This is a genomic window from Ruminiclostridium papyrosolvens DSM 2782, assembly GCF_029318685.1.
In the GTDB taxonomy this organism is placed as follows: Bacteria; Bacillota; Clostridia; order Acetivibrionales; family DSM-1351; genus Ruminiclostridium; species Ruminiclostridium papyrosolvens.
Window position 1 is genome coordinate 1 of record NZ_CP119677.1, and the last position, 57,671, is coordinate 57,671.

The following is a 57,671-nucleotide window of genomic DNA, read 5'->3' on the forward strand; positions in this document are numbered from 1 at the left end:
ATGAACGTGCAACTTAATGAAATATGGAACCGTACATTGGAATTACTAAAAGGCGAAATGACTGAAATAAGTTTTAATACCTGGATTTTAACAATAGAACCAATATCTATTGATTCTAATACAGTTACTTTAGGTGTACCTGCTGATTTTAACAAAGGTATTCTTGAATCAAGATATTCATATCTAATAAAAAATGCATTTAGGCAAATAAGTCATAGAGAATATAATATTTATTTTGCTATACCTTCACAAGGTCCTATAAAACCCGCAATTCAGGAATATAATGAAGACTCAAATATGTCTTTTCTAAATCCAAAATATACATTTGATACATTTGTAATCGGAAACGGAAACAGATTTGCCCATGCAGCATCGTTAGCCGTAGCGGAAGCACCTGCAAAAGCATATAACCCTCTTTTTCTATATGGAGGAGTTGGTCTGGGAAAAACACATTTAATGCACGCAATAGGCCATTTTGTTTTAGGTCAAAATCCTGCACTTAAAGTTTTATATGTTTCATCAGAGAAATTTACAAATGAACTTATAAATGCAATAAGAGATGATAAAAATGAAGAATTCAGATATAAGTACCGAAATATAGATGTTTTGCTTATTGATGATATTCAGTTTATAGGGGGAAAGGAAAGAACAGAAGAAGAATTTTTCCACACCTTTAATGCTCTTTATGAAGCCAATAAGCAAATAATCATTTCCAGCGATAGGCCGCCAAAGGAAATTCCTACTCTCGAAGACAGGCTCAGGTCCAGATTTGAGTGGGGGTTAATAGCTGATATTGCTCCGCCTGATTTAGAAACCAGAATCGCTATACTCAGAAAAAAAGCCCAACTTGAAAATTTGGATGTACCTGATGATGTTATGGTTTTCATTGCGGATAAGGTAGGTTCCAATATACGTGAACTTGAAGGTGCTTTAAATAGAGTTATAGCATATTCAACTTTAACCGAGAATATCATGAATGTTGATATGGCGGTAGAAGCTCTTAAAGATATGCTGAACAACAGTAAAGCAGTTATTATTAATTCTAAAACAATACAAGAAGCGGTATCCAGATACTTTCACCTAAAAACGGATGAACTTAAATCAAAAAAGAGATCCAGGGACGTTTCTTTTCCTCGTCAAATTGCAATGCACCTCTGTCGTGAAATGACAGATATGTCTCTACCCAAAATTGGAGATGAATTTGGTGGCCGTGATCATACAACTGTTATACACGCATGTGAAAAGATTAATCACGATCTTGAAAATAGTGCGGAACTAAGAAGAACAGTAGAGGATATAAAGAAAAATATAACTGGGGGTTAAATCTAGAATTTGATGAAAGTTATACACAGTTTATGTTGATTTGGTGATCAAAGTCTGTGTATAACTTAGGGTTTTGGATAAACTTAATGTTCTGTTGAAAAAAAGTCTCGATTGGTCAACATTTTATTAACACCGACCAGAGGTTGGTATAACTAAATCAGACAAGTTATACACAGATTTAACACCCCCTACTACTATTATTACTATTTTTATATTTTAATTATATTTAAAAAAACGGAGGCACCTAAATGAAAGTTATATGCTCTAAAGAAAATTTACTTAACGGGATTAATATAGTTCAAAAGGCAGTATCAACCAAAACCACTTTACCGATACTCGAAGGAATTTTACTAAACGCTGAGGATAAGTTTAAGTTAACAGGTAATGATTTGGAAATAGGTATTGAATGCTATGTAGAAGCTGACATAAGAAGTACCGGTTCCATTGTTATAAATTCTAAAATATTTGGGGATATTGTAAGAAGATTACCTGATGCAGAGGTTCTTATTGAAGTTACAGTAAATAATCTGGTAGTTGTTGAATGTGAAAATTCACATTTTGAGATAAAAGGAATAAATCCATCTGGTTATCCTTCACTTCCTGTTGTTGATAAAGAGAATGTTCTAACATTGACACAAGGTGATTTAAAAGATATGATCAGACAAACCGTGTTCGCAGTGGGTTCTGATGAAAACAGGCCAGTTTTGACTGGATCTCTGATTGAAGTTAAGGATAAGGAATTGGTTATTGTATCAATAGACGGATTCAGACTGGCTTTGAGAAGAAAAATTTTAGAAAATGATATTAATGATTTTAGTGTTATTATACCGGGAAAAACTTTAAATGAAATTTCTAAAATCCTTCAGGCAACTGATGATGAAGTTTCTGTGTACAGTTCAAATAATCAGGTAGTATTTGATGCTAAGTCATGGAGAATTGTATCCAGGCTCATCGAGGGTAAATTTTTGAATTACAATAGCTTGCTTAATAAAGATTTTGAAACAAAAGTTGTTATTAATATAAAAGAATTTCAGTCAAGTTTAGAAAGAGCTTCACTTATTTCTATGAATGACAAAAATAGCCCTGTAAAGCTTTTTATAGGCAATGATAAAATTGTAATTACATCAAATGCGGATCTTGGAAATGTCCGTGAAGAGGTTAAAGCCGAGATAGAGGGTAATTCTCTGGAAATAGGATATAATCCTGCCTTTTTAATTGATGCACTAAAGGCTATTGACGAAGATAGGGCTTCTGTGTATTTTATTACTACAAATGCACCATGTACTTTAAGACCGCTTATTGAAAGTAACAATGATTTTGCATATCTGATACAAGCTGTTAGAATTTAATTATACGAAGAAATTTTTGGAGGCTTTATGGAAGACGTAGGAATTAATACTGAGTATATTAAACTTGATCAATTTTTAAAATGGGTTGGAGCTTGCGATAACGGAGCTATGGCTAAGGGCTTTATAATCGACGGCTTTGTTAAAGTTAACGGTAATGTTGAATTGCAACGTGGAAAAAAGCTCAGAAATGGTGATATTGTAGAATTCGATCAAAAACAATACAAAATAATTCAAAATAGCTAAATGAGGTAGTGCATTGATTGTCAAAAGCTTGGTTTTAAAGAATTATAGAAACCATACAAATACTAGACTTGTATTTTCTGATCGTTTTAATATTATTTATGGTGATAATGGCCAAGGGAAAACAAATATTCTTGAAGCCATTTATTTATGTGCTTCCGGTCGTTCACACAGAACTGCGAAGGATTCTGAATTAATTAAATTCGGTTGTGATAGTTTTAGTATTAATGCCAATGTTTTTAATATCGGAAGTTTAGAAAAAGACATTGAAATTAAATATTATGAAAACCAAAAAAAACAAATTAAAATAAATGAAATTCCAATTAAGAAAATTGGTGCACTTATGGGAAATCTTTATGCTGTATTGTTTTCACCGGAAGATTTATTTATAGTAAAACAGGGACCCACTGAAAGAAGAAGGTTTGTTGATATAACACTAAGTCAAATAAGACCTTCCTATTTTTATAATTTGCAACAGCTTACAAAGATTCTAAAACAAAGAAATACACTTCTAAAGAATATCAACAGTAATCCCAAATTGATGGATACTGTTGATATCTGGAATATCAGGCTTGCTGAGGTTGCTGCGTCAATTATTACTGCAAGAAGGACTTTTTCAAAAATGCTTTCGAATTTGGCAGAAAGTCAACATAATTTTCTTACTGAAAAAAGTGAAAAAATTTCATTTGATTATAAGTGCAGTTTTCAGATTACTGAAGATGATGATAAAAACAAAATTCAGAATCTATACATAAAAAGCCTGGAGAAGACTCTTTCCAGAGATATAATACTTGGTTATACTACTATGGGACCCCATAGAGATGATTATGATATTATGGTTAATGGGAAAAGTCTTAAATTATTTGGCTCCCAGGGACAGCAAAGATCAGCAGTTTTGTCGCTAAAAATTGCCGAGATTGAATTGATTAAGAGAGAAACAGAACAGTATCCGGTATTACTTTTGGATGATGTTATGTCTGAACTTGATAACAATAGGCAAAAATATCTTATGGAAAGCATTAAAGAAGTTCAAACTTTTGTAACATGCACAAGTACAGAGCATTTTGAAAATTTATTATCCGGCGAAAGCAATTTTTTTAAAATTGTCGGCGGAAATATTCAGTGTAGTTTATAAACGATAATTTGCAATAAATAAGTTAATATTGTAAAATTGGGTTTAGAGATTTATGGAGGATTTAAAGTATGTTTTTGCATATAGGCGGAGATGTTGTTATTCCTATAAAAAATGTGATAGCTATTATGGATATAGATACGACTACAATTTCTAAAGATACGAGAGAATTTCTTAAAGTTGCAGAAGAAGAAGGTTTTGTAATAAGTATATCGGAGGACTTACCAAAATCTTTTATTATTACTGAGACTGATAAAAAAAGTAAGATATATTTATCTCCGATATCATCAGTAACATTGCAAAAAAGATCAAAATATATAACTGAAATATCAAATATTTAATTGATTGTTGAAAGGAAGTATACAAGATACTATGAATGATTTTAACAATACTTCATCTTACGATGAGAGCCAGATTCAGGTGTTGGAAGGCTTAGAGGCTGTTCGTAAGAGACCAGGAATGTATATAGGAAGTACTTCTAGCAGAGGGTTGCATCATTTAGTTTATGAAATAGTTGCAAATAGTGTTGATGAAGCACTTGCCGGAAGATGTGATACAATTCAGGTAATTGTTCACAAGGATAATTCTATTACCGTAACTGACAATGGAAGTGGTATTCCTGTTGGTATCCATCCAAAAATGGGGATTCCAACCCTTGAAGTAGTACATACAATACTTCATGCCGGAGGAAAGTTCGGAAGTGGTGCATATAGTGTTTCAGGCGGACTTCATGGTGTTGGAGCCTCTGTTGTTAATGCATTGTCCGAAAGTATGGAGGTTGAAGTAAAAAGGGAAGGGCATATTTACAGACAGAAATATTCCCGAGGGAAACCAATTACTTCTGTTGAAATAATTGGGGAAACTGAAGATAGTGGAACAATTACTACATTTAAGCCGGACCCTGATATTTTTGAAGATATTGTTTTTGATTTTGATGTTATGATAACCAGATATAGAGAAATGGCGTTTTTAAATAGAGGCATCAAGATACAACTGATTGATCAGCGTCCAGATGAAATAATTGAAAAAAATCTTCATTACGAAGGTGGAATTATATCTTTTGTTGAGTATCTTAATAAAACAAAAGAACCTTTGCATGATAAAGTTATTTATTTTGAAGGAATCAGAGATGCAAATATTGTTGAAGTTGCAATGCAGTATAACGACAATTACAACGAAACAGTATTCAGTTATGCTAATAATATTGCAACTACGGAAGGCGGAACACATTTAACTGGTTTTAGAAGTGCTATTACTAAGGTTTTGAATGATTATGCCAGAAAATTCAATATTATAAGAGAAAACGATAAAAATTTGTCGGGAGAAGATGTAAGAGAAGGTCTTACAGCAGTAATAAGTGTAAAACTACCTGAGCCACAGTTTGAAGGACAGACCAAAACTAAGCTTGGTAACAGTGAAATACGAACCTTAGTTGAAAACGTTGTAAGTGATAAATTAAACATATTTTTAGAAGAAAATCCTGCAATTGCAAAAATAATTCTTGATAAAAGCCTTACTGCAGCAAGAGCAAGAGATGCAGCCAGAAAAGCAAGGGAATTAACAAGAAGAAAAAGTGCAATGGACTCAAGTACTCTTCCCGGTAAACTAGCTGACTGTTCTGAAAAGGACCCGACAAAAACAGAAATATTTATTGTTGAGGGTGATTCTGCAGGAGGTTCTGCAAAGCAGGGAAGAGATAGAAAAATTCAAGCTATACTTCCTTTGTGGGGTAAAATGCTTAATGTTGAAAAATCAAGACTTGATAAGGTTTTTGATAATGAAAAACTAGCTCCTGTTATTATTGCTCTTGGTGCAGGTATAGGGGACGAGTTTGATACTTCAAAATTAAGATATGATAAGATTATAATTATGGCCGATGCCGATGTTGATGGTTCTCATATCAGAATGCTGCTATTAACATTTTTCTTCAGATATATGAGACCACTTGTTGAACAAGGTCACGTCTACATTGCAATGCCACCTCTATTTAAGGTGTACAAGGGAAAAGATGAGTACTATGCGTATGATGACAGACAGGTAAGTAAGATTTTTGAAGACCGTGGATGGAGAAAAGATGATCCAAATGTAAACATACAGAGGTTTAAAGGTCTTGGAGAAATGAATCCGGATCAATTGTGGGAGACAACAATGAACCCGGAGACACGTACCATTATGAAGGTTGATGTACAGGATGCAATAACTGCTGATGAAGTTTTTAGTATGTTTATGGGCGAAAAAGTTGAACCAAGAAAAGAATATATTCATCTGCATGCAAAGGATGTAACGTATTTAGATATCTAGTAGATATATTACTAAAAAAAGGAGTTTTTACTCCTTTTTTTATTTTATAAAATTATTTTATAAGAAAAAATGTTTCACGTAAAACATTTTTAAAATATGAATACAGAAATTTGTTAATGTTTCACGTGAAACATTTTACAAATAAATTATATTCTTTGTAATATCATATGTCATATGATATAATTTTCAATTAGAGAGCAAAAGGACACCTGTTAAGGTGTTCTGTTAATTATAAGGTAAATAGGCTCAATAAGGAGTGAGGTATTTTTGGCAAAGATAATAGCCATTGCTAACCAAAAGGGTGGAGTAGGGAAAACAACAACAGCGGTAAATTTAAGTTCATGTCTGGCATATAAGGGCAAAAAGGTTCTAGTTATTGATATAGACCCCCAAGGAAATACAACAAGTGGCCTTGGAGTGGATAAGAAAAACATAACACATTCTGTTTATGATGTTATTATTAATGATGAACCAATTGAAAATACCCTATTGAAGACTTGTATAGATAACCTGATGATATGTCCGTCAAATATACAGCTTGCGGGAGCAGAAGTTGAACTCGTATCAATGATTTCGAGAGAAAATAGGCTTAAATCAGCACTATACTACATACGCAAGGAATTTGATTTTATTATAATAGATTGTCCTCCTTCCCTGGGATTGCTTACTTTAAATTCCCTCACTGCTTCAGATACAATTTTAGTTCCAATACAATGTGAATATTACGCATTGGAAGGATTAAGTCAGCTAATGAATACTGTAAAACTTGTTCAAAGACACTTAAATCCTCAACTGGATGTTGAAGGCGTTGTTTTGACAATGTTTGATGCCCGTACTAATCTATCAATTCAAGTTGTAGAAGAGGTCAAAAAATATTTCAGTAATAAGGTGTACAGAACAATAATTCCGAGAAATGTTAGATTAAGCGAGGCACCAAGTTTTGGTCTTCCAATTATTTTGTATGATGCCAAGTCAAAAGGTGCTGAATGTTATATAGATTTGGCAGAAGAAGTTATTGAGTATGCTGAAGAGGTGGTATAGAACTTATGATAAAAAAGGGTCTGGGCAAAGGACTTGGGGCATTAATCTCAAATGAAGCATTGGGCGAAGAAGCAGGTATTTTGCAACTAAGAATAAATGAATTGGAGCCTAATATAGCACAACCACGTAAAAATTTTGATGACGAAAAATTGATACAGCTAGCTGAATCTATAAAACAGCATGGGATAATTCAACCTATTATTGTTAAAAAAGAGGATAATTCTTATACAATTATTGCAGGTGAAAGAAGATGGAGAGCTGCAAAATTGGCAGGTTTGGTGGAGGTACCTGTAATTGTTAAGAATTTTTCCAATAAGCAGACTATGGAAGTTGCACTTATTGAAAATCTTCAAAGGGAGGATTTAAATCCAATTGAAGAAGCTGAAGCTTTTCTTCATCTAATGGATGAGTATAGTTTAACTCAGGAGCAAATTGCTGCTACCATTGGAAAAAGCAGGCCATCTATAGCAAATTCTTTGAGATTGCTGGGATTGACAAATGAGGTCAGAAAATTTATTATTAGCGGTGAATTAACAAGCGGACATGCAAGAACGTTAGTTATAATTCAGGACAAGGAGTTACAACAAAAAGCTGCTGAATTTATAATTGAAAATAAATTAAGTGTAAGAGAAACAGAAAATTACGTAAAGAAACTTTGTAAAGGAGATAATAAAGATAGAAAAAAAACAGAAGTAAATAACCCTGAATTAATTGATGTGGAAAATAAATTGAAAAATATTTTAGGAACAAAGGTTAAACTACAGTCAAAAAATAATAGAGGTAAAATTACAATTGAATACTATTCCAATGATGAATTGGAACGGTTACTTGATTTTTTTTATAAAACTTGAAAAAAGTGAGCTTTTAAAATCGATTTTGAGCCATTATTTTAAGTGGAGGAATGATATTATATTCCTTAAAAAAGTAAAGCTTTAAAATGGAAATTAAGCTTTAAAAGGTAATTTATTAAAGATAATTAACTACATGGAGTGAAATCACAAGGGAGCAGGTTAAAATGAGTGACTTTTTTACGAATATATTAAATTTGCAGTTTGAAGTATTAGTGTTGTTTGGAATTTGCTTTATATTTATTATACTTAATTGTTTTATGCTTATAGCTAATATAAGGAAGACAAATAGGCTTAAAACTAAATACAGAAAATTTATGAATGGGTTAAGTGACAGAAATATAGAAGAACTTTTGGAGACATGTTTAAATAGTACAAATTCTGTAAGCAGCAAAAATAGAGAAATTGAATTGCAGATTAATAATATAGAAAGAAGATTGCTGCAATGTATACAAAAAGTAGGAATTGTTAGATTTAATGCTTTTGATAACGTTGGCAGTGATTTAAGTTTTGCTATTGCTCTTTTAGATAGTAATGATTCAGGTGTAGTTATAAGCGGAATATACGCAAGAGAAAGTTCTTCAACTTATTCCAAACCTGTTATATCAGGAAAATCAAAATATACTTTATCGGCAGAAGAGATACAAGCTATTGATATAGCTAAGAAAACAAACATTGAAAGAAGTTACGTAGATTAAATAATTCAATTAATGTTTCCGGGAGTAAAATGGAGGCCTTTTAACATGAATATTCATTTTCATAGTAATAAAGAAAATAAAAATGAAAAAAAGCAAATATGGATGTATGCTGTAATTTTATTTACTGGTGCATTTATTATACTCTTATTAACAGCATATAGTCAGGTAAAGTTTCAGAATAATATAAGCGACTATCAGAATAAACTTTCTTCTCAGGAAAAGGCAAAACTTTCTGCTGTAACTGACCTAAAATCAGCTTTAAAGGAAAATGAAAGACTAAATAAGGAATTGGAATCACTAAGGAATAAATTAGTTGATTCTGAACAGGAAATTGCTACTCAAAGCTCAAAAACAACTGATATGGAATCAAAATATAATAGTACCTTAACTGCAACAGATGCACTTGTTAAGGCGCTGGAATATTTTAATCAGAAGGATTATGTAAATTGCGCCGTTACCCTAAAATATGATGTTAAAATGGAATATTTAAGCACACAAGGTCTAAATACTTATAATAATTTGATGGATAAAAGCTATGGGAAAGCTTCATTACAGCTATATAGAGATGGTTACAAGAATTATAAAAGTAAAAATTATGCCGGGGCTATAATAAATTTGAATCGTGCAATTGATTTCTCTAATAAGAATGAATATTACATTGATGACGCATACTATTATTTAGCGACATCATATTATAAGAGTTCAAGTTATGATGATGCAAAAAGAATAATAAGTGAATTTAAGATTAACTGTCCCACAAGTGAATTTACCAGAAATATGAATAAAATTTTGGAAAAAATGGTGTAAAACATTTAGAGGAATAAATTACTTTTAAAAGTTATGGTTTATTATAAAGTAAAGTGTTGACAAAAGTAAAAAATCATTGTAAAATAAAACACGTCGCTTGACAAAACCATTATGGAGAGATGGTCGAGTTGGTTTAAGGCACCGGTCTTGAAAACCGGCGTAGGTGTGAGCCTACCGTGAGTTCGAATCTCACTCTCTCCGCCAAAAAAATATGAGCTGGCTTTTAAGCCAGCTCAAGCTTAATGGAGAAGTACCCAAGTAGGTCGAAGGGGACGGTTTGCTAAACCGTTAGTCTGGGCAACTGGAGCAAGGGTTCGAATCCCTTCTTCTCCGCCACAATTTGTATGAAAAGCCTGATTTATCAGGCTTTTCAGCGTTTTACAAGTAAAAAAATGGACACTGTTTTGAAATAAAATTCAAAAACTAGTGTCTTTTCTATATTTATAGGGATAAACTGAATCCTACAATTTAAAAAAGTAAAAAATAATTCACAGATGCGATTGTATTTTTAAAAGGTTATTAACATAGATATAATAGTTTGTGGATAAAACAAATTGTTTTTCATGTAAAATGTGAATAAAAAAACCATGATTTCAAACGAAATCATGGTTTTTAAAAAATATTTACCTTTTTTTAATCTGAATTTTACTAATCATTAGGTAGGAAAGTAAAACAATTATTATCGCAGTTACTATAGTGTTGACATTACCATAATTATGATGTTCTATAGAATAGCTGTTATACATATTAACTATTGATAAAAATGCACCTGCAATAGTTATGGGAACCCCACAAAATACATTGTTGAATGTAGATACATTGTAGCGAGCCAATCTGTATGCACCTGCAATAGGAAACAATACTGCAATTAAGTACCCAAGAACTGTTAAATCCATGAAACTTATCTTCCAGGCAATAATTATTGGTGCTACACCAAAAGAAATTAAGTCTGAAAGCGAATCCAATTCTTTACCAAGTTCACTCGTACTATCTAACATTCTTGCCACTTTACCATCAAATCTGTCTGTTAATGCAGCAACCATAACCAATAGTGATGCCTGTATCATATCATTTTTTATTGCAAGTAATAATGCAATAATTCCAAGTGAGAGATTAATAAATGTTAGGAGGTTAGGCAAAGAATGCTTTATCGTGTTTTTCAAATGATCCACCCTCTACTTTAAGTAATTATTATGCTAACTGATTAATTTCTATTTAGTAAAATATATAAACTAAAAGTATATATGATTTACATATATTATAGATTATAATTAATATCATAAAAATTAACAAGCTAATTAATTATGCATAAACTATTATACGAACAAAAGTTTTATAAGTATGATTAACATTAGTCTATTAATAATAAAAGAGGATGGATGATACATTACAATGAATAATTTTAAGTATATTTTTTTTGATCTCGACGGAACACTTATAGACACTGTCCCTTTGATACTGGATTCCTTTAACTATACGTTTATTCATCATTTCGGTGAAACACGTCCGGAGGAAGAGACTATAAGTTATATTGGTATGCCTTTAATCAATCATTTTAAAGATTTGTATCCCGGACATGAGGAAGAGCTTGCAAAGACCTACAGAGCGTATAATGATAAAAGACATGATAGTTGTATTGGAGTTTTTATTGGTATTTTTGAAACCATAAAAAGTCTCTATGAAAAAGGAATAGTTATGGGAGTTGTAACCTCTAAAAGGAGAGAATTGGCTCTCAGAGGATTAAAACTGTTTAATCTTGATGAATTTTTTATATTCGTTAACGGTTCAGAGGATTCAAAAAAGCATAAGCCGGATGGTGATCCCTTGATTGTTGCAATGAGTAAAGCGGGTGTAACAAACAAGGATGAAGTTTTATACGTAGGAGACAGCCCGCTAGATATAATGTGTGCAAAAAATGCAGGAGTAAGAAGTGCTGCTGTTGCATGGACCTATAGTCAAAGAGCTGAACTTGAAAGAGTTGAGCCGGATTTATTTATAGAATGTCCGTCTGATTTATTAAAATATGTATAAATCTGTATAAACAAGAGCAGTTTGAGTAAAATATAAAACTACTTGATTATACAGGAGTGGTTTTATTGGCTAAAACGGTAGTGGCTATATTTGAAGCTTATGCAAATGCTGAAAAAGCAGCACACGAAATTCGCGAAAAAGGACTTAGAACTGATAATATATCTATAATAACCAAAACAGGAAGTAATATAAACAGTTATAAGGCCACAGACGGCGGAAATATAGAAATAAGTGAAAAAAATAATAACCCATTTATAAGACCCGGCAGTTTAAGTGTAAGAATATCCGACGGCATAGTTACCGGAGGCATTGTTGGAGGCATTGCAGGGATACTTATAGGTGGGGTTAGTATGTTTATTCAGGGGTTGGGTTTTGTAGCAGCTGCAGGGCCTATAGGAGGCTTATTTATGGGGCTACTCTTAGGGGGGCTGATAGGAGGCTTCTTAGATTTCAAAATTCCAAGAAATAAAAAAAAGAAATTTGAAAAATTAATCTCGAACGGAAATGCATTATTTAGCATGATGACAGATGAAGAACGCTCAGAGGATATCCTTGAAATATTGAAAAATAATGGCGCTCTCATGGTTGAAAAATATCAGTAGCGAATATTTCCCGATTTGCATAAATAGTATTATAATGGGTCAATCATTATAATACTATAATGTATTAAGGAGTTTAGTTATGGAATTATCGCTTAATAAATCATTAAATAACGTTGTAAAAACATCAGAAGCGAAAACATTGGCCAATGAGAGGGTTATTCTCCTGAAGGAAATAGAAAAAGTAAAAGGTGAATTACAAAAGGCCTACACAAATTTTGACTATGTAAATGATTCATTAATGGTTGACTACTATACATACCAGATAAAAGCGTATGAAACTATGTTTGAATTTCTAATAAAGAAGGCAAAAGCCATGGGCATTAATGAATTATAACCGTACCTAAAAGGGACCTTATTCATAAAGTGAATAAAGTCCTTTTTTATTTTTGCAGAATATTTAGATGAGTTAGTTAATATATTTCTTATAGCAGGGACAAACCTTTTATTGAAAGGGGTACTACTATGAATATAGGAAAAGTGGTTAAGAAACTTTTCATTAATATAATTCTTGGTGTAATCTTATTAATAATTATTAATTTTGTAGGTTCATATTTTAGTTTCAGAATAGCATTAAATGTATACTCTGCATTGATAGTCGGAGTTCTTGGAGTACCCGGACTGATACTTCTTGTTTTCTTAAAGTTTATGGTGTAGTTCGTTAAGCACAAAATTTTTGGTTTATTGTTATAATCAACAATTTTTAGTAGGATAATGGGCCAGATTAAATGTTTTATGTAAATATGCCTTCTATATAGTAATTGTAAAATTTAAATTAAATATTTGCCGTTACACGTGAATTTATGGGGAATTCTACGTTCAATGTTGTATACAAAGAACAAAACAAAGGCTGTACAACCTTTACAAATGGGCAAAAAAATGATAGAATATGTCGTTGAATAGTGTTTTTAGTTATTAAGGAGGTAAGTTAAAATGTCAAGACATAAACAATCGATGGATGGCAATACAGCTGCCGCACATGTTTCTTATGCGTTTACTGATGTTGCTGCTATTTACCCAATCACACCTTCAAGCCCAATGGCTGATTCTGTTGACCAGTGGTCTGCTGCTGGTAGGGAAAATATTTTTGGTAGTCAGGTTAAAGTTGTTGAACTTCAGTCTGAGGCAGGAGCTGCCGGAACTGTTCACGGTTCATTAGCTGCAGGTGCTCTTACAACAACATTCACAGCTTCACAAGGTCTTCTTTTGATGATTCCTAACATGTACAAAATCGCAGGTGAATTACTTCCTAGTGTATTCCACGTTTCTGCACGTACAGTTTCTACACATGCATTAAACATATTTGGTGATCATAGTGACGTATATGCTTGCCGTCAAACAGGTTTTGCAATGTTAGCTGAATCAAATCCACAGGAAGTAATGGATTTAAGTGCAGTTGCACATCTTGCAACAATTGAAGGAAAAGTTCCTTTTATAAACTTCTTTGATGGTTTCCGTACATCCCACGAAGTTCAGAAAATTGATACTTGGGATTATGCAGACTTAAAAGAAATGTGTGATATGGATTCCATTAAGGCTTTCCGTGAACATGCATTAAACCCTGAAAAACCAACAATGCGTGGTTCACATGAAAATGGAGATATATTCTTCCAGCACCGTGAAGCATGTAATACTACATATGATAAATTACCAGCTGTTGTTGAAAAATACATGGCTAAGGTAAATGCTAAACTTGGTACAAATTACGATTTATTTAACTATTACGGAGCACCGGACGCTGACCGTGTTATAGTAGCTATGGGTTCATTCTGTGATGTTGCTGAAGAAGTAATAGATTACTTAACTGCTGCAGGTGAAAAAGTTGGTCTTATCAAGGTTCGTTTGTATCGTCCTTGGGTTTCCAGCAGTTTGTTAAAGGTTCTTCCAAAGACAGTAAAGAAGATAGCTGTTCTTGACCGTACAAAGGAACCAGGAGCATTGGGTGAACCATTATACCTCGATGTTGCTGCAACTCTTCGTGAAGCAGGACTTAATGATATAGTTGTAACTAATGGCCGTTATGGTTTGGGTTCAAAGGATACTCCTCCATCTTCAGTATTTGCAGTATTTACTGAATTAAAGAATGAGACTTCTAAGGCTCGCTTTACATTAGGTATTGTAGATGATGTTACACATTTAAGCTTACCTGAAATCAAGCCGGCTCCTATAACTGCTGCTGCAGGAACTGTTGAATGTAAGTTCTGGGGTCTGGGCGGAGACGGAACTGTTGGTGCTAACAAGAATTCAACTAAGATTATCGGTGACCACACTGATAAATATATTCAGGCATATTTCCAATATGACTCAAAGAAAACAGGTGGTGTAACTATATCTCACCTTAGATTCGGTGATAAGCCAATCAAGAGTCCATATTACATAAATCAGGCTGACTTTGTTGCATGTCACAATCCATCATACATCGTTAAAGGATTCAAGATAGTTCAGGATGTTAAGCCGGGCGGAATCTTTATGATTAACTGTCAGTGGTCAGACGAAGAATTAGATACTAAATTGAATGCTGCTGCAAAGAAATATATTGCAGATAATAACATTCAGTTATATACAATCAACGCTATTGATAAGGCAGCTGAAATCGGTATGGGTAAACGTACCAACACTATCCTTCAATCAGCATTCTTCAAGCTGGCAAATGTAATGCCAATTGACGAAGCTATTAAGTTCATGAAGGAAGCTGCTAAGAAATCATACGGTAAGAAGGGCGACGCCATTGTAGAAATGAACTACAAAGCAATTGATGCAGGTGTAAGTGCACTTCATAAAGTTGAAGTTCCTGCTTCATGGGCAAATCCTAAAGCTGATGCTGCAGCACCTGAACTCACAGGCCGTCCAGAGGTAGTTGATATGGTTAAGAGTCTTCTTAATCCAATTGCATTAATGGATGGTGACAGTCTCCCAGTATCTGCTTTTGCTGATTTTGCTGACGGACAATTTGAACAGGGTGCTTCTGCTTATGAAAAACGCGGTACTGCTGTATTAGTTCCTGAATGGGATGCAAAATTATGTTTACAATGTAACAGTTGTGCATTTGTATGTTCACATGCAACTATTCGTCCATTTATGTTGAGTGAAGATGAAATAAAGGCTGCTCCTGCTAATATTAAATTAGCTGATACTAAGCCAAAAGCCAGTGAATACAAATTTACTATGAGCGTATCTCCTTTAGATTGTATGGGATGTGGTGAGTGTATCACAGTATGCCCTGTTAAGGAAAAGGCAATCAAGATGGTACCTCAGGAATCACAAGCTGAAGAACAGCCAGTATTTGATTATCTGGTTGAAAACGTTGGAAAGAAACCTGGAATGCCTGCAGATACTACTGTTAAGGGTTCACAGTTCAATCAGCCGCTTCTCGAATTCTCAGGAAGCTGTGCAGGATGTGCTGAAACATCATATGCTCGTTTAGTAACTCAGTTATTCGGAGAGCAAATGTATATTTCAAATGCTACAGGATGTTCTTCAATTTGGGGAGGCCCTGCTGCTACTAGCCCATATACAGTACACAAAGACTCAAAAATGGGTCCTGCTTGGTCAAACTCATTGTTTGAAGATAATGCTGAGCATGGTTACGGTATGCAACTTGGACAAAAAGTTATCCGTGATCAGGCCATAGCTATGATTGAAAAGCTTGCTGCATCCGATAAGGCTTCTGATGAATTAAAAGCTGCTATTGCTAAGTTCATTGAAACAAAGGATATGACAAGAGAAAATACACCTGCTACTAAGGCATTGGTAGTTGAACTTGAAAAGGCTGCTGCTGCAGGATGTGATATTTCAAAGGAAATACTTGAAAAGAAACAATACCTCGCTAAGAAATCTATTTGGATTCTCGGTGGTGACGGATGGGCATATGATATCGGATTCGGTGGACTTGACCATGTACTTGCTTCAGGAGAAAATGTAAACATAATGGTATTTGATACAGAAATGTACTCAAATACAGGCGGACAGTTATCAAAAGCATCAAATATCGGTGAAGTATGTCAGTTTGCTGCTGCCGGTAAGGATATCGGTAAGAAGAGTCTTGCTGAAATCGCTATGAGTTATGGTTATGTATATGTAGCACAGATTGCTCTGGGCGCAAATCCAAATCAGACAATCAAAGTTATTGCAGAAGCAGAAGCTTATAACGGACCATCCTTGATTATTGGTTATGCTCCATGTGAACTCCACGGAGTTAAGGGCGGAATGAACCACTGTCAGGATGAAATGAAGAAGGCTGTTGCTTCAGGTTACTGGAATCTCTTCTCATTCAACCCTGCATTGAAGGCTGAAGGAAAGAATCCGTTCACTTTGACATCCAAGCCGGGTGACGGAACATATCAAGAGTTCCTCAATAACGAAACACGTTATACTCGTTTACAGCGTGCATTCCCTGAGCGTGCAGATAAGCTCTTCCAAGAGTCAGAAGCTGCTGCCAAGGCTCGTTATGACCATTTATTAAAGTTAGTAGAACTTTATAAATAATATATTTAAAAGAAAAACCCGTCGGATGAGTCCGGCGGGTTTTTTTCATACTTTCAGGATTTTGGGTTGTATGAATACCATGGAATAAGATAACACTTTTACAATGGGGTGAAAGGATTATATGAAGAACAAATATTCGTTAGCTGTTTTAACCTTAATTCTGATAACAACAATAATTAAACTTATATTGATTTTTAACTATTCGGAGATATTATCAGTTCACAGTGATGATATTAATTATTATATGAGTGCGCTTTACTTTTTAAAGAGTGGGGTTCTCACCTACAGAACTTTCAATGAAGCTACGGTTTTTATAATGCCTTTGTACCCTCTTTTTCTCAGTGGGGTATTAAAGATATTCGGAATAGGTTTTTGGGGACTACAGGCTGTCAGAATAGTTCAAACAGGGTTATCTGCAATCAGTATTCTATTTGTGTACTTAACAGGCAAAAAGTTGTTTAATAAAAAGTCAGGGTTGATATCAGCTCTGATATTTTCCTTTTACCCTCCAAACCTGATAACACCGGGATATATTCTTACAGAGTGTCTTTTTACTTTTATTTTTCTGGCCTTAATATATTTTTCTTTCAAGTTTTGTGATAATCTTAACATTTTAAAGTCTGCAATTCTAAGTGTTATATGGATAATTGCCGTCTTTTGCAGACCAACTGTGTTATTTTATCCGTGTTTTTTTCTGCTCTATATATTTATTAACAAACATTATAGTCTGTCCCAATGTATAAAGCTTGGTATTACAATGTCGCTAATATTTATTATATCGGCTTGTCCCTGGTGGATGAGGAATTATAATGAATACCGGACATTTATTCCTTTAACGGCGTCAAGTGGAAATCCACTTTTGCAGGGTACGTATATAAACTACATTCAAACTCCTGAAACTACATCAAACTATGAGGTTGGAAAAACAGCTCTGGAGACAGACAACATAGAAAGAAATGTAGCAATAAAAAGAATACGTGAAGGGTTCTCAAATCATTTTATAAAGTATTTATACTGGTATACACTGGGGAAGACGTTTTATTTTTGGGTGCTTCCATTTTATTGGATTAATATAATGGGCATCAGTTATTGGTTGGCGACAGTTTACCACTTATTTATATTAATTACCTCCTTATATGCCGTTTTTAAGGCCACAAAGGAGAGGTTTTTTATGAAAACCAGTCTTATTGTATTCATTGCATTATACTTTAATTTTGTACACTGTGTATATATGTCCTTTGACAGGTATGCGTACCCAATTATAGGAGCTATGTGTGTTTATTGCGGAGCTGCATTTCTAAGCAATAAAGATATAAAAAACAAGTTTTAATTCTACAAATCCCATCCTTTTCATATAATCTAGTATCACATTTTGCTTAATAGTCATTTTATGCTGCAAGGATATTGTTATTAAATAAAATGTACACGCTGTTAAAGTTGCATTAAGTACAAAAACAGCTCTTGGAGGGCAATATGAATGAATTTGAAAAGGAATTGCAATTAAATTACAACCTAAAAATTAAAAATTTAAATAACTTTAGGGATATGTTTCTGGCTGACACGGACTCAGGTAGAAAACTTATAAAAATATCCACGGTTAAACAGGAAAGAATTAATTTTATCGGGGAAGTAAAAGAGCATTTGATTAAAAACGGTTTTATACATATTGATAGAAATATCCCCACTGTTAAAGGCGACTTTAGTATGCAGTTTAACGACCAGACTGTTTATATATCCGATTATATCGATGGAAGGGAATGCAATCTTGACAACACAGAGGAAACAATAGGGTGTGCAGGCCTACTTGCTAAAATGCACAGGGCTTCCTATGGATTTGTGTGCTCTGAAAACAGCTATGGCAGAAGTGAGTTGGGAAGGATGCCGGGCAGCTATAGAAAACGTTTGGATGAAATTAAGAAGCTTAAGAAGAATGCTCAAAGGGGCAGAATGAAATTTGATAATCTGGTAACTAAAAATATTGATTATTTTTATGAGGTTGGTGAAAAGGCTTTAGGCCAGCTTCTTACCTCTGATTATTATGAGCTTGTGGAAGATGCTCAGCATAACAGGACAATTTCTCATCATGATTTTAATCATCACAATATTTACTTGCAGAATGATGAAATGTTTTTAATTAATTTTGAATACTGCTGCTATGATTTAAAGGTATATGACTTAGTAAATTTGCTTAGAAGAAAGATGAGAAAGTGTAACTGGGATATTAGAGAGGCAGCCGTTATTTTAAATGAATACAGCCGTTATGAAACCTTAAGCGGAAGTGATATGAATATCATGAAAATCATGCTTATGTTTCCCCAAAAGTTCTGGAGGGTAATAAATAAGTATTACAATAGCAGGAAAAGCTGGTCTGAACAAAGTTATCTGCTTAGAATACAGGAAGTTATTGATGAGGCACAGTGCCACCGAATCTTTCTGGAGAAATTTACGGCATTATAAAAAATCCATTGTCAAATAAAAATAGCCGACCAAATGGTCGGCTATAAAATATATCCGGCTTTATTAGAATAGTCCTGTAATAACGCCGGTATCATCTATATCAATTCTCTCTGCTGCCGGTACTTTAGGTAATCCCGGCATAGTCATTATATCTCCGGTGAGTACTACTATAAATCCGGCTCCTGCGGAAATTCGAACCTCTTTCACAGTGACATCAAAATCCTCAGGTCTGCCAAGAAGTTGAGGATTATCAGACAAAGAATATTGGGTCTTAGCCATACAGATTGGAAGTCTGTCCAGACCCATTTCTTCTATTTTAGCAATAGCTTTTTCAGCAGCAGCATTATAAATAACATTTCTGCCACCATAAATCTTTGAAACTATCTGGTGTACCTTTTCCTTTATAGGGAGCTTTTCATCATATATAGGCGCAAAATTAGATACCGTAGAATCAGTAAGAGCAACAAGTTTTTCTGCCAACTCTATTCCGCCTTCTCCGCCCTTTAAAAATACATCTGAAAATGCAACCTCAACACCCATAGCACTGCACTTTTCCTGAACCAGCTTGATTTCAGCTTGGGTATCGGTGTCAAAATGATTAATTGCAACCATAACAGGTACACCGAACTGTTTCAGATTTTCTATATGCTTTTGTGCATTTGCAAAGCCTTTGGACAAAGCCTCCACATTTTCTTCTTTAAGCTCTTCTTTTTTTACTCCCCCGTTATACTTAAGTGCCCTTATTGTAGCCACAAGTACAACTGCATCGGGTTTAAAGCCTGCAAATCTGCATTTGATATCAAAAAATTTCTCTGCGCCAAGGTCAGCGCCGAAGCCTGCCTCTGTAATAACGTAATCAGCCATTTTCAGAGCGAGTTTTGTAGCGGAAATACTATTGCATCCGTGGGCAATATTTGCAAAAGGTCCACCGTGCATTAAAGCAGGAGTTCCTTCTAAGGTCTGAACCAAATTTGGCTTTATTGCATCTTTTAACAAAAGAGTCATTGCACCGTCAACCTTCAGGTCATGTGCAGTAACCGGTTTACCTTCGTAGGTGTAGCCAATAATAATACGTCCAAGTCTGTTTTTCAAGTCTGTAATATCAAGAGCAAGGCAGAGTATTGCCATTATTTCTGAGGCAACGGTGATGTTAAATCCATCTTCTCTGGGAACTCCGTTGATTCTTCCTCCAAGCCCCACAATTACATTTCTTAAAGCTCTGTCATTCATATCCATGCAACGCTTCCAAACAATTTGACGAGAATCTATATTAAGAGTATTTCCCTGCTGAAGATGATTGTCTATTGCAGCTGAAAGAAGATTATTTGCAGCAGTAATTGCATGCATGTCACCTGTAAAGTGAAGGTTAATGTCTTCCATAGGAACCACCTGTGCATAGCCCCCTCCGGCAGCACCTCCTTTTATACCCATTACAGGGCCTAAAGAAGGTTCTCTTAAAGCTATGACTGCATTTTTTCCTATCTTTGCCATAGCTTGTCCAAGACCTACAGTGGTGGTTGTTTTACCTTCTCCGGCGGGAGTTGGGTTTATAGCGGTAACAAGAACGAGCTTACCGTCCTTTTTATCCTTAACTTTATCCCACAGCTTATCTGATAACTTGGCTTTGTATTTTCCGTAGAATTCAAGCTCTTCGGCGTCAATACCAAGATTCTTTGCTATATCTGCAATATGCTGCATTTTACATCCCTGAGCAATTTGTATATCAGTTTGCAATATAATTTCCCCTTCCAAAAATATTTATTATTTAAAAAAACACCATTTCCGTATATATAACAGGTCTAGAATAATTAACTTAAATACGAAAATATTATATAACTTAAATAGACTTGACACAATAGTTCACAAAACAAGGTTCAAAAATCATAGTATAGAATATAGAGACTATTTAAAAGTATAATGGCTGAATTACTAAATTTATTATAGATTTAATAATTATTTATATATTTGGCATACTATAACTTGAAGGGGAAGAATAATTATGAAGGAGATTGAAATAGGAAGCTTGGTTTACAGAAAATCTTATGAGAAAGATGTTCTTTTCAGGGTATGTGACATCAAAGACTGTGAAGGCCGAAAAATAATTATTCTTAAGGGCGTAGAAGTTCGGTTAATAGCTGATGCACAAGAGGATGATCTTGATATTTTAGAAGAAAACAATGAAGAACAAAAAAATGAAGAACTTGATGAACAAGAAACTCCATTTTCAAGGCACCCCCTATAGTAGGGCTACACACAAAAAATACTTGACATAAGGGCAATACGCTTGTATAATAGATTATTTTTGACAAGCGACGAAATTTGTGCTATAATAAATTAAACTGATGATGAGGTGATACCATGATTGACAAAGGAGAGCTTTTTCAGATAAAAAGAGATATCGAAGGCTGTATTGGTGAAAAGGTACAGCTCAGAGCCAATAAAGGACGTAAAAAATCTTTCATACGTGAAGGCGTCTTAGAAAATACTTATCCAAGTATTTTCGTAGTTAAGTTTGAAAACGAGTATGATAATACCAGAAGAGTTTCATATAGCTATACAGATATATTGACAAAAGCTGTTGAATTAGTTGTATGTAAGGATGATAAAAAAATTCAGGTATGTTAGTCTTGTTTAAGATTTTTATTAATCATTAGGATTTATGTTATAAGCTTTCTGAGAAACTTAATAATATAACAAAACAAAAAGGGGACACAAATATTTGTGTCTCTTTTTTGTTTTGTAGGTTATTGTAGACGAATAAAATATAATTAAAAGTATTTTTGAGGAATAATACCATTACATGGAAAATATATATTACATAGTACATAGTTGTTTGTTTTCATATTTTAGATTGTGATATGCAATATTTAAGGATAAGGGGAGGTTGGAAAAATGTCTCTGGAGTTGTTAAAGCAGGCATTTAGAGTAAACAATTTATTAGGTGAGGATACAATAGATAATGTTATTGAAAACGATATAATTGTTCCGGATGTTAAACCGGATATTGCCAAGATACTTCTTCTGGATGGAGATGTATTTGTTACCGGGTGTGATACAGGTACTGACAGAGCTGTGGTTTCAGGCTGCCTGTTAGTTAAGATTCTGTATATTTCAGCAGATGAAAATAGAAGTGTTAAAAGTATTATCACAAATATCCCATTTTCTTATACCATGGATATACCGGGAGTAAGAAGCGGTGTTAAAAGCAGAGCAAAGGGCACAATTGAGCATATAGATTACACCCTCCTTAATGAAAGAAAAGTAAATATAAAAGCTATCTTATCAATAAATTGCAGGGTACTTGATGAAATTGATAGGGAAATAGCCTCAGGGGTAACGGGTGTAGAAGATATTCAGGTATTGAAAAATGATATTGATATTAATACTTATCTAGGCAGTAATAAGGTCAACTTTATTATAAAGGAAGATATGGAGCTTCCTTCTACAAAGCCTACCATCGGGGAAATTCTGAGAAATGATTTAAAGTTGTCCGGTAAAGATTTTAAAATAGCTGACGGTAATGTAGTAGTGAAAGGTGATATAAATATTGCTACCTTGTACATAGCCGATGATGAAACCAGAAGTATGCAATACATGGAAAATGAGCTGTCATTTACACAATTTATTGAACTTGAGGGTGTCAGGGAAGATACTGATGTAAATGTGGATTTTGATTTAATTGATTACAAGGTTGAACCTTTTGAGGATAGTGACGGAGAGAGCAGGAATCTAAGAGCTGAGGCTACAATTAACATCTACGTAACGGGTTTGTACAAGAAATCATTTGAAGTACTGACAGATGCCTATAGCCCTAAAACGAGGATTATCCTTGAAAAACAACAGTTCTCTATAGACGAGACTGTTTCAGATAACAGAAGTCAGCTTATAGTCAAGGATACATTAAATTTTGAAGATTTTAATCCTGATGTAAGGGAAATTTTTAATGTATTGAGCAAGTGCAACGTTTCTGACACGCAAATAGAGGATGAAAAACTGACTGTGGAAGGCTCTGTGTTAAATAACGTAATTTACCTGTCCAGTGATGAGGAACAGCCTGTATTCTGTTACAGTAAAGAGATTCCGTTTAAACATGTTGTTGATATTAAAGGTTTGGCAAGTGATATGAAGGTAGATACAAGTGTTGAAATGGAGCATTGTAATTATAGTATGCTGTCAACAGACCAGATAGAGGTTCGTTGTGCAATAGGTGTAAATGCCAGAGTTGAAACCATAAAGGTTATACCTGTTATTAACAAGGCAACTGAAGGCACTCTTGATGAGGCAAAAATTATTTCTATGCCCAGTGTAGTAATATATATTGTGCAACCCGGTGATAGTTTGTGGAAAATTGCTAAGAAATATTCGACTACTGTGGATAATCTTCTAATGGTTAATAATTTAAATGAAAAGGATATTTTAATGCCCGGACAGCAGTTGCTTATTTTAAAAAGAGCCATTTAAATACAATTATATCCAAAGGTACAAAAAAGGTTTTTGAGACTTACCTCAAGAACCTTTTTATTTTACACTGTTATATAAAATGTATTTATTTTTAATAATTTGACTGACAAAAATTCTCTAAGGCTTGTTGTGATTGAATTTATTGATATAAAGATGTATTTTGTATATAATGTACTTAAATAAAAAGCAAAGGATATGTATAATGATCACATTAAATGCACATGCAAAGATAAATTTATCTCTGGATGTACTCAATAAGAGGGACGACGGTTATCATAACCTTAAAATGATTATGCAGACCCTACAATTGCATGATATCATAACTATTCAGGAAATAAAATCGGGTATTGAGATAGAATGTGATGCGCCTTATGTACCTAGTAACAATTCAAACATTGCCTATAAAGCCGCTGAGATACTGATTCAAAAATTTGGACTTAATGCAGGGGTAAGAATAAAAATAGAAAAAATAATTCCTGTGGCTGCCGGACTGGCAGGAGGAAGTTCTGATGCTGCAGCTGTTTTAAAGGGTATGAATAATCTCTTTGACCTTGGGATGAATCAACAGCAGCTTATGGATATAGGTAAAACAATAGGCGCAGATGTTCCGTACTGTATAGTTGGAGGGACTGCGCTGGCTGAAGGTATAGGAGAGATAATCACACCATTGCCAAAAATGGATGCTATCCCGGTTATTTTGATAAAACCAAGGTTTGGTGTGTCCACAGCGTCAGTATTTAAAAGTCTCCAAATTGATAAAATCACCGACAGACCAAAAACAGATTTACTTATAGAAGCACTTAAGAATAAAGATACAAATTTTATAGGCAAAAATTTATGTAATGTTCTTGAAAGTGTTACTGTGGAGAGATATCCTCTGATAAATAAAATCAAGAGGGATTTAATGTCTAAAGAGTCAATGGGAAGTATTATGAGCGGAAGCGGTCCGACTGTTTTCGGTTTATTTGAAGATGATGGCATCGCCAAAAAGGCTTACGATAAAATTAATAAAAACAGAGTTGACTGTATTTTGACATATATTACGAATGATTAAAGGGAGGATCATAAATAATGGCTAGTAAATTATCTAAGATTAATTTAAATGATTATAAACCATTGAGAGAGGTTATTTTTAATTCATTGAGAGAGGCTATTATAATAGGTGAATTACGTCCGGGAGAGAGACTTATGGAGGTTCAGCTGGCAGAAAAAATGGGCGTCAGCAGAACACCTGTCAGAGAGGCCATAAGAAAGCTTGAACTCGAAGGACTTGTGGATATGATTCCAAGAAAGGGCGCTCATGTTGCTGAGCTCTCTATTAAGGATATAATGGACGTTCTTGAGGTAAGAGCATCCTTGGATGGTTTGGCTACTTCTCTGGCAGCCGAGAGAATTACAGACGACGAGTTAAAGGAATTAAAGCATATAAACGGACAATTTGCTTCCTACATCGAAAAAGAAAATCTCAACGGCTCTATAAAAAAAGATGTAGAGTTTCATGACATTATATATAAAGCATCCCGAAATGATAAGCTGATATCAATAATAAACAATTTAAGGGAGCAGGTTCAAAGGTTCAGAGTTATATACCTTAAAGAGTATAACAATTCCAAAAATCTTATAAAAGAACATAATGAAATATATGAGGCTGTCAGCTCCAGGTCAATGGAAAATGCAAGAAATATAGCGAAAACTCACATAATGAATCAGGAATCTACAATTCTTTCTACTTTGAAGATGCAAAAAGGTAATAGTTAATTATTAGTTAATGAGGTTACCAGACATTTTAATATTTTTTGTATATAATAAAGAGTAAGGGTTGATTAATTTACAAAGAGGAAAAAAACATGTGGTTCAATGAATTTTTATCGAAATACAAATCAGGTATATCTCATGAGTTTCTATTTTACTTCAATGTAAAAGATACCATGGATAATACGAGGAATTTTTTTAGATATATAGATGATGAATTTATCAAACAGAGGAATTTTGGGATTGTAGCTTTTTACGATATTTCCAGAGGACTTACTTTTTTGGCTCCTGAAATGGAAAGAGAATTTAATAAAATAACTGGCAATGGGGCAACGAAACTATTTTTTTCAACGCCCTCTAAAATTTTTCCATTTATTGATATAGTATTAAAAAGTACAAAGATGGCTTTGTTTATAGACCATGCGGAGAAAATAGTACCGTCCGGTGATATCGGGAGCATGACTTTAGAAGAAAGAATGGCGCTTATTTGGATGTCGGAATGGTCGGTTAATTCTAAAATTTCTTCAGTTGGAAGTACTATTTTTATGCTGGCGGACAACCTTGTTGACATAAGCCGCGAGTTTTTGAAATCCTCTTACAGGATAGAGCCTATTCTTGTGGAACTTCCCGGAGAAGAGGAAAGAAAAAGCTACATTGAATTTTTACTTAATGACAAAACTACTACATCTGAAATTTCTATTGATGAGTTTGCAAAGCTTTCCTCAGGTCTGAACAGGAAAAGTATAAAAGATATAAAGTTAAAGGCTGAAGCAGAGGGTGTACCTATCAGCTTTGATTTTATTAAAGAGAAAAAGCATGAGGTCTTAAAAAAGGAATACGGAGACGTTCTGGATTTTATATATCCGGAGATAGCTTTTGAAGACATTGGCGGAATGGAAGCTGCTAAAAGTTATCTTACAAAAAATATTATTGAGCCTGTCAGAAGAGGCGATTCCAGAAGAGTTCCAATGGGAATTCTTCTTTGTGGCCCCTCCGGAACAGGAAAAACCTTATTGGTGGAAGCCTTGGCGAAATCAAGCGGATTTAATTGTGTAAAGATTGATATGTCAAGGATTTTGGGTCAGTATGTGGGAGAGAGTGAAAAGAATTTCAAAAAATGTTTGTTGGGGGCTAAGTCACAAGAGCCTGTTATAGTTTTTGTAGATGAAATAGATACTGCCTTCAGAAGAGGAGAGTCCGGAGACAGCGGAGTGAGCAGGAATATTTTCAGTGAATTTTTACAATTCACCAGTAATACAAATAATAGGGGAAGAATTATTTTTATTGCTGCAACAAACAGACCTGACTTACTTGATGCTGCTTTAAAAAGAGCCGGAAGGTTTGATAAAAAGATACCTGTACTACTGCCGGAAAAAGAGGAACGTGCTGAGATTTTCAGAATAATCATTAAAAAATACGGGTTTAATACTGACATTCAGGACTTTATTCCATATTCCGAATTGGCAGAAAGTTATACGGGAGCAGAAATAGATACAGTTGTCAGGAAAGCATATGAACTTGCTTGTAACAAGACAGAGGAGCTTCCTGCAATTACAGATGATATCCTTAAAGAGGCTCTTAAAAAGTGCAGGCCAAGTACACAGGAGATAGAATTTATGACAGAGCTTGCTATTGCAGAATGTGATGATATTGATTTACTGCCTGAAAAATATTGGGCAAGGTTTGATAAGCCATAAGGAGTCAATAATATATGGTATTTTTAGAAATAATTATTTACATTACTGTGTTTTTATTATAAATTTAAAGTATCTTATATATGAATCATAAATTTTATTTATAATATTGTAAAAAATAGTGTTTATATACTTTTAAGGAGGAATAGAATAATGGGTTTATTTAGTAGACTGGGACAAATGTTTAGAGGATTTTTCGGATTATTTGTTGGAAATCTGGAGGAAAGAAATCCTGATGCATTGTTCGAAGATATAAAAAACCAGATAGATAAAGCAAGACGTCAGGCAGAGCAACAAATTATTGAAATACAAACAAGTGCTGAAATGATTAAAATTGAGATGAAAACAGCTGAAAAAAATCTTAATGCCATAAAAGCAAGGGTTGAGTCTGCACAGAGGGTTGGAGACAAGGAGCTTTTGGTTGAACTTTTAGTTCAGGAAGAAGAATATCAGACTGTATATGAGACTCATAAAGCAACTTATGAAAATGCCATGACACAGGTTCAAAAGATACGCGAAGACTACAAGATTTTTGAGTCTGAGATGAATGCGAAACTTAATGAGCTTAAAACTCTTAAATCACAGGCAAAAATGGCTAATCTGCGCGAAAATATTAACTCTGTAAATGCACAATACACTTCAAAGAATAGCAGGGTAGGAAGTGTTAATGACAGCCTTGACAGGGCACGTGATATAGTTAACAAAAAAACTGCCAGAGCAAATGCGGTGGAATCACTTAATCAGGATAATATTGATATGAAACTTAAAAAGTTGGATATGAATTCTGCAAGAGACAGGGCTAAAGCAAGAGCGGAAGCACTCCTTGGTGGGGATAACGGCGGTTTTGAGGTAAAAGAGAAAACAGACAACAAGATGTCAAACTAAATTATGTATAAGGATATTACAAAATGGATACACATATTAGAGAAGCAATTGAAGCGGATTTACCCAAAATAACGGATATTTACAATTGGGCGGTTGAAAACACAACTGCCTCATTTGATATAAACCCGCAAACCATAGAGCAACGAGCTGTATGGTTTTCCCATTATAAGGGCAGTCGTTTTCCTTTAATTGTATTCGTTAAAAATGAAGAGGTTGCAGGTTATGCCTGCCTATCTCAGTTCAGGGCAAAGGAAGGCTATAGAAATACATGTGAGATGTCAGTGTACGTCCATCCTGAGTATCAAAAAATGGGGATAGGCAAGAAGCTTATGGATTACGTAATAGCACTTGGGAGAGAAGCGGGGTACCATGTTATTATTTCATGTATTACTACCGATAATATAGTAAGCATTAAAATGCATGAGGATGCAGGGTTTAAACTTTGCGGTGAATTGAAGGAGGTCGGGTATAAATTCGGAAGATACCTTGATTGCCTGTTTTACCAGCTTTCTCTATAGGATTGAATTTTATGTAAGCAGAGGGAATTATGAATTCAAATTTATTTGTAAGTGCACTTTTAAGATTCAGAAATTTTTCAACTTTGATTATATGGATGGCTTTAATCAATTTGATGAGCAATAATAGCCAGTTTCAAGATATGATTACAGCACAGACTGCCAATTACTCTTTGGTTATGACAGGGGCTTATGGGGCAGGTTTTGCGGTATATCTTGCTATGGTTATACAAAGCATGTTCAGTAACAACTATAAAGAAGAAGTTAAAAGGAAAGAAAAGAAAAAAGAAATCAATGATTTGAATCGGCAGTGCAACAGACTTTCTGCCCAGGCAAGAAACTTGAGCAATCCAATTCAGAAGCAAAAATTGAGAAAGATAATGCAGGACAAAAATGATATTTTTAATTCGCAAAAACGTGGAGACGAATACAGCTATCTTAAAGAAAAAATTGTTGAGCAGAGCTTAAAACTTGTTATTTCCTATACAAAGCTTATGACGAACTATTCAATCAGAAGCAAGGAAATATCTGAGATTAATATCAGTGACTTGATGAATAAAATCAATGCAAACCGAAGGAAAGTATGTTTTATGAAAGATGACAGGATGCTTGATGATATTAACAACATCATTGAAATGGATGAAAAGGCTATTGAAAGGGTCAAGGAGGAGAGAAACGAGCTAGAAAGAATTCACGCACGACTCGATTATATAGAAAGCATGTTGAATATGTTCAAACACCAGATAATATCCAGCATAGAATCTGAAGAAATGGTTGAAAAATTAGAGACAGCTGTGAACGAGGCAACAGCGCTGGACAGCGTGTTACAAGAAAGAAGACGAAATCAGATAAGATTGTAATACAGACTGAGAGTGAGATAATTTGGACAACCGGCATTTGTAGCGTTTATATGAAACCAAGGGGGATTTCAAATGTCAGCAAATATCACTATCTATTCTTCTCCGTACATCATAATAACAAAAAGGGATGATGGTTATTACATACAATCCTTAAAAAAAGGCTTGAGTATAGATGAATTTCAAAAATGTCTAAATTCACATCCCGAGATTAAAGTAACCAACTTCGCCGTAATTAAAAATGCACTTGTATTGGCACCACAAGACCCCAGAAAATTTGCCAGTGCAAAGGAAAGAATAAGTATAGAAGTATCCGGAGACGAACTTAGGGCTTACATAACCGTTAATGTGGGACCACAAGAAATTTTAGGTACTGAAATAATAAAAGAGGTAGTTCTTGAGTTAAACCGTAAAGGAGTTGTTTATGGGATTAAAAAGGACGTGCTTTTAAGTTTGGTTGCCGGAAAAACCGTACTTATAGCCGAAGGAGAACCTCCACAGAATGGGAGTGATTCCAAAAATAGGTTATATCAAATAAAAGAAGCTAAACCTGAAATAAAAGAAGACGGTACTGCGGATCATTATGACCTTAATCTTATAAACATGGTGCAAGTAGGTGAATGGCTTGGCGAGAAAATTCACGCAACTTCGGGTAAAGAAGGCAAAACAGTATATGGAAATCCCATAAAACCTATGCCCGGAAAAGATTACCCGATTTTTTTTGACCGTAAAACGGTAAAAGCTGTAGAAGAAGAAGGAAAGACAACTCTATATGCCATGAGGAAGGGTGCCGTTTATTTCTCGGGAGACAGTATTGGGGTATCCAATCATTTGGAGCTAAGCGACAATGTAGGTGTTAAAACAGGAAATGTTGATTTTGACGGTTACCTTACTGTCAAAGGAACAATAGAGGACAACTATATAGTTTCTACAACGAATGATATAGAAGTACTTGGCGAATACGGTGTTGGCAGTTGTAAAGAAATAAACAGCAGAGAGGGAAATATTTACATAAGAGGCGGTATAGCAGGTAAGGGTAAAACGGTTATCAAATGCAAAAAAAATCTATACATCAAATTTGTTGCTGATGCTGAAATAATCTGTGACGGAAGTGTACATGTAGGATTTTACTGCCTGAACAGCAATATTATTGCAAAGGAAGTAATACTGGAATCACTAAAGGGCCAGATTATCGGAGGAAATATAACTGCAGATATCAGAGTGCTTGCAGCTACATATGGTACTCCAAGTGAAAAAAGAACAAATATTTATGTAAAAGGATTTGACAGGGTTGCACTTAAAGATTCCCTTGACAATCTTACAGAGGAAATAGAACAACTTAAAATTTCAATGAACCAGTACAAACAGCAAATATCCATTTTTAACATATCTGATGCAGGAAAATCAAGAAAAAGTGAGTTTGAGAAGCTAAATGAAGTATATAACAACATAAGAGCGGAATTGCAAGCGAAGGAGGAAACCAGAAAGAATATCGCAGGATATCTGAAGGTCAAGGGAGAGGGAGAAATTACAATTCTTAAGAAGGCATTTCCTAACACATATTTTGAAATTAAGAGAATCCAGAAGGAAATTCAAACACCTGTACTTAGAACAAGCTTTTACTATAGCGAGGGCACAATAAAAGAACTATAAATAGTAATCAATGCAGCAAAGTTTAATTGTTGGGGAGGGTAAGGCATATGAAATACCAGTCAATACTACAAAGGCTTGAAGATGAAAAGAAAGATGAAATTTTATCGGCAAAATTATATAGATATACCGGGCTAATGCAGGCAATAGAATACTTTTCACAAAAACTAGTGTTTGATCAGATAATTGAGGCTGCATTTGATTTTATAAATGAATTATTACTTGTAAACAATTCTATAGTATATGTTCGTGAGGACAGCAGATACATCGTAAAGAAGGTCAAGGGCTTTAAGGATTATGTAAGCGAAATAGAAAATACAAGTAAACTTGAAAACCTTGCTACTTTTTATGGGAATGTCCTTTATGAAAAAGATAAAATAGTTAAATTTTTTGATTTGGGAATGGTCACGGACATGGGCATTAATGCCATAGTTCCGTTAATTATAGATGGTAAGCTTTATGGATTTATAATGATTAACGGCAAAGGTTTTGCAGACGACGACTATATAATATCAGAATCGCTGATGCGTCTTATAGATACCGCTCTGGAAAACTATAGCAGATATGAGGATTTGGCTAAAGTAAATAAGGAGCTTGACGAAAAGATTTTCAATCTTTTTGCCATAAATCAATCATCAAAGGTACTGTTAAGTGAATTACGAAATAATGCATTGTATGACTTATCTGTTGAATTATTTTCAGAATTAACAAGGAGCACTGTAACCGGATTTGTTTTATATGACGAAAGAAGCGGCAGATATGTCTTAAAGGGCTTTAAGGATGTATTTTACAAGATTAAAGATGTTTTTGTTAGTCTTTGCCTTAATGAAAATCATAAAATTGACTCAAACAAAGTTATTATAGATTTAGAAAACCCAGATGATTGCAAGTATTTTTATAGTCTGTTTGAAGAGTCTGACCATCAGGTAAAAAAGCTTGAGGCCAAGTATATTGTTATAATTATAAAAGAAAAAGAAATTCTTGGATTTGTTACTTTGAGCGAAACTGTTACTGGAGACGAATATAGCAGCGGTATTTTCGAACTTATAGAAAGTCTTGCATCATCAATGTATATTGCACTAAGCAACGCTAACTTATTTAAACAGGTAAATGAGCAGAAACAAATTATCCAAAGAAAACTGGATAAGCTTGTCTCTTTGAATAAATTGACAAAGAATATCAGCAGCTCGTTAAGGATAGACACTCTTATGGAAGTTGCAGCTAAGACACTTGAAGTATCTTTTAATATGCAAAAGGGACTGCTTTGTTTGTACGACAAAGAGTCAAACAAGTTTAGTGTCTCTGAAGCAATTGGTTTAGGGGGCAACTTAGACACAGGTATAATCCCCAATGACAATTGGAGACGTGTTTTTGAGGGTGACTATGTTTATGAAATAGGGCAGGATAAAGTAGCCGAATATATAGGGTATGAGGCGGCTGAAAAGGTTGGAGATGCACAGGGAATACTAATAGTTCCTATTTACATAGATATACTGGAGGTTGAGCTTTCAGGTGCCATTGTGATTTTCAAGTATGATGGCTTGCAGCTTGATAATGAAGAAAATCTAATAACTCTTGAAACAATAGCAGGGCATATAGCACCGGTATTAAAGAATCTATGGGTTATTCAACAGCAGCAGAGATTCATGCTGCCCAACTTTGTGGAGCTTTTCAAGAATGAGTTAAAAGACGAAGTAAAAGCTGCCATGGATTATAATATAAATTTATCAGTTATACAGGTTGAGGATAAAAGGGATTTTATTTTCAAGGGTACCAGTATAATTGACAGTATAAAGACGAACTTCAGAAAGGTATATCCCTTTTCATACAACAATGTGTTTATTATTGAGAATGAAGACGAGAATATAGAAGACAGAATAAGAACCTGTACGGGGATTTCTGATTTAAAGATAAGAAAAATGGTTCTGGGTAAGGATTTTAAGAACTTTGCAAGTTTTTTTGACCTTTTCAGATAAGGTGGTGTAAGGTTTTGAAATTGCTTTTAGGGACGGATATTGTAGAGGTTGACAGGGTGAAGCAAGCAATTGAGAACGGAGGCGTAAAGTTTTCCGAAAAAGTATTTACCCCAGACGAAATCCAATACTGTGAGAGTAGAAATGTTGTAAAATATCAGAGCTATGCTGCAAGATTTGCAGCAAAAGAGGCTGTTTCAAAGGCTTTTGGAACAGGTATTGGCAAAAATGCAGCTTTTAATGAAATAGAAATTATAAAGGATTCTCTTGGAAAGCCTAATGTAAGATTGACTGGAAAGGCAAAGGCTTTTTATGATTCCATGGGTGCTTCGGGAATATCAATAAGCCTGTCACATTGCAGGGAATATGCTGTCGCGTATGCTACAATTTCCATTATTAGCAACGAGAACAAAGACACATAGCGTAAATAAAGACATATGGAGGTTTTGTGTGAAACAGGTGTCGTTTATACATACTGCGGACATACATCTTGATACGCCTTTTTCATCACTTGGAGATAAGGAAAAAGCAGATATCAGGAGACAGGAATTAGAAAACTGCCTTGAAAATATAATTGACAGGGTTAGAGTTCGAAGTATAAATTTACTGATAATCAGTGGCGATTTTTTTGAGGAGAGCTGTGTTCGCGGCTCCACGATAATTGGGGTAAGAAATCTTTTTTCAGAGCTTTACGAAGCAGAAATTGTAATTATACCCGGTAATCATGACCCTTTGAAAGAAAATTCATACTACAATACAATAAGTTGGAGTGATAATGTACATATTCTTACAGATTCAAAGCAGGTATTGTTCTTGGAAAAGTTCAATACCTGTATTTATAACATGGGGGCAGTTGGACGGGTAACAGAGGATTATGCAAGGCTTCAGGGAAATAATATTTCATCAGATAGATTTAATATTCTGGTTTTTCATGGTACCGTTGATATGCCTTTTGAGGAAAGCAATTATAATGCTATAGGCTCAAAAGATATTTTTAATCTGGGTATGGATTATGTTGCACTTGGACATATGCACAATTATATCAGGTTTCAGAACAGGGCAAGCATTATGATAAATCCGGGAAGTCCGGAACCAATGGGGTTTGACGAAGAGGGAGTACACGGCTTTGTTCAGGGAAATATTAGGTTTACCGAGGATAATAGTAAATTGGTTGAAGCAACCTTTGTGCCATCTTCAAGTAGAAATTACTATAACATAGAGCTGGATGTTACCGGATGTAAGAGCAATCAAGAGATTATTCAAAAATTATCTATGGATGACAACATTGATTTTTCAGGTAAAGATTTATATAGTCTTACTCTAAAAGGATTTATTCCAATGAATTTTACCCCTGATATAAAGTATCTGACAGAGGTTATAAAGGATAAATGTTTTTATTTAAGGATTAAGACTGAAACGTCTATTCTTTTTGATTATGAACAGTATCTCGAAGACCCCGGTATAAAGGGTGAGTTTGTCAGGATGCTTATGGATATGCAGGAAAATGAAGCTTCACAAGAAAGAAAAGAAATTTTGAACATGGCAATACAGTTGGGACTGCAAGCTATGGAAAACAACAGGGTGGACTGACAGGGGGATATTTAACCGGATATGAAAATCGACAGACTCCACGTAAGGGGATTTGGGAAACTTGAGGATTTTACTTGTGACTTTTCAGATGGTTTGAATGTTATTTATGGACATAATGAGAGTGGTAAATCAACTCTTATGGCATTTATAAAAGCTATGCTGTATGGAGTAAAGGGTGGTAGAGCGGGGAAAAACGGAATTTTGCCTGACAGCAAGAGGTATATGCCATGGAATAACAAACAATACGGCGGATATATGAATATTAAACTGGACAATTATGATTTTTACCGTATTGACAGAGACTTTTTTGCCAACAAATTAAACTTATATGATTCTTCCTTTAATGATATTTCAGATAATTTTATTGACATAAGAGACACAAATAGTATTGGTGAGAAACTGGTAGGGCTTAATGAGAACCTTTTTGAAAGAACTGTATTTATTAAACAGATGGGAACCAGGATTGATACTTTAACGTCCAAAGACCTTGTAGACAGAATCTCAAATATACAGCAGAGCGGATTTGAGGATATATCATACATACAGGCACAAAATGCACTTAAAGAGGCATTAAAGCGTCAGATTGGAACAGATAGAAGTTATACAAGACCTCTGGATATAATAAACCAACGTTTAGCTGAATTACAGGAGAAAAAGGCTGACCTTTTGAATGAAGAAAAAAACCTTGAGGAATTAAGGGAAAAACAGCAGGATATTTCTTTGAATATTAAAAAATTAAAGCTTAAATATAGACTTATAAGCAGGATAATTGATTATTGCAAACTTAAACAAAAGCTAAAAGTTTTAAATGAAAAAAAGGAAGAAATACACTTTCTCGAAGAAGCTGTCCGTCAGGCCCAAGAAAATATTACTAAGCTTGAGGAGGACAAAAAGTCCGCAATTCTTCATCTGAATAATAATCAGGTGATTAAAGTCAAAAAGCTAAGAGGGATAGATGTATTTTTGATAATATGTGCTATAGCAACGTTGTCAGTAGGATTAGCAGCATTTGTTTTTAATATTTTCAGTCCGTTATTTGCTTTAATACCTGTTTTATTAACTCTTATTCTTTTTTTTCTTAGGATAAGGACTATAAAAAGGGAAGCCGAAATGTTGCAAAAGGAAAGGACAGATGAATTAAATCGTCAGCTTTCACAATTTGATGAAAGAATAGCTCAAAATAAGACTCAGCACCAAAAACTTACAGCCAGGATTGAAGGTCAAAAGGCTAAAGATAGAGCAGAGACACCTGAAAGTGTTGGGAGTGAGATATCAGGTTTATATACTGAGATTATGAGAGATAAGCAAAAAATAGAGAGCAGTCTCACACACTATGAAAAAGAACTTCTGGAAGACCTTTCAAAGGAGTCTCATGAAAGTCTGTTGGTAAAGGCTTATGGCATTAACAAAAATGTTTTATCGGATATCCAAAGGTGGGAAGCCGAATATAATACTGTTGCCCAAACTGTTAAAAATACAAGCATAGGCAGCATATCTGACATTGATAATGAAATCAGCCGATTGAGTCGCCAGAAGAAAAGTTTAGATTCCAAGGGAGAGGCTCTGAATATTGCCATAAGTACTTTGGAGGCAGCAGCTGAGCAGGTTAGAAAAAAATATGTACCTGTGATGAATAAAGTACTGAATAACACTTTTTCCGGACTTACATCACAAAGATATAGCGATGTAAGAACAGGAGACAATCTCAAAATTATGCTGGATAACCCGGAGACAGAGAAATTGGTACCTGTTTCAATGCTTAGTGACGGGACTATTGATCAGATATATTTTGCACTGAGGGTTGCTATTTCGGAGACAGTACTTCAAAACCATGAGTGCATGCCCTTTATAATGGATGAACCCTTTGCACAGTATGATGATGAAAGAACCTTTAATGCACTTAAATATATTGGCAATATAAGCAAAAAACAACAGGTAATCATATTTACCTGTAAAAAGAGGGAAGTAGAACTTATCAACAGTGAATTCCCTTGTAAAATCTGCTCATTGACATAGAGCTGATAAAAAAATATAGTATATTCTATAAGAATTGATTAAGAGGCAGTTATGAGGAAACGTTTATTTATTTATTTGGTTGCTATTACAGCAATATTTATATTAACCGGGTGCGGAAACACGGAAATTCCCGTTACAAAAAACGAACAGTATCTAAGCGGTATAACCGCGGATAATGCTGCTGTTATTAATGATGCAGTTGTTGATGTGTTCGGCAATAATGATGTTTTGAGTACCAGAGTGACACAGGCTCTTTTTAACCAGATTGTTAAGGTAATTTCTCAGGAAAGCTCCTGGGCTAAAATTATGATGCTGGACGGGACGACAGGGTGGGTAAAAAGTAAGTACATCAGCAGGGATACCAGCTGTGTTACCGATGGCCGCATTAATAACAAAATAGTTGTAACAGCCAAAACAGTATATGTTTATACAGGAACATTAAATGACATAAAATATAAGCAGGTAGTTCTGGGAACTGAACTTTATTCCATAAATAAAACCAAAACAGGCTATGACGTGCTTTTGCCGGACAATAAAAAAGGCTGGGTTGAAGATGGAGGAGTAATAGCAGTACCTTCTACACAGAACGTTATACCCAAAACTTCAGCTGAAGGTTTTATTCAAACTGTTAGGAAGTTTGAAGGTACCATATACATTATTGGCGGTGTCAGCAGATGGGGAATTGACTCCCCGGGACTATGCTATGTGGGCAGCAGAATTAACGGAGTGGATATACCCCGTAATGTCAAGGAGATAGCAAAGACAGGCATAAGTGTTAAGTTAAATGATATAAAACCCGGAGACCTGTTGATGTTCAGTGTAGACAATATTAAGAAGGATGTCTCTGATGTAGGTGTTTATACAGGGAATAACGAATTTATCCATTCAAGTCCTTCCAGAGGAGTTGTAACCGACTCCTTGGAAGACAGTTATTACAAAAATCGAATAATCGGTATCAGAAGGATTTTTTAACAGCTTCAGCCCGTTACTAGTTTGCCCAGTAAAACAGCTATGTCATGGGCTGAATGTGGTTTTCCCAGTTCTTTCGAATTTTCCCTCATTATTTTGAGTGTAGAAGGGTCATTAGTTACCTGAGACAAAATATTTACCAGATTATTAAAACTATCTATTTTGTTAGCTACGCCACTTCTGATTAAAAAGCTTGCATTACCCTCTTCCTGTCCCGGTATAGGTGATATTATAAAAATAGGCAAACCTTTAACCAAAGCTTCGGACACAGTCATTCCACCGGGTTTTGTTATTAAAAGATCAGAAATATCCATTAGCTCGTTAACTCTTTCGGTATAGCTTAAAATCAGTACCTTTTTACTGCTTTGCGAAGCGTATTCTTCGAGCTGGAATTTTAGCTTCTGGTTGGTACCTGTAACGGCTATTATCTGAATGTCAACATCGCAATTTAACAGTGATGCCATAGTTTTTTCAATGTTTCCAAAACCCATACCACCGCCCATTACCAGAACGGTAAATTTATCTTCCAAGCCGTATTTTACAAGTAACCCCTTTTTATCGGTTGGTGTCAGAAATTTAGGAGAAACCGGAATGCCATATGGAAAAATTATATTATCCGGTATTCCTCTGCTTATCATTTCAGACTTCATATTATCATTAGCCACAATAAATGCATCCATCCCGCTATCCAGCCACAGGGAATGAACTACATAGTCCGTGAGTATTGCCATTGTGGGGATATTCAGCTTGTTTTTACTTTTTAAAGATGACAGCATTTGCATGGGAAAGGGATGAGTACATACTATAGCCGACGGCTTATACTCATTTATAAGGGATTTTAGTTTATATGACAGAAGCTTGTTTACAGCTTTACTCATATCATATATACCCGTACCTGTCCCAGAGGCAGTATAAATCATGCTGTATAGCTTGGGGCTTCTTTTTAAAGCGCCTAAGTAACTGCTGACAACAATTTTATCTATTACAGGATTAATATATTTCAATGCATCAAGAACATCAACTTTCCAGTCGGGAGACTGTCTCTCAATTGACTCTTTCAGTGCCTCAGCGGCCTTCATGTGACCAGTTCCCACGGAGACGTATAATATCAATACCCTCATAAAACACTCCAGTTCATTTGTCTGTTTGATTAATCAGAATCAATTACATTTTTGACAGTATGAAGATTATTAATACATGTTTTTATAAAGAAATAACATATTTGTGTAAATCACGAATATTTTTGAGAAATTAACCAAAAATAACTTTGCATGAAATTTGCGAGATAATCGGAAGGAGGTACAAGTTTGAGAAAATATAAAATAATTGCGTTATTTTTACTAATAGTATTCAGTCTTACAATTGCAGATGAAGGAAAAATGTATTTAACAAGCTCTGCACCTTCCCTGAAAATTGGGGATAATGGTGATAAAGTTAAGGATATGCAGCAAGAATTAAAGAACTGGGGCTACTTTGACGGACAAGTTGACGGAAGATTCGGGTATGACACATTAAGATCGGTTCTCAACTATCAAAGGCAGTACGGTTTAAAAGCTAATGGAGTTGCGGACAGAACTACTCTGCTTACAATGGGGCTTGCGGAGCTTATTGAGTCAGGTACTGTAAATGCTGCTTCAAAATCTAACATATCAAACGAACAACTCCTTGCCAGAGCAATAAACGGTGAAGCCAGAGGTGAGCCTTTTGAAGGGCAGGTAGCAGTGGGAGCTGTAATTTTAAACAGAGTCAACAACTCAAAATTTCCAAAAACGGTAGCAGGTGTAATATACCAACCGGGTGCATTTACAGCAGTATCAGACGGGCAGATTAATGTTCCTATCAACCCGAAATCTACAGTTGTAAAAGCTGCAAGGGATGCTCTGGCAGGTTGGGACCCTACTGACGGATGTTTATACTATTGGAATCCGGCTACAGCCACCAGTAAATGGATTTGGTCCAGAAAAGTAAGATACAAGGTGGGTAAGCATTGGTTCGGAATATAATATGGAGGTGATAATATGGCTGATAATGGATTTCATTTAAATGATAGAAGAAGATCATGGGCAGTACCGATTGCAGTTATAGCAATTCTTGCTCTTGTAGGGGTATTGGCATGGGGGTACAATCAGAACAGGCAGTTAAAAAAATATCAGGTATTAATGACAAACCAGTATAACAGGGCTTTTGTTGATTTATCCGATTATGTTGATAATGTTGAAGCTCTAATGGCAAAATCTTTGGTTACTTCAACACCCTTAAGCACATCAAAAATGCTTGAGGAAGTTTGGAGACAGTCAAATCTTGCCCAAACAAATATGGGGCAGCTTCCAATAGCACCGCCAATACTTGAAAAGACATCTAACTTTTTAACACAAGCCGGAGATATGGCATATTCTCTTAATAGCAAAACAATGAATGGTATTCCTTTGAATGAAAAAGAGTATGACGCTCTGAAAAAGCTTCACGGGTATGCGGTTTCCCTTCAAAAGAATCTGCAAGGAATTGAATCACAGGTTATTCAGGGGAAAATGTCTTGGGGAAACTATACTGGCAAAGGTAATTTTATGGTGTCTTCTAAATCAAAAGATCCTCAGACAAGTCAGTTTGAAAACATTGATAAAACCTTTCAGGAATATCCGACTCTTATATATGATGGTCCCTACTCAGACCATATGCTTAAATCAAAGCCTCAGGGCTTGGGCAGTAAAAAAGTTAGCGTATCAGAAGCTAAGGACATTGCCATAAACTTTATAGGCAAGGACAAAGTCGGCAGTGTAAAACAGCTTGAAAGTAACGAGCTTGGAAATATTAAAACATACAGGTTTAATGTTTTGTACAAGAACGAAAAGGACAATGAGTCTGCAGAGATTGAAGTTACTCAGCAGGGCGGGCAGGTTTACCTTATGCTGAGGAACAGGGACATTAGTAAAGATACTGTAAATATGGATAAGGCAAAGAAACTTGCTAAGGATTTTCTGACTGCAAAGGGATATAAGAATATGGTGGATACCTATTATCAAAAGGTTGATGGTACTGCTGTTATAAGTTATGCATTCAAGCAGGGCGGAGTAATCGTTTACCCTGATCTTATCAAGGTCAAAATTGCACTGGATAATGGAGAAATAATAGGTATCGAGTCAAAGGGGTATCTATATAACCATAAAACAAGAAATATACCTAAGACGACTCTTACTGTTGAGCAAGCTCGTGCAAAGGTTAATAACAGAATTAAAGTAGATAGGCAGGGAGAAGCAATCATACCAACTACTTTTAAGACTGAAAAGTATTGTTACGAGTTTATGGGTAAGGTGGATGGACATGCTTTTATTATATACATTAATGCTTTAACAGGAGTAGAAGAGGATGTACTAATGCTTGTGTCAACACCTGAAGGCACTCTTACTATGTAAATAAGGCAGAAATATTGCAAAAAAGACTTGATAGGTGCAACAATGCCTTTTCAAGTCTTTTTTGCATATAAGCAGTAATAATATATTATATTCATTGCTAATACATATGGTAAAATATATAATTTATGTTAAAGTATGCAATTAGAGGGGGAAAATATGAATAAAATATTAAAGCAGTGCATTTTTAGCATAGTAGGATTTTTTATACTTGCAGTGGGGATAGTTGATATTATTAATGCATCTTGTGCGGCAAAATTAAATATTCTTGTGTGGTCCAGGATAGTTCCGGGTATTATACTAATTATTATTGGAGCTATATTTATTAAATTTGGTAAACAAGCAGCCAGTGAAGTATATGAGGATGACAAGAGTATTTCACAGATACAAATAAAGAGTTGTGAGTACATAGGTACGGGGCTTCTTTATATAATTTATTTTTTCAGGTGCCTTTTCACTCTTTTAATATCTCAGACAACGTACATACTCGGAGCACTATATAATACACCTGCTGAAATTAGAAAAACGGTTATGGATACGAGCATAGAGACATTATTTTTAAATATTCCTATAACAATAGTATACGTGCTATGTATTCTTTTGGGCATATATCTTGTGGTAAGAGGCAAAAAAGGATTTTTTGATAAACAAAAAGACAATATTTAATATATAATACTGGTTGTGACATATTAGCAGAAATTAATATTGAGATTACGGAGGAATTAATTTTTATGGCACTAAGAAATATTCGAACTGTTGAAGATGAAGTTCTACGTAAAAAATGCAGACCGGTTGAGGAAGTTAATGATAAGATAAGAGATTTGTTAAAGGATATGGCGGATACCATGTACGACACAGGGAATGGGGCAGGACTTGCAGCCCCTCAGGTAGGTATTCTTAAAAGGGCTATTGTAATAGATATGGGTGACGGTCTTATAAATCTTGTGAATCCGGAAATTATTGAGCAAAAAGGGTCGCAGGAGGTAATTGAAGGATGCTTGAGTATACCCGGCAAGTGGGGAAAGGTTATAAGACCATATGAAGTCAGAGTCAAAGCCTTAAATGAAAAAGGTGAAGAGGTTGTAATAAAGGGTAAAAAGGAAATGGCAAAATGCTTATGCCATGAGATAGACCATCTTGACGGTATTCTTTTTACGGACAAAGTGACAGAATACATTAAGGAATAGGGGTTATATGGAAAACTATGATATAGTAAAAAGAGATTTTAATGAAATATCAGATATAGTTGAAGAAAGATGGAATCATAATAACTGCTATTTCAAAAATCTTATGAAGTACCTTCATGAGGATAATGAGCTTATTCTTGAAATCGGCTGCGGTAAAGGTGAGCTTTCTAATATGTTGGCTAAAAAAAGCGAGCACGTTATTGCAGTTGACTTGGCAGACAAAATGATAGAAAAGGCTATTTCTCAATATGGTTATAAAAATATTGATTTTATAAGTAAAAACATTCTTGATATGGAGTTTGAGGAAAATAGTTTGGATGCGATAGTTACTACTGCTACCGCACATCATTTACCCTACGAGTGGTTGCTTTTGTTTGCACTAAAAACACTTAAACCCGGCGGTAAGCTTATAGTGCTTGACCTTTATAAAGTAAAAACCTTTACTGACATGTTTTTTAATTTACTGGCGGTGATACCGAATGTATTTATGAACATAGTGAATAACAAAAAAATTAAAACCGGTGACGAGCATACCAGAGAAGTATGGAAAAGGCATGGAGAACATGACACATATATGACATTGAAAGAGATAAAACTGCTTGCTAAAGGGCATTTGCCTGAAGTGATTATAAGAAGGAAGCTGTTCTGGAGATACCTTATGGTTTGGGAAAAATAGAATCGGGGAGGCTTTAGTAATGGCTCTGTAAAACAGAGGGTAAAATTTTGTGGAACATTTTTCATATAGTTAAGTCTAACACTATATAGCCGGCAAATAATACTAAACATTACGTATAGGAGATGATTTATATGAAAAGAACTGTTTCTGCACTTATACTGACAGGTGCTATTGCTCTGTCAAGCACTTTTACATTTGCTCAAACAACCCAAAAAGAGAATAAATTCAATGATATATCAGGACACTGGTGTAATTCAGCAGTACAAATGCTTATGGAGAAAAATGTTATGCCATTTACAGGTGAAAAGTTCAGTCCCGCTAAAGCAATAACCAAAGGAGAATTTGTATCTCTGCTGCACGATGCTTTGGGAATACAGATAGAATACTTTGCAGAGCCTCAGATAAAAGATTATTTTGATGATGTGGCTCAGAATGCATCATATACTTTGGATTTAGTTGATCTTGTAACTGCCAGCGTTATAGAAAAGGGAGGGAAATTCAATCCCGGCGCTTCTATTTCCAGAGAGGAAATGGTTCATTATATAATGAATGCATACAAGTATCAGATGGGTGACAAATATGCTCTAATAAATATTAAGCCTCCTTTCTTCAGTGATGACAGCGAGGTAACTCCTGAGTTCTCTGGGGACGTTGGAAGGGCTGCTCACTACAAACTCATTTCAGGTTCAAAAGGAATGTTTCACCCTAAAGCCAACACAACAAGGGGAGAGGCAGCAGTTGTAGTGAGCAAGCTGGTTACCATTCTTGAAAAGCAGAACCCTGTGGTAACAGTTACACCTGAGGCAGAAGTTAAAGCTGATTCTATAATTATGAAAATAACTCTAAAAAACAACTCAAAAAAGGCTGTCAGCTTCAACCATTCTTCCGGACAAAAATATGATTTTAAACTTCTGGATTCAGATAAAAAGGTACTATACACATGGTCAGCGGATAAATTATTTACAATGGCTTTGACGTACTCAAAGTTGAATGCGGGTGAATCAGTAGTTTATACGGAAACTCTTAGCGGAGATGAATATAAAGCAATAAAGGATAAAATAGCTTCAATGAAAGCCTATGTGATTGGCAGCTCAGATGATTTCGCTTTAGATACCCAAGGCTATGAGGCCGTACTTAAATAGAGTAATACATTAAATATAAATTGGTAAATTATTAAGGGAGACGTAAAACGTCTCCCTTTGTCATATACTAAACATATGAGAAAAAAATTGAAATACAAATAGGATAATAGTAATATTATATTGAATGTATAATATTACATATATAAACCAACAGGAGGATGCAAGTGGAAAATAACATTGACGAACAGAAAAAAAGATTGCCAGGGCCTGTAGCCTCAGGAATTCTTTTTTCTATAGTAACCATTTTACTCACCTTTGGAGGACCTATACTGAACTTTAAAAACAATTATTTAAAGAGTGGGTTGGGAGAATTGATTTTTATTCTACTGCCGGTAATGGTTTTTTTGATTATCGGAAGATATGATATAAAAAGTACGCTGAATTTAAGAGGAACCAGACCTTTGAATTATCTGCTTGTAGTTCTCTTAACGTTGTTTGGAATGCCCGTGGTAGGAGTCCTTAATGCAATAACCTATGTATTAATCAGACAAATATTCGGAAGAAATTTGCCTGTACCAAAGGTAATTGTAAACGATGTACCTACCCTTTTTATAGCTTTACTGGTTATAGGGGTTTCGGCAGCAGTTTGCGAGGAAGTAATGTTCCGTGGTCTTATACAGAAAGGCTACCGTAAGTTTGGTATCGCCGTTTCTCTTGGAATAACATCTGTATTATTCGGACTTCTGCACCGTGATATTCAAAAGGCAGTAAGTACTATTCTCCTTGGTGCACTAATAGGGTTTATTGTATATAGAACGGGAAGCATTTTTACAGGTATGGTTGCCCATTTTACCAACAATGCATCAGCCGTATTTTTATCTTTCATGGCGTCTAAAATGACAGGATACTTAAATGAAGAGGGCTTCGGGCAAACACAGAATTTTGATTTTTCCAATTTGCATATGGCTTCAGTAGCAATTGGTTTCTTGTTCTATGCCGTTATATATATGGGTTTGGTTTCAGGCTTTGTGGCTTTGCTGTATGCATTTTACAGAAATACAAAGAAGGATGTAAAGGCAATGAAGGAAGAAGCTGAACAATATGAACTAACACATGAAAAAGTCGGGGCTTCTGCAATTTTGAGCATGCTCCCGGGGCTTCTGATTATTTTATTTACATTCTTGTACCAGATAATGAAATTGAAATGGGGTTAAAACGAAAAAAATTGGGCCATAGCCCAATTTTTTTGTTAAAGTAGTCTTATATCCTTACCAGCTAGAACCAACCTGTCAAAGTAGCCTACAATCCTTGAGGCAATACGTTCTGTATATAGCTCATAAAGCTTTTTAGGGCCTATATTCGTAGAAATAATAGTTTTACAGGTACGAACTGAGTTTTGAGACTGACGGCTGTTCAGTATATTTAATAACTCTGCATATCTTGCATCACTCAAGGGCTCTGTGCCAAGGTCGTCTATTATCAACAGTTCTACGGAAAATATACTCTGATATTTATCGTCGGCATATTCATCTTCCTTGTAATTTCTCATTTTATGTTCTGTGATAATATCAAACAGAGCAGGAGCCGTGAGATATAACACGGTTCTACCTTGATTTATAAGTTCCCTTGCTATACAAAAAGATAGAAAGGTCTTTCCCACCCCGGTACGTCCATTAAAAAAAAGGTTCTTTTGATTAGGATTATCTATGTTTTTAATGAACTCAATACAACTTTTCCTTATGTTGTTTATGTTTTCTCTCGGCGAAATCCCAATACCATACTTGGTTTCATTTACTTCGTCAGGATAAAGGGTTTCGTTGAAATTATCAAAACATTCCCTGCCATTTACATTTACATTTGACTGGGCAAATAAATGTTCTATAATTTGCTGCCTGTAACAGGAACATCTATGTGAACCTGTGGTATCAGTTATATATCCCGTATCCTTGCATTTTTCACACTGATATGGAGGTATCAGACAGTCTAAGCTGATATTATGTTCAGCCAGCAGATTATTTTTGGCTGCCGTGAGTTCTGCTACTTTTTGATTAAGCTCGTTTAAAATAATTGACTTATCTCCTTTTGCCGACAGTATAAGCCTATTATACTTTAATCCCAGCTGGTTAATCATACTTTCAATTTCACGTAACCTTGGTATTTTCTCATATAGCTGGTATTTTCTCTGCTCCACAATATCTGCGGCAAGCTTTTGTCGTCTTTCATACTCTCTCGCAATAATATTATGTATATCCCTATTCATAAACTACCTCTTTCATTCTTTTATGTGGTTTACCTATTTTGAGGTGTTTGTAAAAAAGTTTTCAAAGTATTCATCATCGTATTCCCTTTGCTCAAAGTTATCCCTTTGAGACTGTTTAGGCTTAGCATTCTGTGTGCTCTGGCCTGCTTGAGGCTGGGTCTTAATACTATTTTCATATCCAAGTATTTCTTCAGCAGTAACCAGTCCCAGGTCATGCCAGCGGGTTAATACATTATTGAGGAACTTAAAGTCAGGATTTGTCTTTCCAACAGTTTTTTTCAAGGCTAGTTCAATAACATCAAACCCGTATTTATAATCAATAACCCATCTTTCTACATATTCACTTTCGTATTCTGTCAGAGCACGTCTTAAACGGAGCTTCTTGATAATAGTACCTTTAATGCCACGTACTTGTGCCATATCCTCAAAGTACTTTTCAAGGTCAAAAAAGTTCTGGATGCCCCTTCTGTGCCAGTTTGTTGCAACTGCCTCTATATAACTCTTATGAAAGGTATTATTGTCATGACAGTACTTAAAAAGGGTGTACATGACATCCTCATCAAACTTGTAAATGGTAAACCAGTTATCTATAGTCAGATACCAGTTTGGAGCCATAAGCCCCTGAAAAAACTTAGAATTTATTGCGGCAAGTGTGTTGTTTCTGCTTTTATTCTTTTCAAAGTTCGCGTTAGCTTGCTCAGGTGTTGAAACTGCCTTTAGTTTGTACATTCTTTGTATTTCGGCTTCTTTTAAGTCACTGAGCTGTATTTTGTCTTCTACCCAAGTGATAACCTCCAGATTATCAAGACTGGTTAAGGCAGATTTTACCTCATCCATAGACAGGTTAAGAGTCTTTGCAAGTTCGTCTGAGGTTACTTTCTTATTATGTTTGCAAAGGAACAGCATATAAATATATACCTTTACGCATGTGCTGTCCATGGAAGGCATATATTGGCTGATAAAAATATCTGACACCAGTGTGTCAGAGTAAAGTAATGACTTGAAATCCTCAAAATACATTTTGACTCCCGTAAACGTTATTTTATTTTTATTTTATAAAAACAATATTGATATAATTATAGCATATAAAGGACTGATAGTTGATTAGTAATAATTATAAAATATAAAATAATCGGGTTATATAATGTACAATATATACTCTAAAGTGAAGGATGGAGTTTGTGATTATTCACTTTTAGTATAAAATTCTTATTAAAGGTCTTGTTATATTGCAAAAATATAATAAATATGAATTTGGTGTAACAATAAATTTCAAAAACTATTGACTTTCAGATTGTTTTAGTGTTATAATGCTAATTATTGAAGGCAAAGGTGCTGCAGATATTTTTCTGTAGCACTTTTATTTTATCTTCATTTATGAAATTTAAAAAATGAATAGTGGCCATTTTATGGACGGATAAATTTATGTTTATTTTGTACATATAGATGTGCTATCCACGATGACGTGTTTTTGCAAATTTAATTTGTAATAATGCGTTTTTTTATTCTCAATTTAAGATAAGGGGTTGATTTTATGTTTAATTCTGTAGATGTAATTTGGACATTGATAGCAGCAGCGCTGGTATTTTTTATGCAGGCGGGATTTGCAATGGTGGAAACAGGGTTTACACGAGCAAAAAATGCAGGAAATATAATTATGAAAAATCTTATGGATTTTGCATTGGGCTCATTAGTTTTTTGGTTTATAGGCTTTGGGATTATGTTTGGAACCAGTAAATTTGGACTTTTTGGGTTACCAAGTCTCTTTGCCACCGGGGACGGGGTTAATCAAGCACTACCTGGTTCAGTGTTCCTTATATTCCAGACAGTGTTTTGTGCAACTGCGGCGACAATTGTTTCAGGTGCCATGGCTGAAAGAACTAAATTTATATCGTATTGTATCTATAGTGTAGCAATAAGTGTAATAGTTTATCCTGTATCAGGTCATTGGATATGGGGCGGCGGTTGGTTGTCAAAATTAGGCTTTCACGATTTTGCAGGGTCTACGGCAGTTCATATGGTAGGTGGTATTGCGGCCCTGATTGGTGCAAAAATTCTTGGCCCTCGTATAGGAAAGTATGATAAAAACGGAAAACCGAAAGCTATCCCGGGACATAGCCTCACATTGGGAGCTCTTGGTGTCTTTATATTATGGTTCGGATGGTTCGGTTTCAACCCCGGTTCAACAGTCTCCGCTACCGGAGATGGTACACTTGTATCCATGGGTAATATATTTATTACTACAAACTTAGCAGCTGCGGCAGCCGCAACAGTTGCAATGATTATTACATGGATAAGATATAAAAAACCCGATGTATCAATGACTTTAAACGCTGCATTAGGAGGTCTTGTAGCAATAACTGCAGGCTGTGATGCGGTAAGTGCAAAGGGCGCTGTTGCAATTGGTATTATAGCAGCATTCGTGGTTGTATTTGGTATAGAGTTTATTGACAAAATTGTAAAAATTGATGACCCCGTTGGAGCAATAGGAGTACATGGCTTATGTGGTGCTACCGGAACCATTCTGGTTGGTGTTTTTGCTACAGACGGAGGAGTTCTGTACGGAGGCGGATTTCATTATTTGGGAGTACAGCTCCTTGGAGTGGCTTCAGTGGCAGCATGGGTTATTGTAACTATGGTTATTATTTTCACAATTATTAATAAGACTGTAGGGTTGAGAGTGTCCCGTGAAGAGGAAATTTCTGGTCTTGACATTGAAGAACATGGTCTTGTCAGTTCATACGCAGATTTTATGCCAATACTTGATATATCCGAAAGTACCGGTGAAGCAGCAGTAACCATTGACGATGCGGTACCAATCATTCACAAAAAATCTGATTCACCTGTTGGGTCAGACGTAAAAATGACTAAAATAGAAATTGTGACTAAACAAACTAAATTTGACGCTCTGAAAGAAGCTATGAATACTATCGGAGTAACAGGAATGACAGTATCGAACGTTCTAGGATGCGGTATGCAAAAAGGAAGTACCGAATACTACCGAGGAGTTGAAATGGAGATAAAACTTCTGCCTAAAATAAGAGTTGAAATTGTTATATGTAAAATTCCTGTTTTAACTGTAATAAATGCAGCCAAAAAAGTACTTTATACAGGAAATATAGGCGATGGAAAAATCTTTGTTTATGATGTGGAGAATGTGGTGAAAGTACGTACGGGTGAAGAAGGGTATGATGCATTGCAGGACGATTAATAATAATTGATAATTAAAGTATTCCCATATTTTAAGCCAAACCATTAAGATTAAAACTTTTAATGGTTTGGCATTTTTTTATGTGGTTGTGTATAACACTGTTAGTGTTTAGCAGTATGAACCATGGGTATAATAAAAGTATCATAATTAGACCGAATGCAAAAGAAATATTGTAACTGCATTATGGTATTAACAGGAGGGCATAAAATATGATTAGTGTAAAGATGAATGACTTATTAAACAGACAGGTACAAAAAGAATTTTACTCAGCTTATTTATATCTTGGTTTTGAAGCATATTTCCAACACCAGAATCTTGATGGATTTGCAAACTTCTTCCATGTACAGGTTCAGGAAGAACGTGATCATGCAATGAAATTTTTTAACTATATTACTCAGGCAGGAGGAAAAATCAAACTATATCAGGTAGATGAGCCTGAGGATAACTTTAATACTCCTGAGGAAGTATTTGCTCATACACTTAAACATGAGCAGGAGGTTACAAAATCCATATACAATCTTGTAGATAATGCACTGGATGAAAGGGATCACGGAACAAATTCTTTTCTGCAGTGGTTTGTAACTGAGCAGGTTGAAGAAGAAGCAACAGTTGACAAGGTTCTGAGAAAACTTCAATTAATAAAGAATGACCCCCATGCTTTACTTATGCTGGATACGGAACTGGGTACCAGAGTATACACGGCTCCGGCAGCGGAAACAGTGTAATAATGTAGTTGTGTTTTAATAAAAAAACCACCCGGTTCATGTTGAACCGGGTGGTTTTTTACATTCATTCATTGAAGCTTAGTTTTTTATTTAAATGATGCCCAGTTCAAATATATAAATCCGAGCTTTGTTACTAAATAGCCTTGTAAATTCTTATCTATAACGATTGGGTCGGTATAGAAGAATATAGGAGCTACGCCGGTTTCATCCATGAGAAGCTTTTCTGCGTCATGAAATAATTGCATACGCTTTGCAGGATCTGTTTCTTTCCTTGCGCCAGCTATAGCCTTATCATATCCAGCGTTCTTATACTTTGAGTCATTCTGAGGATTATTTGAAGTTATCAAGTCCAAGAATGTTGAAGGATCCATGTAGTCTCCAACCCATCCGTCACGAGCTATATCAAATAAACCGTTCTTTCTTGACTCTTGGAATACATTCCATTCCTGAGCCTGAATTTCAACTTCGATTCCCAGATTTGTCTTTAACTGCTGTTGAATTGCTTCAGCAACTGCTTCGTGACCTGCACCTGTACTTACACCATAGGTTATTTTTGGGAAACCTTTTCCGTCAGGATATCCGGCTTCTGCCAAAAGTTTCTTTGCTTCAGCAACATTCTTCTGGTAATCCTCAGGTTTTACTGAGTAGAAATCTCCGCCTTTTGTACGGAAGTCAGGTGATTGGCTGACATCAGCTATACCATAAGGTACAAAGGCTGATGCAGGAGTTTCGCCTGATTTTCTGACCTTTTCTGTAATGTAGTTACGGTCAATTGCAAGAGATACAGCTTTTCTAACCTTTGGGTTATCAAATGGTGCTTTAGTGTTAAGCAGAGCGAGATAGTAAGTTCCAAGCTGTGGTAAAATCTGAAGATTTCCGGCAGCTTTCTCTGCAGGCATTTCATCGTGTGGTATGTTTCTGGCAAAAGAAATCTGTTTGTTCTTGAATGCACCAAGAATAGCGTTTGTATCATTCATTAACAACCATTCAATCTTTGGAGCAATTACAGTGTCTTTACCCCAGTAGTTTGCGTTCTTTTCAAATACCAGCTTTGAAGAGTGTTTCCAGTTTGTCAAAACATATGGGCCATTTCCGATATAAGTCTTTGGATCAAGAGTCCATTTTTCCGGATTTTTTGATACAATATCTTCTCTCAAAGGAACAAGAGTTGGGAAAGCCACGATTTCTGTAAAGAATGGGCAAACATTCTCCAGAGTTACTTCCAGAGTGTTATCATTAATAGCTTTAACTCCTAATGTATTGATATCAGCGCCATTAGTATTTATAGCTTCACCATTCTTAATAAAATACAGGTAATAAGCGTAGTCGGAAGCTGTTTTTGGATTAATTGCTCTCTTCCAAGAGTAAACAAAATCATTTGCAGTTACAGCTTTACCGTCTGACCATTTGGCATCTTTACGGATAAAGAATGTATATACCTTGTTATCTGCACTTACGTCCCACTTTTCAGCGGTTCCGGGAACGATTTTACCCTCTTTGTCATAAGTAGTTAAACCTTCAAAAGCACAGTTAATATAAGTACCTCCATCCAGAGACTTATTGAGTGAAGGATCTATAGATGCTGGCTCTGACGCAATACATGCATTAATGCCTTTAGTATTACTAGAAGAACTTCCACAGCCAACAAATGCGGTTAGTATAGTAGCCAGTGAAAGTATAAGAGCTAATATTCTTTTCATTTTTGTATACCCCCTATTATTTTTTTATATAATTCAAAAATCCATTTTTGCAATACAAATATTCTCTCTTAAATAAAAAGTTTTTATTCAATACTTTTTATTTTATGCTACTAATGTCGACCTCATCGGAGCATACGAGTCTTTAGATATTACTTACTTGCAATATGGAAAAATTAGAACAATTATATTTCTCCTGCAAAATGGCATGCAACAAAATGACCATTGCCACAGTCTGATAATTCAGGTACTTTTTTAGAACAGACATCTTTTGCATATGGACATCTTGTTCTGAACTTACATCCTGACGGCGGATTAACGGGAGAAGGTATTTCTCCTTTTAGGATAATACGGTTACGCTTCTTTGCAGTATCAGGATTTGGCTCGGGAATAGCTGTCAGTAATGCTCTTGTGTATGGGTGCAGAGGATTTTTGTATAACTCCTCGGACTCAACTAACTCAACTATATGACCGAGGTACATAACACCAACTCTGTCACAGGTATGTCTTACTACACCCAAATCATGAGATATAAACAGATATGTGAGATTAAGCCTGTCCTGCATTTCTTCCAGTGTATTAATTATCTGTGCTCTGATAGATACATCCAGAGCTGATACAGGTTCGTCACAAACTATAAAGTCCGGCTGTACTGCGATTGCTCGTGCAATACCTATTCTTTGACGCTGTCCCCCGGAAAATTCATGTGGATAACGTGATGCATGTTCCGTATTAAGACCTACAAGTGTTAAAAGCTCTCTTATCTTATCTGCTCTGTCGCTTTTGGAGCCTGCCAGACCATGTATATCCAGTGCTTCTCCAACAATATCTGATACTGTCATACGAGGGTCCAGTGAAGCATAAGGGTCCTGGAAGATATATTGCATCTTCTTTCTATAAGGGAGGAGCTTTTTTCCCTGAAATTTTGTAATGTCAATACCGTCTATTTTTACAGTACCGCTTGTGGGGTTATATATTCTAAGCATTGAACGGCCCAAAGTGGTTTTTCCTGAACCGGATTCACCAACTAAGCCTAGTGTTTCACCTTTAAAGATATCAAAGGTAACATCGTCAACAGCCTTTACATATCCTTTTTTTCCTACACTGTTTTTTATAGTGAAATATTGTTTTAGATTTCTGATTTCAACCAGAGTTGATTTATTTTCCATTTTTCTGTACCTCCACACTTTCTTTTGCCCTTTCATCCATCAGCCAGCAAGAAGTAGTATGCCCATCGGCTTCCTTGTACGCCTTAGGCATATTGCTAATGCAAACTTTCAGACACTCTTCGCATCTTGGGGCAAAGGCACATCCGGAAGGAAGGTGAAGCAAATCAATTGGATTTCCCTTAATAGGAATAAGCTTCGAGCCCTTTTCGTTCAAGTCAGGTAATGAACGTAGAAGTCCTTTTGTATAAGGGTGACGGGGGTTCTTGAATATACTGTAAACTGTACCCTGCTCAACTATTTTTCCGCCATACATAACTATAATATCGTCCGCCATATCAGCAACAATTCCCAAGTCATGGGTAATCAGCACAATGGCCATTCCGGTTTTCTTCTGTATGTCTTTTAAAAGCTCAAGAATCTGCGCTTGTATGGTAACATCCAGCGCTGTTGTAGGTTCATCGGCAATAAGCAGCTTAGGTGCACCTGCAAGGGCCATAGCAATCATTGCTCTTTGTCTCATACCTCCTGAGAATTCATGAGGATATTGTGAGAGCCTTTTTTCAGGCTCATTTATACCTACAAGAGATAGGAGTTCAACTGACCTTTTCTTAACTTCTTCTTTAGATATTTTCCCATACTTGTGATATAGGGACTCCGCAATCTGGTTGCCTATGGTAAAAACAGGATTAAGGCAGGTCATGGGGTCCTGAAATATCATTGCTACTTCATTTCCGGCAACCTGAAGCCTTTCCTGCTTAGTCATTTTTGAAACATCCTTACCGTCGAATGTAATGCTTCCGCCTACAATCTTTCCCGGTTTATCAATTAGTCCGATAACAGAATAAGAAGAAACGCTCTTTCCTGAGCCTGACTCACCTACGATTCCCAGAACTTTACCGGGTTCAAGTGAATAGCTAATTCCATTAACAGCTTTAACTTCACCTGCCGGGGTAAAAAATGAGACCTTTAAATCATTTATTTCTAGTAGTTTTTTATTATTCATAGCAATTACCTCACCTGCCCTTTAAATGGCATCCAATAATTATCTAAAAGTGTATATCTCGTCATCATTTAAGATATACCCGTATCTTTCAAAACAAACGTTCCAATTATTGCAAAGGATTATTTTTTCATCCTTGGGTCTAAAGCATCCCTTAATCCGTCACCAAAAAGGTTAAAGGACAGTATAATAACACTGATAGCTGCCGCCGGGAAAATAAGCATATAAGGAAATGAATATATTCCCTTTAAAGCTGTTTGAGAAAGAGAACCCAGAGAAGCCATAGGTGATGATACACCCAGACCTATAAAGCTGAGGAAGGATTCTGTAAATATTGCTTCCGGTATTTTGAGAGTAGTTACAACTATAATCTGACCAATACAGTTAGGAATCAGATGCTTGAATATAATTGACTTGTTACTTGCACCAAGTACTTTTGCAGCCAGAACATATTCCTGCTCTTTAAGTGCAAGAATATGTTCTGGCCATATCTACCCAATATAAGAGGGCCATAACCAGGAAAATACTTATAAGACCAACACCCATACTGTTAAGAAAAGCAGGAGCATGTCCTGACTTAATGTAACTGTCAATAGGTTTCTTTAACACAACCTGCAAAAGAATTACTATAAGAATAGTTGGAACTGAATATACAATATCAACAATTCTCATCATAATATTATCAACCCAGCCTCCAAAAAATCCGGAGATTGCACCGTAGATAATACCGATAATTGATATCATTATTGCCGCAACTACACCAACTGCAATAGAAATTCTCGCACCTATCATTGTTCTGGTGAACAGGTCTCTTCCGAGACTGTCAGTACCGAATATATGTTGCATGCTTGGTTTTAAATTCTCCTGACCTTTAAGAATCTGTTCATAGGAGTAAGGAGAAATTAGTGGTCCGATAATAGCTGCAAGAATTATTAAAATAATTACAACGAGAGCTCCGGTAGCTACTTTATTAGCTCTTAATCTGTTCCATGCGTCCCTCCAATAACTAACAGATTGACGCATAACTTCAGCTGTTGCCTTTTCCTCATCAGTGGCAGGCAAAAATAAATTCTTTTCCAAAACTTTTGAATCATTCACAGTGTTCATTAATGTCACCCGCCCCTTAATTGATAATGTTGATTCTAGGATCAACAAACCTGTATACTACATCCACAATAAAATTCATTAATATAAGAATTGCTCCGAAGAAAATTGTAACACCCATTACTGTAGTGTAATCTCTTCCCGTGATGCTTGTAACAAAAGTACTTCCCAGACCGGGGATGGAAAATATGGATTCAATAACAAATGAACCGGTAAGAACTGACGCAACCATTGGCCCGGCATAGGTTACAACAGGAAGAATTCCGTTTCTTAAAGCATGTTTAAATATAACAACCTTGTCCGAAAGGCCCTTTGCCCGAGCGGTCCTGATATAGTCCTGATTTATAACATCCAGCATTGAGGAACGCATGAGCCTTGTTATAAAACTCAGAGGGAAGAAGGACAGTGCAAAGCCCGGTAAAATATAACTTGAAACAGTGCTTAAATCACTAATTGTAGGCAGTATTTGTAACTGTACACCAAAAATTATCATACTGAGAGTAGCAACAACAAAACTTGGAACAGCAATTCCAAAAGTTACAATCAACATAATAAGCCTGTCTACAGTAGTATTCTTTTTTAGTGCACTTAATACACCCAGAATAGTTCCAAAAAACATTGCCAATGCACTGGCGAAAATACCCAGCCTGAGTGAATAAGGAAACTTTTGAGATATTATGTCTTTTACATCCTGACCAACCAGTTGTATTGACTGTCCGAAATCAAAATGAAGAACATTCTTTGCGTAATTAACATACTGAACCCATAAAGGCTTATCCAAACCATATTTTGCATTTAGGTTGGCTAACATTTCAGCTGTCATTTTCTTTTCACCTATAAATGGATTACCAGGTACAAAATGCATTAAAAAGAATGTAAGTGTGAACATAATCCATAAAGTCAAAAGTGAGACCAATAGCCTTTTGATTATATATTTTGCCATAAAAGACCTCCTAACCGCGATTATATAATGCGGCTTTTTTTAAAAAAAGTATATATTAATAAAGTTAATACCAGTAAAAATCGTTACTGGACATAATTACAGACCAAATTGGACACAAAAAAAACTATCAATCTGAATTTAACTTAATGACGGCATTGTCATTTGGGAATACAAATTGATGTGCAACTTGCATAAGATATCAAAAAAATGTCTTTATAATGCCGAATTATACACCTAAATGAAGGAAAGTTCAATAATTTATTCACATATTGACTGTTGTAAAATATTGTATTTAAGCGGGTTTCAAGGTTTTGTTAATTATAACCAATTAAAATCCTAATATTTTGGTAAAAGTACCCATTAATTCATTAAATGAATAATACGTTAACATAATAAAGTAAAACATCGATAAAGTTAAAAGTATAAACAAATAATAAGTACTTAAATTTTAGTCGCCAAAAAATATTTACATTTCTATCACTTTCTCTTCACATACCACATTTAGAATGAATTTAAAAGTTTTGATAAACAGGAGAAAATAATGAATTTGCTACTTAATTTTGGATTTGCGTGGATATCGGTTATACTTGCAGTTTTGTTATCGATTATCTATATTTTAAGGAAGAGTACTAATAAGTTCAATTATTTGGTAAGTATAATTAAAACTGCAAACCAAAAACTGCGGAAGTATCATAAATATTTAGGTGTACTACTTGTATTTACAGGGCTGGTTCATGGTTTGTTTTCATCGCAACCCGTATTGACAATCAATTTTGGAACAATTGGATGGATTATATCCATATTACTAGGTCTAAATTGGATGTTTCGTAAATACTTCAATAAATATCGAGGTTGGATATATTATCATAGGGGCTTGACGGTTTGCTTTATACTTGTTCTTGTGATTCATATTGTAGATGTTGGTATACAAGGACCAGAATTTTTGATTGGAGCACAAGAAGCAAATGTAGTGGAACCCGCTATAATTAGTGAAGAAACAGTAAGTACCTTTAACAAACAATTTGCAGGAACAGAATTAAAGGATGGTGTATATGAGGGTGAAGCTAATGGATTTCGACCTGGATTAACAGTCAGTGTTACAGTAAAAGGTAACAAGATAACCAGTATTGAAATCACAAATCACAATGAAGTAAATTCTAGATATTATCAAAAAGCAATGGATGCAGTACCTCAAGAAATTATTGATAGCCAAAGTTTAGAAGTGGATGCTGTATCTGGTGCGACATTTACCTCAACGGGTATAGTTAATGCGGTCAACGATGCATTATCCAAAGCTGTTATTAGCGGCGAACTTCCTGAAAAACAGCAACTTCCTGAGAATAGAAAAGGACATAGGAGATGATGATAAAAGTAAGTTCATATAAGGATTGGTAACATAAATTAATTTTAGCTACAAAAATAGTAGCCGGTTAGAGCCGGCTACTATTTTACTGAGGAACTTATTTTTATTAGGAATTTATAGCTTGAATTTATTGATTTCATTATCCAATTCTTGTGCCATATCAGATAAATCACT

Annotated in this window: 52 protein-coding genes, 2 tRNA genes and 1 pseudogene (1 of these 55 running past the window's edge); 44 read left to right on the plus strand and 11 right to left on the minus strand. The window is 35.2% G+C overall.

The annotated features are described in order from the left end of the window. The 12 genes from dnaA to P0092_RS00060 all read left to right on the plus strand — a co-directional run bounded on the left by dnaA (position 1) and on the right by P0092_RS00060 (position 10,075). Complete coding sequence (dnaA, locus tag P0092_RS00005) at positions 1 to 1,323, plus strand: chromosomal replication initiator protein DnaA (protein WP_004619014.1); 1,323 nt, start codon at positions 1 to 3, stop codon at positions 1,321 to 1,323. A gap of 248 nt (positions 1,324 to 1,571) precedes the next feature. Then, entirely contained in the window at positions 1,572 to 2,672 is a 1,101-nt protein-coding gene (gene dnaN, locus P0092_RS00010) for a DNA polymerase III subunit beta (RefSeq protein WP_004619015.1), read from the plus strand. Positions 2,673 to 2,699: 27 nt separating this feature from the next. Beyond that, complete coding sequence (locus P0092_RS00015; RefSeq protein ID WP_004619016.1) at positions 2,700 to 2,915, plus strand: RNA-binding S4 domain-containing protein; 216 nt, start codon at positions 2,700 to 2,702, stop codon at positions 2,913 to 2,915. Positions 2,916 to 2,928: 13 nt separating this feature from the next. Further along, positions 2,929 to 4,047, plus strand: coding sequence for a DNA replication/repair protein RecF (gene recF / locus P0092_RS00020; RefSeq protein ID WP_276187022.1), 1,119 nt, complete (start codon positions 2,929 to 2,931; stop codon positions 4,045 to 4,047). A 68-nt stretch (positions 4,048 to 4,115) separates the two neighbouring features. Beyond that, entirely contained in the window at positions 4,116 to 4,385 is a 270-nt protein-coding gene (gene remB, locus P0092_RS00025) for an extracellular matrix regulator RemB (RefSeq protein ID WP_004619018.1), read from the plus strand. A gap of 31 nt (positions 4,386 to 4,416) precedes the next feature. Next, the gene (gyrB, locus tag P0092_RS00030) at positions 4,417 to 6,345 is read left to right on the plus strand and encodes a DNA topoisomerase (ATP-hydrolyzing) subunit B (protein ID WP_004619019.1); all 1,929 of its coding nucleotides are present in this window, start codon (positions 4,417 to 4,419) and stop codon (positions 6,343 to 6,345) included. Positions 6,346 to 6,612: 267 nt separating this feature from the next. After that, positions 6,613 to 7,386, plus strand: coding sequence for a ParA family protein (locus P0092_RS00035; RefSeq protein WP_004619020.1), 774 nt, complete (start codon positions 6,613 to 6,615; stop codon positions 7,384 to 7,386). A 5-nt stretch (positions 7,387 to 7,391) separates the two neighbouring features. Further along, the gene (locus tag P0092_RS00040) at positions 7,392 to 8,237 is read left to right on the plus strand and encodes a ParB/RepB/Spo0J family partition protein (RefSeq protein ID WP_004619021.1); all 846 of its coding nucleotides are present in this window, start codon (positions 7,392 to 7,394) and stop codon (positions 8,235 to 8,237) included. Positions 8,238 to 8,401: 164 nt separating this feature from the next. Beyond that, entirely contained in the window at positions 8,402 to 8,932 is a 531-nt protein-coding gene (locus P0092_RS00045; protein ID WP_004619022.1) for a DUF4446 family protein, read from the plus strand. Between the two features lie 45 nt (positions 8,933 to 8,977). Beyond that, on the plus strand, positions 8,978 to 9,739 hold the full coding sequence (locus P0092_RS00050; protein ID WP_004619023.1) for a tetratricopeptide repeat protein: 762 nt from the start codon (positions 8,978 to 8,980) through the stop codon (positions 9,737 to 9,739). Positions 9,740 to 9,852: 113 nt separating this feature from the next. Continuing rightward, a tRNA-Ser gene (locus P0092_RS00055) sits at positions 9,853 to 9,943 on the plus strand. Between the two features lie 40 nt (positions 9,944 to 9,983). After that, positions 9,984 to 10,075: transfer RNA gene (locus tag P0092_RS00060), tRNA-Ser, on the plus strand. A gap of 287 nt (positions 10,076 to 10,362) precedes the next feature. On the opposite strand, the gene pssA is transcribed toward P0092_RS00060, so the two are convergent. Then, positions 10,363 to 10,902 carry a CDP-diacylglycerol--serine O-phosphatidyltransferase gene (pssA, locus tag P0092_RS00065; protein ID WP_004619024.1) on the minus strand — a complete coding sequence of 180 codons (540 nt, stop codon included), beginning with the start codon at positions 10,900 to 10,902 and terminating at the stop codon, positions 10,363 to 10,365. 229 nt (positions 10,903 to 11,131) lie between these two features. Between pssA and P0092_RS00070 the strand changes: the two genes are divergently transcribed. The 7 genes from P0092_RS00070 (at position 11,132) to P0092_RS00100 (ending at position 19,311) form a co-directional block, all read left to right on the plus strand. Beyond that, entirely contained in the window at positions 11,132 to 11,770 is a 639-nt protein-coding gene (locus P0092_RS00070) for an HAD-IA family hydrolase (RefSeq protein WP_004619025.1), read from the plus strand. Positions 11,771 to 11,826: 56 nt separating this feature from the next. Beyond that, positions 11,827 to 12,372 carry a hypothetical protein gene (locus P0092_RS00075; protein ID WP_242831759.1) on the plus strand — a complete coding sequence of 182 codons (546 nt, stop codon included), beginning with the start codon at positions 11,827 to 11,829 and terminating at the stop codon, positions 12,370 to 12,372. Between the two features lie 79 nt (positions 12,373 to 12,451). Continuing rightward, positions 12,452 to 12,706 (plus strand): DUF2508 family protein, encoded by a 255-nt coding sequence (locus P0092_RS00080; protein WP_004619027.1) that lies wholly within the window; start codon positions 12,452 to 12,454, stop codon positions 12,704 to 12,706. Between the two features lie 128 nt (positions 12,707 to 12,834). Next, a complete protein-coding gene (locus P0092_RS00085; protein ID WP_004619028.1) occupies positions 12,835 to 13,026 on the plus strand; it encodes a pro-sigmaK processing inhibitor BofA family protein in 192 nt (63 codons plus the stop codon). Between the two features lie 276 nt (positions 13,027 to 13,302). Further along, positions 13,303 to 16,854: a pyruvate:ferredoxin (flavodoxin) oxidoreductase gene (gene nifJ / locus P0092_RS00090; RefSeq protein WP_004619029.1), complete on the plus strand. Its 3,552-nt coding sequence runs from the start codon at positions 13,303 to 13,305 to the stop codon at positions 16,852 to 16,854. A 121-nt stretch (positions 16,855 to 16,975) separates the two neighbouring features. Continuing rightward, positions 16,976 to 18,184 (plus strand): glycosyltransferase family 39 protein, encoded by a 1,209-nt coding sequence (locus P0092_RS00095; RefSeq protein WP_004619030.1) that lies wholly within the window; start codon positions 16,976 to 16,978, stop codon positions 18,182 to 18,184. A gap of 143 nt (positions 18,185 to 18,327) precedes the next feature. Next, the gene (locus P0092_RS00100; protein ID WP_004619031.1) at positions 18,328 to 19,311 is read left to right on the plus strand and encodes a CotS family spore coat protein; all 984 of its coding nucleotides are present in this window, start codon (positions 18,328 to 18,330) and stop codon (positions 19,309 to 19,311) included. Positions 19,312 to 19,374: 63 nt separating this feature from the next. On the opposite strand, the gene P0092_RS00105 is transcribed toward P0092_RS00100, so the two are convergent. Further along, a complete protein-coding gene (locus tag P0092_RS00105) occupies positions 19,375 to 21,045 on the minus strand; it encodes a formate--tetrahydrofolate ligase (protein WP_004619032.1) in 1,671 nt (556 codons plus the stop codon). A gap of 265 nt (positions 21,046 to 21,310) precedes the next feature. Here P0092_RS00105 and P0092_RS00110 point away from each other — a divergent pair, with 265 nt between their 5' ends. From P0092_RS00110 to P0092_RS00180, 15 genes are all read left to right on the plus strand, one after another. Further along, a complete protein-coding gene (locus tag P0092_RS00110) occupies positions 21,311 to 21,553 on the plus strand; it encodes a sporulation peptidase YabG (protein ID WP_004619033.1) in 243 nt (80 codons plus the stop codon). A gap of 116 nt (positions 21,554 to 21,669) precedes the next feature. Continuing rightward, on the plus strand, positions 21,670 to 21,936 hold the full coding sequence (locus P0092_RS00115; protein ID WP_004619034.1) for a Veg family protein: 267 nt from the start codon (positions 21,670 to 21,672) through the stop codon (positions 21,934 to 21,936). Between the two features lie 267 nt (positions 21,937 to 22,203). Then, entirely contained in the window at positions 22,204 to 23,772 is a 1,569-nt protein-coding gene (locus P0092_RS00120) for a DUF3794 and LysM peptidoglycan-binding domain-containing protein (RefSeq protein WP_004619035.1), read from the plus strand. A gap of 202 nt (positions 23,773 to 23,974) precedes the next feature. Then, positions 23,975 to 24,826 carry a 4-(cytidine 5'-diphospho)-2-C-methyl-D-erythritol kinase gene (ispE, locus tag P0092_RS00125; RefSeq protein WP_004619036.1) on the plus strand — a complete coding sequence of 284 codons (852 nt, stop codon included), beginning with the start codon at positions 23,975 to 23,977 and terminating at the stop codon, positions 24,824 to 24,826. A gap of 17 nt (positions 24,827 to 24,843) precedes the next feature. Then, positions 24,844 to 25,530 carry a GntR family transcriptional regulator gene (locus P0092_RS00130; RefSeq protein WP_004619037.1) on the plus strand — a complete coding sequence of 229 codons (687 nt, stop codon included), beginning with the start codon at positions 24,844 to 24,846 and terminating at the stop codon, positions 25,528 to 25,530. A gap of 89 nt (positions 25,531 to 25,619) precedes the next feature. After that, positions 25,620 to 27,221 carry an ATP-binding protein gene (locus P0092_RS00135; RefSeq protein WP_004619038.1) on the plus strand — a complete coding sequence of 534 codons (1,602 nt, stop codon included), beginning with the start codon at positions 25,620 to 25,622 and terminating at the stop codon, positions 27,219 to 27,221. A 150-nt stretch (positions 27,222 to 27,371) separates the two neighbouring features. Continuing rightward, positions 27,372 to 28,103: a PspA/IM30 family protein gene (locus tag P0092_RS00140; protein ID WP_004619039.1), complete on the plus strand. Its 732-nt coding sequence runs from the start codon at positions 27,372 to 27,374 to the stop codon at positions 28,101 to 28,103. A gap of 23 nt (positions 28,104 to 28,126) precedes the next feature. Further along, complete coding sequence (locus P0092_RS00145; protein WP_004619040.1) at positions 28,127 to 28,621, plus strand: GNAT family N-acetyltransferase; 495 nt, start codon at positions 28,127 to 28,129, stop codon at positions 28,619 to 28,621. 29 nt (positions 28,622 to 28,650) lie between these two features. Then, a complete protein-coding gene (locus P0092_RS00150; RefSeq protein WP_004619041.1) occupies positions 28,651 to 29,478 on the plus strand; it encodes a hypothetical protein in 828 nt (275 codons plus the stop codon). Between the two features lie 72 nt (positions 29,479 to 29,550). Next, complete coding sequence (locus P0092_RS00155; protein ID WP_004619042.1) at positions 29,551 to 31,128, plus strand: DUF342 domain-containing protein; 1,578 nt, start codon at positions 29,551 to 29,553, stop codon at positions 31,126 to 31,128. Positions 31,129 to 31,175: 47 nt separating this feature from the next. Further along, positions 31,176 to 33,101, plus strand: coding sequence for a GAF domain-containing protein (locus tag P0092_RS00160; protein WP_004619043.1), 1,926 nt, complete (start codon positions 31,176 to 31,178; stop codon positions 33,099 to 33,101). A 14-nt stretch (positions 33,102 to 33,115) separates the two neighbouring features. After that, positions 33,116 to 33,520 carry a holo-ACP synthase gene (gene acpS / locus P0092_RS00165; RefSeq protein ID WP_004619044.1) on the plus strand — a complete coding sequence of 135 codons (405 nt, stop codon included), beginning with the start codon at positions 33,116 to 33,118 and terminating at the stop codon, positions 33,518 to 33,520. Positions 33,521 to 33,548: 28 nt separating this feature from the next. After that, complete coding sequence (locus P0092_RS00170; protein WP_004619045.1) at positions 33,549 to 34,688, plus strand: metallophosphoesterase family protein; 1,140 nt, start codon at positions 33,549 to 33,551, stop codon at positions 34,686 to 34,688. A 21-nt stretch (positions 34,689 to 34,709) separates the two neighbouring features. After that, positions 34,710 to 36,704: an ATP-binding protein gene (locus tag P0092_RS00175; RefSeq protein ID WP_004619046.1), complete on the plus strand. Its 1,995-nt coding sequence runs from the start codon at positions 34,710 to 34,712 to the stop codon at positions 36,702 to 36,704. A 51-nt stretch (positions 36,705 to 36,755) separates the two neighbouring features. Then, the gene (locus tag P0092_RS00180) at positions 36,756 to 37,676 is read left to right on the plus strand and encodes a C40 family peptidase (RefSeq protein WP_004619047.1); all 921 of its coding nucleotides are present in this window, start codon (positions 36,756 to 36,758) and stop codon (positions 37,674 to 37,676) included. A gap of 5 nt (positions 37,677 to 37,681) precedes the next feature. Here P0092_RS00180 and P0092_RS00185 read toward each other — a convergent pair whose 3' ends face one another. Next, on the minus strand, positions 37,682 to 38,794 hold the full coding sequence (locus P0092_RS00185) for an MGDG synthase family glycosyltransferase (RefSeq protein WP_004619048.1): 1,113 nt from the start codon (positions 38,792 to 38,794) through the stop codon (positions 37,682 to 37,684). A 186-nt stretch (positions 38,795 to 38,980) separates the two neighbouring features. Between P0092_RS00185 and sleB the strand changes: the two genes are divergently transcribed. The 7 genes from sleB to P0092_RS00220 all read left to right on the plus strand — a co-directional run bounded on the left by sleB (position 38,981) and on the right by P0092_RS00220 (position 45,239). Beyond that, the gene (gene sleB, locus P0092_RS00190) at positions 38,981 to 39,676 is read left to right on the plus strand and encodes a spore cortex-lytic enzyme (protein ID WP_004619049.1); all 696 of its coding nucleotides are present in this window, start codon (positions 38,981 to 38,983) and stop codon (positions 39,674 to 39,676) included. A gap of 15 nt (positions 39,677 to 39,691) precedes the next feature. Continuing rightward, positions 39,692 to 41,083, plus strand: a complete 1,392-nt coding sequence (gene ypeB, locus P0092_RS00195) for a germination protein YpeB (protein ID WP_004619050.1) — start codon at positions 39,692 to 39,694, stop codon at positions 41,081 to 41,083. 156 nt (positions 41,084 to 41,239) lie between these two features. Beyond that, positions 41,240 to 41,746, plus strand: a complete 507-nt coding sequence (locus P0092_RS00200) for a hypothetical protein (RefSeq protein ID WP_004619051.1) — start codon at positions 41,240 to 41,242, stop codon at positions 41,744 to 41,746. Between the two features lie 65 nt (positions 41,747 to 41,811). Then, positions 41,812 to 42,267, plus strand: coding sequence for a peptide deformylase (gene def, locus P0092_RS00205; RefSeq protein ID WP_004619052.1), 456 nt, complete (start codon positions 41,812 to 41,814; stop codon positions 42,265 to 42,267). Between the two features lie 7 nt (positions 42,268 to 42,274). Further along, positions 42,275 to 42,943: a class I SAM-dependent methyltransferase gene (locus P0092_RS00210; protein ID WP_004619053.1), complete on the plus strand. Its 669-nt coding sequence runs from the start codon at positions 42,275 to 42,277 to the stop codon at positions 42,941 to 42,943. 131 nt (positions 42,944 to 43,074) lie between these two features. Further along, on the plus strand, positions 43,075 to 44,085 hold the full coding sequence (locus tag P0092_RS00215; protein WP_004619054.1) for a BsuPI-related putative proteinase inhibitor: 1,011 nt from the start codon (positions 43,075 to 43,077) through the stop codon (positions 44,083 to 44,085). Between the two features lie 158 nt (positions 44,086 to 44,243). Further along, the gene (locus P0092_RS00220) at positions 44,244 to 45,239 is read left to right on the plus strand and encodes a CPBP family glutamic-type intramembrane protease (protein ID WP_086024847.1); all 996 of its coding nucleotides are present in this window, start codon (positions 44,244 to 44,246) and stop codon (positions 45,237 to 45,239) included. A 35-nt stretch (positions 45,240 to 45,274) separates the two neighbouring features. Here P0092_RS00220 and P0092_RS00225 read toward each other — a convergent pair whose 3' ends face one another. Further along, positions 45,275 to 46,285 (minus strand): ATP-binding protein, encoded by a 1,011-nt coding sequence (locus tag P0092_RS00225; protein WP_004619056.1) that lies wholly within the window; start codon positions 46,283 to 46,285, stop codon positions 45,275 to 45,277. A gap of 33 nt (positions 46,286 to 46,318) precedes the next feature. Beyond that, positions 46,319 to 47,305 (minus strand): DnaD domain protein, encoded by a 987-nt coding sequence (locus tag P0092_RS00230; RefSeq protein WP_004619057.1) that lies wholly within the window; start codon positions 47,303 to 47,305, stop codon positions 46,319 to 46,321. Between the two features lie 514 nt (positions 47,306 to 47,819). Here P0092_RS00230 and P0092_RS00235 point away from each other — a divergent pair. Together P0092_RS00235 and P0092_RS00240 are read left to right on the plus strand one after the other, a co-directional pair. Continuing rightward, on the plus strand, positions 47,820 to 49,496 hold the full coding sequence (locus P0092_RS00235) for an ammonium transporter (protein ID WP_004619058.1): 1,677 nt from the start codon (positions 47,820 to 47,822) through the stop codon (positions 49,494 to 49,496). Positions 49,497 to 49,705: 209 nt separating this feature from the next. Then, positions 49,706 to 50,221, plus strand: a complete 516-nt coding sequence (locus tag P0092_RS00240; protein WP_004619059.1) for a ferritin — start codon at positions 49,706 to 49,708, stop codon at positions 50,219 to 50,221. Between the two features lie 86 nt (positions 50,222 to 50,307). Here P0092_RS00240 and P0092_RS00245 read toward each other — a convergent pair whose 3' ends face one another. From P0092_RS00245 to P0092_RS00265, 5 genes and pseudogenes are all read right to left on the minus strand, one after another. After that, the gene (locus tag P0092_RS00245; protein WP_004619060.1) at positions 50,308 to 51,921 is read right to left on the minus strand and encodes a peptide ABC transporter substrate-binding protein; all 1,614 of its coding nucleotides are present in this window, start codon (positions 51,919 to 51,921) and stop codon (positions 50,308 to 50,310) included. A 182-nt stretch (positions 51,922 to 52,103) separates the two neighbouring features. Beyond that, a complete protein-coding gene (locus tag P0092_RS00250) occupies positions 52,104 to 53,087 on the minus strand; it encodes an ABC transporter ATP-binding protein (RefSeq protein WP_004619061.1) in 984 nt (327 codons plus the stop codon). Beyond that, positions 53,077 to 54,090 (minus strand): ABC transporter ATP-binding protein, encoded by a 1,014-nt coding sequence (locus P0092_RS00255; RefSeq protein ID WP_004619062.1) that lies wholly within the window; start codon positions 54,088 to 54,090, stop codon positions 53,077 to 53,079. The genes P0092_RS00250 and P0092_RS00255 overlap by 11 nt, the downstream gene beginning before the upstream one ends. A 119-nt stretch (positions 54,091 to 54,209) precedes the next feature. Further along, positions 54,210 to 55,194: pseudogene (locus P0092_RS00260) on the minus strand (ABC transporter permease). Positions 55,195 to 55,210: 16 nt separating this feature from the next. Next, the gene (locus tag P0092_RS00265) at positions 55,211 to 56,134 is read right to left on the minus strand and encodes an ABC transporter permease (protein ID WP_004619064.1); all 924 of its coding nucleotides are present in this window, start codon (positions 56,132 to 56,134) and stop codon (positions 55,211 to 55,213) included. 541 nt (positions 56,135 to 56,675) lie between these two features. Between P0092_RS00265 and P0092_RS00270 the strand changes: the two genes are divergently transcribed. After that, positions 56,676 to 57,497 carry an FMN-binding protein gene (locus P0092_RS00270; RefSeq protein ID WP_004619065.1) on the plus strand — a complete coding sequence of 274 codons (822 nt, stop codon included), beginning with the start codon at positions 56,676 to 56,678 and terminating at the stop codon, positions 57,495 to 57,497. A gap of 114 nt (positions 57,498 to 57,611) precedes the next feature. Here the strand turns inward: P0092_RS00270 and P0092_RS00275 are convergent, their stop codons facing one another. Then, positions 57,612 to 57,671: the 3' portion of a methyl-accepting chemotaxis protein gene (locus tag P0092_RS00275; protein WP_004619066.1), read on the minus strand. It continues 1,668 nt past the right edge of the window; 60 of the gene's 1,728 nt are visible here — the last part of the coding sequence; its start codon lies beyond the right edge, outside the window; the stop codon is at positions 57,612 to 57,614.

Coding starts and splice junctions, on each gene's coding strand:
- dnaA (WP_004619014.1), top strand. CDS start 1: ATGAACGTGCAACTTAATGAAATATGGAACCGTACATTGGAATTACTA.
- dnaN (WP_004619015.1), top strand. CDS start 1,572: ATGAAAGTTATATGCTCTAAAGAAAATTTACTTAACGGGATTAATATA.
- P0092_RS00015 (WP_004619016.1), top strand. CDS start 2,700: ATGGAAGACGTAGGAATTAATACTGAGTATATTAAACTTGATCAATTT.
- remB (WP_004619018.1), top strand. CDS start 4,116: ATGTTTTTGCATATAGGCGGAGATGTTGTTATTCCTATAAAAAATGTG.
- gyrB (WP_004619019.1), top strand. CDS start 4,417: ATGAATGATTTTAACAATACTTCATCTTACGATGAGAGCCAGATTCAG.
- P0092_RS00040 (WP_004619021.1), top strand. CDS start 7,392: ATGATAAAAAAGGGTCTGGGCAAAGGACTTGGGGCATTAATCTCAAAT.
- P0092_RS00045 (WP_004619022.1), top strand. CDS start 8,402: ATGAGTGACTTTTTTACGAATATATTAAATTTGCAGTTTGAAGTATTA.
- P0092_RS00050 (WP_004619023.1), top strand. CDS start 8,978: ATGAATATTCATTTTCATAGTAATAAAGAAAATAAAAATGAAAAAAAG.
- P0092_RS00070 (WP_004619025.1), top strand. CDS start 11,132: ATGAATAATTTTAAGTATATTTTTTTTGATCTCGACGGAACACTTATA.
- P0092_RS00080 (WP_004619027.1), top strand. CDS start 12,452: ATGGAATTATCGCTTAATAAATCATTAAATAACGTTGTAAAAACATCA.
- P0092_RS00085 (WP_004619028.1), top strand. CDS start 12,835: ATGAATATAGGAAAAGTGGTTAAGAAACTTTTCATTAATATAATTCTT.
- nifJ (WP_004619029.1), top strand. CDS start 13,303: ATGTCAAGACATAAACAATCGATGGATGGCAATACAGCTGCCGCACAT.
- P0092_RS00095 (WP_004619030.1), top strand. CDS start 16,976: ATGAAGAACAAATATTCGTTAGCTGTTTTAACCTTAATTCTGATAACA.
- P0092_RS00100 (WP_004619031.1), top strand. CDS start 18,328: ATGAATGAATTTGAAAAGGAATTGCAATTAAATTACAACCTAAAAATT.
- P0092_RS00110 (WP_004619033.1), top strand. CDS start 21,311: ATGAAGGAGATTGAAATAGGAAGCTTGGTTTACAGAAAATCTTATGAG.
- P0092_RS00115 (WP_004619034.1), top strand. CDS start 21,670: ATGATTGACAAAGGAGAGCTTTTTCAGATAAAAAGAGATATCGAAGGC.
- P0092_RS00120 (WP_004619035.1), top strand. CDS start 22,204: ATGTCTCTGGAGTTGTTAAAGCAGGCATTTAGAGTAAACAATTTATTA.
- ispE (WP_004619036.1), top strand. CDS start 23,975: ATGATCACATTAAATGCACATGCAAAGATAAATTTATCTCTGGATGTA.
- P0092_RS00130 (WP_004619037.1), top strand. CDS start 24,844: ATGGCTAGTAAATTATCTAAGATTAATTTAAATGATTATAAACCATTG.
- P0092_RS00135 (WP_004619038.1), top strand. CDS start 25,620: ATGTGGTTCAATGAATTTTTATCGAAATACAAATCAGGTATATCTCAT.
- P0092_RS00140 (WP_004619039.1), top strand. CDS start 27,372: ATGGGTTTATTTAGTAGACTGGGACAAATGTTTAGAGGATTTTTCGGA.
- P0092_RS00145 (WP_004619040.1), top strand. CDS start 28,127: ATGGATACACATATTAGAGAAGCAATTGAAGCGGATTTACCCAAAATA.
- P0092_RS00150 (WP_004619041.1), top strand. CDS start 28,651: ATGAATTCAAATTTATTTGTAAGTGCACTTTTAAGATTCAGAAATTTT.
- P0092_RS00155 (WP_004619042.1), top strand. CDS start 29,551: ATGTCAGCAAATATCACTATCTATTCTTCTCCGTACATCATAATAACA.
- P0092_RS00160 (WP_004619043.1), top strand. CDS start 31,176: ATGAAATACCAGTCAATACTACAAAGGCTTGAAGATGAAAAGAAAGAT.
- P0092_RS00175 (WP_004619046.1), top strand. CDS start 34,710: ATGAAAATCGACAGACTCCACGTAAGGGGATTTGGGAAACTTGAGGAT.
- P0092_RS00180 (WP_004619047.1), top strand. CDS start 36,756: ATGAGGAAACGTTTATTTATTTATTTGGTTGCTATTACAGCAATATTT.
- P0092_RS00185 (WP_004619048.1), bottom strand. CDS start 38,794: ATGAGGGTATTGATATTATACGTCTCCGTGGGAACTGGTCACATGAAG.
- ypeB (WP_004619050.1), top strand. CDS start 39,692: ATGGCTGATAATGGATTTCATTTAAATGATAGAAGAAGATCATGGGCA.
- P0092_RS00200 (WP_004619051.1), top strand. CDS start 41,240: ATGAATAAAATATTAAAGCAGTGCATTTTTAGCATAGTAGGATTTTTT.
- def (WP_004619052.1), top strand. CDS start 41,812: ATGGCACTAAGAAATATTCGAACTGTTGAAGATGAAGTTCTACGTAAA.
- P0092_RS00210 (WP_004619053.1), top strand. CDS start 42,275: ATGGAAAACTATGATATAGTAAAAAGAGATTTTAATGAAATATCAGAT.
- P0092_RS00215 (WP_004619054.1), top strand. CDS start 43,075: ATGAAAAGAACTGTTTCTGCACTTATACTGACAGGTGCTATTGCTCTG.
- P0092_RS00220 (WP_086024847.1), top strand. CDS start 44,244: ATGCAAGTGGAAAATAACATTGACGAACAGAAAAAAAGATTGCCAGGG.
- P0092_RS00225 (WP_004619056.1), bottom strand. CDS start 46,285: ATGAATAGGGATATACATAATATTATTGCGAGAGAGTATGAAAGACGA.
- P0092_RS00230 (WP_004619057.1), bottom strand. CDS start 47,305: ATGTATTTTGAGGATTTCAAGTCATTACTTTACTCTGACACACTGGTG.
- P0092_RS00235 (WP_004619058.1), top strand. CDS start 47,820: ATGTTTAATTCTGTAGATGTAATTTGGACATTGATAGCAGCAGCGCTG.
- P0092_RS00240 (WP_004619059.1), top strand. CDS start 49,706: ATGATTAGTGTAAAGATGAATGACTTATTAAACAGACAGGTACAAAAA.
- P0092_RS00245 (WP_004619060.1), bottom strand. CDS start 51,921: ATGAAAAGAATATTAGCTCTTATACTTTCACTGGCTACTATACTAACC.
- P0092_RS00250 (WP_004619061.1), bottom strand. CDS start 53,087: ATGGAAAATAAATCAACTCTGGTTGAAATCAGAAATCTAAAACAATAT.
- P0092_RS00255 (WP_004619062.1), bottom strand. CDS start 54,090: ATGAATAATAAAAAACTACTAGAAATAAATGATTTAAAGGTCTCATTT.
- P0092_RS00265 (WP_004619064.1), bottom strand. CDS start 56,134: ATGGCAAAATATATAATCAAAAGGCTATTGGTCTCACTTTTGACTTTA.
- P0092_RS00270 (WP_004619065.1), top strand. CDS start 56,676: ATGAATTTGCTACTTAATTTTGGATTTGCGTGGATATCGGTTATACTT.